The 56179-nt window shown below is 68.0% G+C and carries 51 protein-coding genes (2 of these 51 running past the window's edge); 31 read left to right on the top strand and 20 right to left on the bottom strand.

Annotated features, from left to right (window positions below):
* On the bottom strand, positions 1–1083 hold the 5' portion of the coding sequence (locus tag AC3WOH_RS17625; RefSeq protein ID WP_492230592.1) for a GMC family oxidoreductase. 507 nt of this gene lie to the left of the window's left edge; only the first 1083 of its 1590 coding nucleotides appear in the window; its start codon is at positions 1081–1083; the stop codon falls past the left edge of the window.
* 129 nt (positions 1084–1212) lie between these two features.
* Between AC3WOH_RS17625 and AC3WOH_RS17620 the strand changes: the two genes are divergently transcribed.
* The 8 genes from AC3WOH_RS17620 to AC3WOH_RS17585 all read left to right on the top strand — a co-directional run bounded on the left by AC3WOH_RS17620 (position 1213) and on the right by AC3WOH_RS17585 (position 7159).
* Positions 1213–2061 (top strand): 3-hydroxybutyryl-CoA dehydrogenase, encoded by an 849-nt coding sequence (locus AC3WOH_RS17620; protein WP_492230573.1) that lies wholly within the window; start codon positions 1213–1215, stop codon positions 2059–2061.
* Positions 2062–2144: 83 nt separating this feature from the next.
* Entirely contained in the window at positions 2145–2969 is an 825-nt protein-coding gene (locus AC3WOH_RS17615; RefSeq protein WP_492230572.1) for a crotonase/enoyl-CoA hydratase family protein, read from the top strand.
* A 187-nt stretch (positions 2970–3156) separates the two neighbouring features.
* Complete coding sequence (locus tag AC3WOH_RS17610; RefSeq protein ID WP_492230571.1) at positions 3157–3624, top strand: MarR family winged helix-turn-helix transcriptional regulator; 468 nt, start codon at positions 3157–3159, stop codon at positions 3622–3624.
* 64 nt (positions 3625–3688) lie between these two features.
* Positions 3689–4105 (top strand): organic hydroperoxide resistance protein, encoded by a 417-nt coding sequence (locus tag AC3WOH_RS17605; protein ID WP_184859030.1) that lies wholly within the window; start codon positions 3689–3691, stop codon positions 4103–4105.
* A gap of 3 nt (positions 4106–4108) precedes the next feature.
* On the top strand, positions 4109–4489 hold the full coding sequence (locus AC3WOH_RS17600) for a DUF1304 domain-containing protein (RefSeq protein ID WP_184859032.1): 381 nt from the start codon (positions 4109–4111) through the stop codon (positions 4487–4489).
* 124 nt (positions 4490–4613) lie between these two features.
* Entirely contained in the window at positions 4614–5699 is a 1086-nt protein-coding gene (locus tag AC3WOH_RS17595) for a DUF2855 family protein (RefSeq protein WP_492230570.1), read from the top strand.
* Positions 5700–5734: 35 nt separating this feature from the next.
* Positions 5735–6760, top strand: coding sequence for a serine/threonine protein kinase (locus tag AC3WOH_RS17590; RefSeq protein WP_492230569.1), 1026 nt, complete (start codon positions 5735–5737; stop codon positions 6758–6760).
* A 93-nt stretch (positions 6761–6853) separates the two neighbouring features.
* Positions 6854–7159 carry a hypothetical protein gene (locus tag AC3WOH_RS17585; protein WP_492230568.1) on the top strand — a complete coding sequence of 102 codons (306 nt, stop codon included), beginning with the start codon at positions 6854–6856 and terminating at the stop codon, positions 7157–7159.
* 72 nt (positions 7160–7231) lie between these two features.
* On the opposite strand, the gene htpG is transcribed toward AC3WOH_RS17585, so the two are convergent.
* The gene (htpG, locus tag AC3WOH_RS17580) at positions 7232–9208 is read right to left on the bottom strand and encodes a molecular chaperone HtpG (protein WP_492230567.1); all 1977 of its coding nucleotides are present in this window, start codon (positions 9206–9208) and stop codon (positions 7232–7234) included.
* Positions 9209–9491: 283 nt separating this feature from the next.
* Between htpG and aqpZ the strand changes: the two genes are divergently transcribed.
* The gene (aqpZ, locus tag AC3WOH_RS17575; protein ID WP_492230566.1) at positions 9492–10187 is read left to right on the top strand and encodes an aquaporin Z; all 696 of its coding nucleotides are present in this window, start codon (positions 9492–9494) and stop codon (positions 10185–10187) included.
* Positions 10188–10189: 2 nt separating this feature from the next.
* On the opposite strand, the gene AC3WOH_RS17570 is transcribed toward aqpZ, so the two are convergent.
* From AC3WOH_RS17570 to AC3WOH_RS17545, 6 genes are all read right to left on the bottom strand, one after another.
* Entirely contained in the window at positions 10190–11125 is a 936-nt protein-coding gene (locus AC3WOH_RS17570) for an exopolyphosphatase (protein ID WP_492230565.1), read from the bottom strand.
* 104 nt (positions 11126–11229) lie between these two features.
* On the bottom strand, positions 11230–12471 hold the full coding sequence (locus AC3WOH_RS17565) for a lipase family alpha/beta hydrolase (protein ID WP_492230564.1): 1242 nt from the start codon (positions 12469–12471) through the stop codon (positions 11230–11232).
* A 205-nt stretch (positions 12472–12676) separates the two neighbouring features.
* The gene (locus AC3WOH_RS17560; RefSeq protein WP_492230591.1) at positions 12677–13459 is read right to left on the bottom strand and encodes a pseudouridine synthase; all 783 of its coding nucleotides are present in this window, start codon (positions 13457–13459) and stop codon (positions 12677–12679) included.
* A gap of 411 nt (positions 13460–13870) precedes the next feature.
* Positions 13871–16222 carry a putative bifunctional diguanylate cyclase/phosphodiesterase gene (locus AC3WOH_RS17555; RefSeq protein ID WP_492230563.1) on the bottom strand — a complete coding sequence of 784 codons (2352 nt, stop codon included), beginning with the start codon at positions 16220–16222 and terminating at the stop codon, positions 13871–13873.
* Positions 16219–16860, bottom strand: a complete 642-nt coding sequence (locus AC3WOH_RS17550; RefSeq protein ID WP_492230562.1) for a methylamine utilization protein — start codon at positions 16858–16860, stop codon at positions 16219–16221. The genes AC3WOH_RS17555 and AC3WOH_RS17550 overlap by 4 nt, the downstream gene beginning before the upstream one ends.
* Positions 16857–17756: a DUF4394 domain-containing protein gene (locus tag AC3WOH_RS17545; protein ID WP_492230561.1), complete on the bottom strand. Its 900-nt coding sequence runs from the start codon at positions 17754–17756 to the stop codon at positions 16857–16859. The genes AC3WOH_RS17550 and AC3WOH_RS17545 overlap by 4 nt, the downstream gene beginning before the upstream one ends.
* A gap of 391 nt (positions 17757–18147) precedes the next feature.
* Between AC3WOH_RS17545 and AC3WOH_RS17540 the strand changes: the two genes are divergently transcribed.
* Positions 18148–19839 carry a methyl-accepting chemotaxis protein gene (locus AC3WOH_RS17540; RefSeq protein ID WP_492230560.1) on the top strand — a complete coding sequence of 564 codons (1692 nt, stop codon included), beginning with the start codon at positions 18148–18150 and terminating at the stop codon, positions 19837–19839.
* Here the strand turns inward: AC3WOH_RS17540 and AC3WOH_RS17535 are convergent.
* Positions 19836–20585, bottom strand: coding sequence for a Crp/Fnr family transcriptional regulator (locus AC3WOH_RS17535; protein WP_492230559.1), 750 nt, complete (start codon positions 20583–20585; stop codon positions 19836–19838). The genes AC3WOH_RS17540 and AC3WOH_RS17535 overlap by 4 nt on opposite strands.
* A gap of 140 nt (positions 20586–20725) precedes the next feature.
* On the opposite strand from AC3WOH_RS17535, the gene AC3WOH_RS17530 reads away from it, so the two are divergent.
* On the top strand, positions 20726–21895 hold the full coding sequence (locus tag AC3WOH_RS17530) for an ABC transporter substrate-binding protein (RefSeq protein ID WP_492230558.1): 1170 nt from the start codon (positions 20726–20728) through the stop codon (positions 21893–21895).
* A gap of 12 nt (positions 21896–21907) precedes the next feature.
* Here AC3WOH_RS17530 and AC3WOH_RS17525 read toward each other — a convergent pair whose 3' ends face one another.
* Both AC3WOH_RS17525 and AC3WOH_RS17520 read right to left on the bottom strand, forming a co-directional pair.
* A complete protein-coding gene (locus AC3WOH_RS17525; protein WP_492230557.1) occupies positions 21908–22675 on the bottom strand; it encodes a general secretion pathway protein GspB in 768 nt (255 codons plus the stop codon).
* A gap of 5 nt (positions 22676–22680) precedes the next feature.
* Positions 22681–24441 (bottom strand): ExeA family protein, encoded by a 1761-nt coding sequence (locus tag AC3WOH_RS17520; protein WP_492230556.1) that lies wholly within the window; start codon positions 24439–24441, stop codon positions 22681–22683.
* Between the two features lie 231 nt (positions 24442–24672).
* Between AC3WOH_RS17520 and AC3WOH_RS17515 the strand changes: the two genes are divergently transcribed.
* From AC3WOH_RS17515 to AC3WOH_RS17475, 9 genes are all read left to right on the top strand, one after another.
* On the top strand, positions 24673–26619 hold the full coding sequence (locus AC3WOH_RS17515; protein ID WP_492230555.1) for an AMP-dependent synthetase/ligase: 1947 nt from the start codon (positions 24673–24675) through the stop codon (positions 26617–26619).
* A 41-nt stretch (positions 26620–26660) separates the two neighbouring features.
* Positions 26661–27446, top strand: a complete 786-nt coding sequence (locus AC3WOH_RS17510; RefSeq protein ID WP_184859312.1) for an ABC transporter ATP-binding protein — start codon at positions 26661–26663, stop codon at positions 27444–27446.
* A gap of 21 nt (positions 27447–27467) precedes the next feature.
* Positions 27468–28397 carry a branched-chain amino acid ABC transporter permease gene (locus tag AC3WOH_RS17505; RefSeq protein ID WP_492230554.1) on the top strand — a complete coding sequence of 310 codons (930 nt, stop codon included), beginning with the start codon at positions 27468–27470 and terminating at the stop codon, positions 28395–28397.
* Between the two features lie 30 nt (positions 28398–28427).
* On the top strand, positions 28428–29504 hold the full coding sequence (locus AC3WOH_RS17500) for a branched-chain amino acid ABC transporter permease (protein WP_492230553.1): 1077 nt from the start codon (positions 28428–28430) through the stop codon (positions 29502–29504).
* A 121-nt stretch (positions 29505–29625) separates the two neighbouring features.
* On the top strand, positions 29626–30954 hold the full coding sequence (locus tag AC3WOH_RS17495) for an ABC transporter substrate-binding protein (protein WP_492230552.1): 1329 nt from the start codon (positions 29626–29628) through the stop codon (positions 30952–30954).
* Positions 30955–31166: 212 nt separating this feature from the next.
* Positions 31167–31979 carry an ABC transporter ATP-binding protein gene (locus AC3WOH_RS17490; RefSeq protein ID WP_184859071.1) on the top strand — a complete coding sequence of 271 codons (813 nt, stop codon included), beginning with the start codon at positions 31167–31169 and terminating at the stop codon, positions 31977–31979.
* 135 nt (positions 31980–32114) lie between these two features.
* A complete protein-coding gene (locus AC3WOH_RS17485; protein ID WP_492230551.1) occupies positions 32115–33362 on the top strand; it encodes a phenylacetate--CoA ligase family protein in 1248 nt (415 codons plus the stop codon).
* 406 nt (positions 33363–33768) lie between these two features.
* Positions 33769–34755, top strand: a complete 987-nt coding sequence (locus tag AC3WOH_RS17480; protein ID WP_492230550.1) for a tripartite tricarboxylate transporter substrate-binding protein — start codon at positions 33769–33771, stop codon at positions 34753–34755.
* 285 nt (positions 34756–35040) lie between these two features.
* On the top strand, positions 35041–36069 hold the full coding sequence (locus tag AC3WOH_RS17475; protein WP_492230590.1) for a Bug family tripartite tricarboxylate transporter substrate binding protein: 1029 nt from the start codon (positions 35041–35043) through the stop codon (positions 36067–36069).
* A gap of 31 nt (positions 36070–36100) precedes the next feature.
* Here the strand turns inward: AC3WOH_RS17475 and AC3WOH_RS17470 are convergent, their stop codons facing one another.
* Both AC3WOH_RS17470 and AC3WOH_RS17465 read right to left on the bottom strand, forming a co-directional pair.
* On the bottom strand, positions 36101–36712 hold the full coding sequence (locus AC3WOH_RS17470; protein WP_492230549.1) for a GyrI-like domain-containing protein: 612 nt from the start codon (positions 36710–36712) through the stop codon (positions 36101–36103).
* Positions 36713–36742: 30 nt separating this feature from the next.
* A complete protein-coding gene (locus AC3WOH_RS17465) occupies positions 36743–37069 on the bottom strand; it encodes a DUF1840 domain-containing protein (RefSeq protein WP_184859079.1) in 327 nt (108 codons plus the stop codon).
* Between the two features lie 392 nt (positions 37070–37461).
* On the opposite strand from AC3WOH_RS17465, the gene AC3WOH_RS17460 reads away from it, so the two are divergent.
* The 7 genes from AC3WOH_RS17460 (at position 37462) to AC3WOH_RS17430 (ending at position 45626) form a co-directional block, all read left to right on the top strand.
* A complete protein-coding gene (locus AC3WOH_RS17460) occupies positions 37462–39813 on the top strand; it encodes a bifunctional salicylyl-CoA 5-hydroxylase/oxidoreductase (RefSeq protein ID WP_492230548.1) in 2352 nt (783 codons plus the stop codon).
* 3 nt (positions 39814–39816) lie between these two features.
* Complete coding sequence (locus AC3WOH_RS17455; RefSeq protein WP_492230547.1) at positions 39817–40308, top strand: MarR family winged helix-turn-helix transcriptional regulator; 492 nt, start codon at positions 39817–39819, stop codon at positions 40306–40308.
* Entirely contained in the window at positions 40305–41159 is an 855-nt protein-coding gene (locus AC3WOH_RS17450) for an enoyl-CoA hydratase family protein (protein ID WP_492230546.1), read from the top strand. Before AC3WOH_RS17455 ends, AC3WOH_RS17450 begins: the two co-directional genes overlap by 4 nt.
* 4 nt (positions 41160–41163) lie before the next feature.
* Positions 41164–42363, top strand: a complete 1200-nt coding sequence (locus AC3WOH_RS17445; protein ID WP_492230545.1) for an acyl-CoA dehydrogenase family protein — start codon at positions 41164–41166, stop codon at positions 42361–42363.
* A gap of 19 nt (positions 42364–42382) precedes the next feature.
* Positions 42383–44041, top strand: coding sequence for an AMP-binding protein (locus AC3WOH_RS17440; RefSeq protein ID WP_492230544.1), 1659 nt, complete (start codon positions 42383–42385; stop codon positions 44039–44041).
* Positions 44038–44439 (top strand): RidA family protein, encoded by a 402-nt coding sequence (locus AC3WOH_RS17435; protein WP_492230543.1) that lies wholly within the window; start codon positions 44038–44040, stop codon positions 44437–44439. Before AC3WOH_RS17440 ends, AC3WOH_RS17435 begins: the two co-directional genes overlap by 4 nt.
* Before the next feature lie 209 nt (positions 44440–44648).
* Positions 44649–45626 (top strand): molybdopterin-binding oxidoreductase, encoded by a 978-nt coding sequence (locus AC3WOH_RS17430; RefSeq protein ID WP_492230542.1) that lies wholly within the window; start codon positions 44649–44651, stop codon positions 45624–45626.
* Between the two features lie 14 nt (positions 45627–45640).
* Here the strand turns inward: AC3WOH_RS17430 and AC3WOH_RS17425 are convergent, their stop codons facing one another.
* The gene (locus AC3WOH_RS17425; RefSeq protein ID WP_492230541.1) at positions 45641–46594 is read right to left on the bottom strand and encodes an EamA family transporter; all 954 of its coding nucleotides are present in this window, start codon (positions 46592–46594) and stop codon (positions 45641–45643) included.
* A 70-nt stretch (positions 46595–46664) separates the two neighbouring features.
* Here AC3WOH_RS17425 and AC3WOH_RS17420 point away from each other — a divergent pair, with 70 nt between their 5' ends.
* Complete coding sequence (locus AC3WOH_RS17420; RefSeq protein ID WP_322594045.1) at positions 46665–47153, top strand: Lrp/AsnC family transcriptional regulator; 489 nt, start codon at positions 46665–46667, stop codon at positions 47151–47153.
* A 140-nt stretch (positions 47154–47293) separates the two neighbouring features.
* On the opposite strand, the gene AC3WOH_RS17415 is transcribed toward AC3WOH_RS17420, so the two are convergent.
* From AC3WOH_RS17415 to AC3WOH_RS17390, 6 genes are read right to left on the bottom strand one after another with little or no spacing between them, the layout of a single operon-like run.
* The gene (locus tag AC3WOH_RS17415; RefSeq protein ID WP_492230540.1) at positions 47294–48121 is read right to left on the bottom strand and encodes an aspartate dehydrogenase; all 828 of its coding nucleotides are present in this window, start codon (positions 48119–48121) and stop codon (positions 47294–47296) included.
* Positions 48118–48726 carry a 3-hydroxyanthranilate 3,4-dioxygenase gene (locus tag AC3WOH_RS17410; RefSeq protein ID WP_492230539.1) on the bottom strand — a complete coding sequence of 203 codons (609 nt, stop codon included), beginning with the start codon at positions 48724–48726 and terminating at the stop codon, positions 48118–48120. The genes AC3WOH_RS17415 and AC3WOH_RS17410 overlap by 4 nt, the downstream gene beginning before the upstream one ends.
* Positions 48727–48734: 8 nt before the next feature.
* Entirely contained in the window at positions 48735–50162 is a 1428-nt protein-coding gene (locus AC3WOH_RS17405) for an FAD binding domain-containing protein (RefSeq protein ID WP_492230538.1), read from the bottom strand.
* Positions 50159–50650 (bottom strand): (2Fe-2S)-binding protein, encoded by a 492-nt coding sequence (locus tag AC3WOH_RS17400; protein ID WP_492230537.1) that lies wholly within the window; start codon positions 50648–50650, stop codon positions 50159–50161. The genes AC3WOH_RS17405 and AC3WOH_RS17400 overlap by 4 nt, the downstream gene beginning before the upstream one ends.
* A 25-nt stretch (positions 50651–50675) precedes the next feature.
* On the bottom strand, positions 50676–51656 hold the full coding sequence (locus AC3WOH_RS17395) for a dihydrodipicolinate synthase family protein (RefSeq protein ID WP_184859105.1): 981 nt from the start codon (positions 51654–51656) through the stop codon (positions 50676–50678).
* A 27-nt stretch (positions 51657–51683) separates the two neighbouring features.
* A complete protein-coding gene (locus AC3WOH_RS17390; RefSeq protein ID WP_492230536.1) occupies positions 51684–53810 on the bottom strand; it encodes a xanthine dehydrogenase family protein molybdopterin-binding subunit in 2127 nt (708 codons plus the stop codon).
* A gap of 82 nt (positions 53811–53892) precedes the next feature.
* Here AC3WOH_RS17390 and AC3WOH_RS17385 point away from each other — a divergent pair, with 82 nt between their 5' ends.
* The 3 genes from AC3WOH_RS17385 to AC3WOH_RS17375 all read left to right on the top strand — a co-directional run.
* Positions 53893–54813, top strand: a complete 921-nt coding sequence (locus tag AC3WOH_RS17385; protein ID WP_492230535.1) for a LysR family transcriptional regulator — start codon at positions 53893–53895, stop codon at positions 54811–54813.
* A 111-nt stretch (positions 54814–54924) separates the two neighbouring features.
* Positions 54925–55953 (top strand): Bug family tripartite tricarboxylate transporter substrate binding protein, encoded by a 1029-nt coding sequence (locus AC3WOH_RS17380; protein WP_492230534.1) that lies wholly within the window; start codon positions 54925–54927, stop codon positions 55951–55953.
* A gap of 40 nt (positions 55954–55993) precedes the next feature.
* Positions 55994–56179, top strand: partial view of a VOC family protein gene (locus AC3WOH_RS17375; RefSeq protein WP_492230533.1) — the start only. The gene runs 681 nt beyond the window's last position; the window shows 186 of its 867 coding nt (coding positions 1–186); it begins with the start codon at positions 55994–55996; its stop codon lies beyond the right edge, outside the window.

Here is a 56179-nt window from a genome sequence, read left to right as displayed (position 1 = left end):
GCCGATCACGAAGTGCAGTTGCAGGTCGGGCGCGGCCTCGGCCGGGTCGCTCTTGATGAAGCCGCCCGCCTCGGCGAAGTTGGTGGTGAGCATGCCGGTGCGGCTGCGGCGCCACTCCAGCACACCGCGCAACTGGGCCAGCATGCCGGCAGGCGAGATGCCGAACAGGTCCTTGAGCGCTGGCGCATTGAATACCTGCACCACGTCCGGGTGGTCATGCAGGTGCTGGCCCACACCGGGCAGATCGTGCAGCACCGGGATGCCATGGCGCTGCAGGTGCGCGCCCGGCCCCACACCCGAGAGCATGAGCAACTGCGGCGAGAGCAGCGCGCCCGCACTGAGCAGCACCTCGCGGCTGGCGCGCACCTCGTGCAGTGCACCGCCCTGGCGGTATTCCACACCCACGGCGCGCGAACCCTCGAACAGGATGCGCGTGGCGTGCGCGCCGGTGATCACCTGGAGGTTGCTGCGCGCCAGGTGCGGCGTGAGGTAGCCCTTGGCCGCACTGTGGCGCTCGCCATTTCGGTGGGTCACCTGGTACATGCCCACGCCCTCTTGCGTGGCGCCGTTGAAGTCGGTGTTGTGCGGGTGGCCGGCCTGCACGCCGGCCTCGGTGAACAGCTGGCTGAAGCGGTTGGGCGAGCGCAGGTCGGCCACGTTGAAGGGCCCGCCCTCCCCGTGCCAGGCATCGGCACCGCGCTCGTTGTGCTCGGCCCTGAGGAAGTAGGGCTTGACGTCTTCCCAGCCCCAGCCGGGGTTGCCCTCTTCGGCCCAGTGGTCGTAGTCGGCATGCTGGCCGCGGATGTAGACCATGGCGTTGATCGAGCTGGAGCCTCCCAGCACCTTGCCGCGCGGCTGGTAGCCCTGGCGACCGTTGAGGGCGGTCTGCGGCACGGTGTTCTGGCCCCAGCCATTGAGTTCGAACTTGGCCATCACGGCCAGACCCGCCGGGCAATGGATGAGCACGCTCTTGTCGGCGGGCCCGGCTTCGAGCAGGCAGACACGCACGGAGGGGTCTTCGGTGAGCCGGCCGGCCAGCACGGAGCCGGCCGAGCCGCCCCCGATCACGATGTAGTCGAACAACATGTTTTTTGTCTCCAGGCCGTGCGCGGAGCCTTCGCCGGGCACGGACCCGATGGACCATAACCGAACGGGCGTGCGATTCGGCTTACCATGGCGCCCATCCGTTTCACTTTGAAGAGAGCTCTCTATATGACGATTCAAACCGTTGGCATCATCGGCGCAGGCACCATGGGCAACGGCATTGCGCAGGCCTGCGCGGTGTCGGGCATCGACGTGGTGATGGTGGACATCTCCGATGCTGCGGTGCAAAAAGGCCTGGCCACCGTGTCCGGCAGCCTGGACCGCCTGATCAAGAAGGACAAGATCACCGCCGCCGACAAGGATTCCGCGCTGGCGCGCATCAAGGTCTCCACCAGCTACGACGACCTCAAGGCTGCGCAGCTGGTGATCGAGGCCGCGACCGAGAACTACGAGCTCAAGCTCAAGATCCTCAAGCAGGTGGACGCCCTGGTCGCCCCCGAGGTGCTGATCGCCTCGAACACCTCCTCGATCTCCATCACCAAGCTGGCCGCTGCCACCTCGCGCGCCGACCGTTTCATCGGCATGCACTTCTTCAACCCCGTGCCCATGATGGCGCTGGTGGAGATCATCCGCGGCCTGCAGACCAGCGATGCCACGCACGACGCCGTGAAGGCGCTGGCCGAGGCCCTGGGCAAGAGCCCCATCACCGTGAAGAACGCGCCTGGCTTCGTGGTCAACCGCATCCTGGTGCCCATGATCAACGAGGCCTTCTTCGTGCTGGCCGAAGGCCTGGCCACGCCCGAGGACATCGACGCCGGCATGAAGCTCGGCTGCAACCAGCCCATCGGCCCGCTGGCGCTGGCCGACATGATCGGCCTGGACGTGTGCCTGGCCGTGATGGACGTCTACCTCACCGAGTTTGGCGACAGCAAGTACCGCCCCTGCCCCCTGCTCAAGGAAATGGTGGCCGCCGGCCGCCTGGGCCGCAAAACGGGCCATGGCGTCTATACCTACTGACGTGGCTTTGCGCGCTGTCTCCCCGGGGACGGCGCGCTGTTTCCCTTGGGTTTTCAATCATGGGCAAGGAGACATCCACGCCCATGACAACAACCCCCATCACCCCCACCACGCCCCCAGCCGAAGGCTGCATCGATACCCAGGTGCTCGGCCATGTGCTGCTGATCGGCATCAACCGCCCGGCCAAGCGCAATGGCTGGACGCCCCCCATGTTCCGCCAGCTGGCCGAGGCCTATACCCGGCTGGATGACGACCCCACCCTGCGCGTCGGCGTGCTGCATGCCTTTGGCGACCATTTCACGGCGGGCCTGGACCTGCCGGCCGTCAGCGCCTACATGCAGCGCGGCGAGAAGGCCATCCCCGAGGGCCTGGTGGAGCCTCACGACTACGGGCTGCCCGGCTACCGGCGGCGCAGCAAGCCCATGGTGGTGGCGGTCAAGGGCATCTGCTTCACGGTGGGCATCGAACTCATGCTGGGCGCCGACATCGTGGTCGCCGCCGATGACTGCCGCTTCTCGCAGATGGAGGTGCAGCGCGGCATCATGGCCACGGGCGGTGCCACACTGCGCATGGCCGAGCGCGCGGGCACCGGCAATGCCTTGCTGCACCTCTTGACCGCCGACGAGTTCGGCAGCGCCGAGGCGCTGCGCCTGAACTTTGTGCAGAAGGTGGTGCCCGCCGCCCAGGTGCTCGATGAAGCACTGGCGATCGCCCAACGCATCGAGGCCCAGGCCCCGCTGGCCGTGGTCGCCACCCGGCTCAACGTGCTCAAGGCCATCGAGCAGGGCCAGGCCGCTGCGGTAGCCGAGTTCATCCCCGTGCAGAAACAGCTGGCCAACAGCGAGGACGCGGCCGAGGGCGTGCGCGCCTTCGTGGAAAGGCGCCCTGCCCGCTTCACGGGCCGCTGACAGTCCCCGCCCAGCCCGCTGCCACGTCACGCCCTGTTGCCAACGGGCGCTTGCACATGCACGCGCGCCGTGCGTGAATAGCACCTTTGCCCCCGCTGCACAGCGCACCGGTCCAGAATCCGACTTCGCAACAAAAGATTACACAACTGAATTGCACACAATTCAATTTCACCGCACAATTCACCCCATGGCACGCAGCAACCCCTCCACCCAGACCCCCAGCCCGGCCCTGCTGCGCCTGGACAACCAGGTGTGCTTCGCGCTGTATTCCGCCTCGCTGGCCATGACCAAGCTGTACAAGCCATTGCTGGAGACCGTGGGCCTGACCTACCCCCAGTACCTGGTGATGCTGGTGCTGTGGGAGCAGGACGGCGTGACCGTCTCCGAACTCGGCGAGCGCCTGTTCCTCGATTCGGGCACGCTGACCCCGCTGCTCAAGCGCCTGGAGACTTCGGGCCTGATCGCCCGCATCCGCGATGCGCAGGACGAGCGCCGCGTGCGCATCAGCCTCACGGCCCCGGGCCGGGCGCTGCGCGACAAGGCCGAGGCCATTCCACCCTGCGTGCTCGAAGCCAGCCAGTGCACCGTGCCCGAGCTGACTGCGCTGACCGGGCAGCTCAAAACGTTCCGCGATCGGATCCAGCCGCCACGCTGACCCGGTTTATTTCGTTCCCCGTCCACCTCCGGACATTCATTGACCCACTGCAAAGGAAGACACCATGACGCAACTCGAAAAAGTCCTCTACACCGCCAAGTCCCACGTGACCGGTGGCCGTGATGGCGCCGCCAAGACCGACGACGGCCGCCTGGAAGTCAAGCTGTCCTCGCCCGGCACCTCGGGCACCGGCACCAACCCCGAGCAGCTGTTCGCCTCGGGCTACGCAGCCTGCTTCATCGGCGCCATGAAGGCCGTCGGCGGCAAGATCGGCATCCCCGTGCCACAGGACGTGTCCATCGACGCCGAAGTCGACCTGGGGCCCATCCCGAACGCTTATGGCATTGCCGCCCGCCTGAAGGTCAGCCTGCCCGGCCTGGACACCGCCACGGCCCAGAAGCTGGTGGACGCAGCCCACCAGGTCTGCCCCTACTCCAACGCCACGCGCGGCAACATCGACGTCAAGATCACCCTGGCGTAATCCATGGGCCGGCTGCTGCTCCCCCGCATCGCGGTGGCCCTGGTGGCCATCGAGCATGCCTACATCCTGGTGCTGGAGATGTTCTTCTGGAACAAGCCCCTGGGCCTGAAGACCTTCAACCTGACCCAGGAGCTGGCCGATGCCACGGTCACGCTGGCCGCCAACCAGGGCCTGTACAACGGGTTCCTGTCGGCCGGCCTGTTCTGGGGCCTGTTCACCAGCAACCGGCTGTTCAAGATCTTTTTCCTGGCCTGCGTGATCGTGGCCGGCGTCTTCGGCGCCGCCACGGCCGTGCCCAAGATCTTCTACACCCAGGCCCTGCCCGCCATCATCGCGCTGGCCCTGGTGCTGGCACTGGACAAGCCCTCGGCCCGCAACGCCTGAGCTGCCCGCAAGCGGTTCAGAAAAAGCCCACTGGCGCATGCCGGTGGGCTTTTTTGCTGCGCGGGTGTCGCGCAGGTGCTCCTGCCCGCTTGAGCGCCCTTGCGGATTCGTTTAGCGTGCGGCCATGAGCACCACCACCCTCCTCGTACGCCAGGATGCCCTGGCCCACACGGCCCTGCGCACCACGCAGGATGTTCCTCTGGCCGATGGCCAGGTGCGCGTGCGCGTGGAGCGCTTTGCGCTCACGGCCAACAACATCACCTACGCCGCCATGGGCGGCATGCTGGAATATTGGCAGTTCTTCCCTTCGGACGAGACGGGCTGGGGCATCGTGCCCGTGTGGGGCTTTGGCACAGTGGTGCAGTCGCTGCACCCCGGCGTGGCCGTGGGCGAGCGGCTTTATGGCTACTGGCCCATGTCCACCCATGCCGTGCTCACCCCGGCCCGGCTGACCGAGACAGGCTTTCATGACGGCGTGGCGCACCGCGCCAAACTGCATGCCGTGTACAACCAGTACGTGCGCACCGGCACCGACCCGTTCTACACGCCGGACACCGAGGACGTGCAGGCCCTGCTGCGCCCGCTGTTCGTCACGTCGTGGCTGATCGACGATTTCATGGCCGACCAGCAGTTCTTCGGCACCCAGCGCCTGCTGCTGTCCAGCGCGTCGAGCAAGACGGCCTATGGCACGGCCTTCCAGCTCGCGCAGCGCGAGGGCCTGGAAGTGATCGGCCTGACCTCGGCAGCCAACATGGCCTTCTGCGAAAGCCTGGGCTGCTATGACCGGGTGGTCGCTTACGACCAACTGGAGTCCATCGACGCGGCCACGCCCTGCGTCTATATCGACTTCGCGGGCAGCGTGGCCCTGCGTGCGGCCATCCACCAGCGCTTTGCCGCCCTGGCCTACAGCTGCGCCGTGGGCGCCAGCCATGTGAACGACCTGGGCGGTGCCGGCCAGTTGCCGGGCCCGCGCCCGACCATGTTCTTCGCCCCTGCCCAGGTCAAGAAGCGCCGCGACGACTGGGGCGCCCAGGTGCTCAACGAACGGCTGGTCGCCGCCTGGAAGGCCTTTGCCGCAGCAGTGCAGGCCCCGCCCACGCCCTGGCTGCAGGTACAGCAGCACCAGGGCCCCGAGGCGGTCGAGGCGCTGTTTGCCGCTGTGCTGGCGGGAGGGGGTGACCCACGCACCGGACACATGGGCGGGCTCTGATCCGGTCAAGTCCCCGCACAGCGGACAATCGGGGCATGAATCGACTGCCCCCGAACGACACCGCCGCCAGCCCACCTGACCAGCACCCCTACGCGCGCCTCACTCCGGACCAGGTGCTCGACGCGCTGGCCAGCGTGGGCCTGCACGGCGATGGCCGGCTCATGGCCTTGTCGTCGTATGAAAACCGCGTCTACCAGGTCTCGCTGGAAGACGGCCAGCGCGTGGTGGCCAAGTTCTACCGCCCTGGCCGCTGGACCGAAGCCCAGATCCTCGAAGAGCACGCCTTTGCCGCCGAGCTGACGGCGGCCGAGGTGCCTGCCGTGGGCCCCATGGCACTGAACGGCAGCACCCTGCATGGGCACGAGGGCTTTTCCTTCTCCGTAAGCCCCTGGCGCGGCGGACGCGGGCCCGAGCTCGATGACTTCGACGTGCTCGAATGGATCGGCCGCTTCCTCGCGCGCATCCACACCGTGGGTGCAGCCCAGGCCTTCGTGCAACGGCCGGCGCTGGACCTGCAGGGCTTTGGCACGGCATCGCGCGACTGGCTGCTGGGCCACGACATGATCCCGCTGGACATGCAATCGGCCTGGCAGGAGCAGTGCGACAAGGCGCTTGCACTGGTCGCCGCCAGCGGCCTCGCGCAGGCCCGCTCCATCCGCCTGCATGGCGACTGCCACCCGGGCAACATCCTCTGGACGCCGACCGACCTGCCCGGTGGCGGCCCGCATTTCGTGGACCTGGACGATGCCCGCATGGGCCCGGCGGTGCAGGACCTGTGGATGCTGCTGTCCGGGGACCGGCGCCAGCGCACGCACCAGCTCAGTGCCCTGGTCGAGGGCTACGAGCAGTTCCGCAGCTTCGACCGGCGCGAGCTGGCGCTCATCGAGCCACTGCGCACCCTGCGCCTCATCCACTACAGCGCCTGGCTGGCCCGGCGCTGGGAAGACCCGATCTTCCCCGTCAACTTCCCCTGGTTCGGCAGCAGCGACTACTGGCGCGGCCAGGTGGACATGCTGATCGAGCAATGCGAAGCCATGCAAGAGGAGCCTTTGAACGCCTGAACTGGCCGTCGTTGTAACCATCAGGCACTTGGGATGGGGAGTTGACTCGTATATGCTTGTCGGCATATCCGCTACCGCACCCCGGCTCGCACCATGAAAGACGTTTTCAGGAACCTGCTCAATATCCGCCAGCAGCGCCGCCCCGCGCCCGTGGGCAGCGTTCCCGCCGTGGGCACGGCCATCATCCGCGGTGACGTGAAGATGAACGTCACCGAGCCCATCTCGCGCGACCTGTGGAGCTGGATGGTGCTGTCGGGCTGGCGCAACGTACCGGTCAAGAACGACCGGCGCCAGTACACGGAACTGCCCGATGGCCTGCTCAAGCTGCTGATCGAAGCAGACCCCACGCAGCGCGATGCCGTGCACGCGCGCATCATGGCCAAGGCCAAAGAGGAGTGATTGTCTGGCGCGCGCCGCGCGCCAGACAGGATTGGAACGCCCTGGACAGACGCCGTCCAGGGCAGGCCCGGGTCAGGCCAGCAAGGCGTTCACGCGCTTGACGTAGGCCGCAGGGTCGGCCGGCAGGCCGCCTTCGGCCAGCAGGGCCTGGTCGAACAGGATGTGCGCCAGGTCGTGGAAGTGCACGCTGCCTTCGAGTTTCTTGACCAGCGCATGCTCGGCATTCACCTCCAGCACGGGCTTGGACTCGGGCGCCTGCTGACCGGCCTGCTTGAGCATGCGCGCCAGCTGGGTGCTCATGCCATCGTCCTGCACCACCAGGCAGGCTGGTGAATCGACCAGGCGCGTGGTCACGCGCACATCCTCGGCCTTGTCCTTCAGGGCCTCCTTGAGCTTGGCGAGCAGGGGCTTGAAGGCCTCGGCAGCCTCTTCGGCGGCCTTCTTCTCGGCTTCGTCCTGCAGCTTGCCCAGGTCCACGGCGCCTTTGGCCACGCTTTGCAGCGGCGTGCCGTCGAAGTCGTGCAGGTAGTTCAGCGCCCACTCGTCCACGCGGTCGGTCATCAGCAGCACCTCGATGCCCTTCTTCTTGAAGACCTCGAGCTGCGGGCTGTTCTTGGCCGCGGCCAGGGTGTCGGCGGTGATGTAGTAAATGGCCTCCTGGCCTTCCTTCATGCGCGCCTTGTAGTCGGCGAAGCTGACCGACACCGTGTCGCTGGTGGTGCTGGCAAAGCGCAGCAGCTTGGCCAGGCGCTCGCGGTTGCCGAAGTCCTCGCCCAGGCCTTCCTTGAGCACCGAGCCGAACTCGCTGTAGAACGCCGTGTACTTGCCTTCCTTGGCCTTGTCGTCGGCATCGACCACATCGATCACGCCGTCGTCGCCAGGGGTGGCTTCATGCTTGTCGTGCTTGGCCAGGTCTTCGAGCATGGACAGCACGCGCTTGGTCGAGCCCTCGCGGATGGAGCGCACATCGCGGCTTTCCTGCAGCAGCTCGCGGCTCACGTTGAGCGGCAGGTCGGCCGAGTCGATCACGCCCTTGACGAAGCGCAGGTAGGTGGGCATCAGCGCCTCTGCGTCGTCCATGATGAACACGCGCTTGACGTAGAGCTTCACCCCGGCCTTCTTGTCGCGGTTCCACAGGTCGAACGGGGCCTTGGCGGGGATGTACAGCAGCTGCGTGTACTCGGTGTTGCCTTCCACGCGGTTGTGCGCCCAGGTCAGTGGGGCCTCGTGGTCGTGGCTGATGGCCTTGTAGAACTCCTGGTACTGCTCTTCCGTGATGTCCTTCTTGGGGCGGGTCCACAGGGCGCTGGCCTTGTTGATGGTCTCCCACTCGCCGGTCTTGACCATGCCGCCGGGCTGGCGGCCACCGCTCTCGTCCGAAGGGTTGATCAGCTCGCCGTCCTTCCACTCTTCTTTTTCCATCAGGATGGGCAGGCTGATGTGGTCCGAGTACTTGGCGATGACGGACTTGAGCTTCCAGGCGTTGAGGTATTCCTCGGCCTCTTCGCGCAGGTGCAGGATGATGCTGGTGCCGCGCGCGGCGCGCGTGATGGCCTCGACCTCGAAGTCGCCCGTGCCGCCACTGGTCCAGCGCACGCCCTCTTCGGGCGCCACACCGGCGCGGCGCGATTCCACGGTGATCTTGTCGGCCACGATGAAGCCCGAGTAAAAGCCCACGCCGAACTGGCCGATGAGCTGCGCATCGGCCTTCTGGTCGCCCGAGAGCTTGCCCATGAAGTCCTTGGTGCCGCTCTTGGCGATGGTCCCCAGGTGCTCGATGGCCTCCTGCGCCGTCATGCCGATGCCGTTGTCGGTGATGGTCAGGGTCTTGGCGGCCTGGTCGAAGGACACGCGCACTTCGAGGTTGGGCGCATCTTCGTACAGGGCATTGTTGTTCAGCGCCTCGAAGCGCAGCTTGTCGCACGCGTCCGAAGCATTGGAGATCAGTTCGCGCAGGAAGATTTCCTGGTTGGAGTACAGCGAGTGGGTGACCAGGTGCAGGAGTTGGGCCACTTCGGCCTGGAACGACAGGGTTTGTTTGTTGCTCATGGTGTCTTGGAGTTGCTTTCGTACGGTCTCGGGGAAGGTCCTTCGGCACGCCGGAACCTGGCGTGCGAAGGTCATTCGCGCGTGTTCATTTCGGGGCACCGGCGCCGATTTCAAGGCCCTGGGCATGTAGGCACTGGCAGGCCAACGGCAGCACCGGGGCGAGCTTACCGCGCATTGTTGACAATTGGAGGGTCGTTGGCGCTGGTAACGACCATTTGGGCGCCATAAGATGCATCCCGTGCTGCGGCGGGTGCTGCCAGCCAAGCCTTTGGACGCGTTTCCCATGCCCACTTCTCTTCAAAAATGGTCGGCCGAGTTTCTCGGCACTTTCTGGCTCGTCTTCGGCGGCTGCGGCAGTGCCGTGCTGGCCGCAGCGTTTCCGCAACTGGGCATCGGCTTCCTGGGCGTCTCGCTGGCCTTCGGCCTCACGGTGCTGACCGCAGCCTATGCGCTCGGCCCCATCTCGGGCGGGCATTTCAACCCGGCGGTGTCGCTCGGCCTGGTGATCGGGGGGCGGTTCAAGGCCTCGGAGCTGCCGGGCTATGTTGCGGCCCAGGTGCTGGGCGCCACGGTGGCGGCGGGCCTGCTGTACCTGGTCGCGACCGGCAAGCCGGGGGTCGACATCGGCGGCTTTGCCACCAATGGCTATGGCGAGCATTCTCCTGGCGGCTACGGGCTGGTGGCCGCGCTGGTGACCGAAGTGGTGCTCACGGCCATCTTCCTCATCGTGATCCTGGGCGCCACCTCGCGCCGGGCGGCCGATGGCGCAGGCGGGCTCGCGATCGGCCTGTGCCTGGCGCTGATCCACCTGGTCTCGATCCCGGTGACCAACACCTCGGTCAACCCGGCGCGCAGCACCGGCCCGGCCCTGTTCGGCCCGGCCCATGCGCTCACCGAACTGTGGCTCTTCTGGGCTGCCCCGCTGGCCGGCGCACTGCTGGGCGCCGCCCTGTACCGGGTGCTGTTCGGGGAGGATTGAGCTCAGCGGTCCAGCGTGATGCGCTGGATCAGCGCCTGCAGGATGGTGTCGGCCTTGTCGTTGGCCACCTGGCAGGTGCCCGCTGCGGCATGGCCACCACCGCCGAACTCCAGCATGAGGTTGCCCACATGGGTCTGGCTGCTGCGGTCCAGGATGGACTTGCCCGTGGCCAGCACCGTGTTCTGCTTCTGCAGCCCCCACATCATGTGGATCGAGATGTTGGCCGTGGGGAACAGCGCGTAGATCATGAAGCGGTTGGTCGCCCAGATGGTCTCCTCGTCGCGCAGGTCCAGCACCACCAGGTTGCTGATCTTGATGGCGCAGCGCTGCAGTTGCTCCTTGGCCTTGGGCGCATGCTCACGGTAGAGCGCCACGCGCTCCTGCACATCGGGCAGTGCCAGGATCTCCTCGATGCTGTGGTCGCGGCAGTACTTGATCAGGTCCATCATCAGCGCATAGTTGCTGATGCGGAACTCGCGGAAACGGCCCAGGCCGGTGCGCGAATCCATGAGGTAGTTGAGCAGCACCCAGCCCTCGGGGTTCAGGATGTCCTCGCGCGAGTACTGTGCCGAATCGGCCTGGTCCACGGCCGCCATCATCTCGTCGGTGATGCGTGGAAAGGCCGCCTTGCCGCCGTAGTGGTTGTAGACCACGCGCGCCGCCGAAGGCGCATGCGCCTCGATGATGTGGTTGCTGTCGCGCCGCCCCGAGTTGCGGATGGTCTCCGACTCGTGGTGATCGAACACCAGGTGCGCACCGGGCACGTAGGGCAGGTTGGTGGTGATGTCCCGCTCGGTGATGGGTACCTTGCCGTCTTGCATGTCCTTGGGGTGCACGAAAGTGATCTCGTCGATCATGTCCAGCTCGTTGAGCAGCACGGCGCACACCAGGCCGTCAAAGTCACTGCGGGTCACGAGGCGGTATTTTTTGTCGCTCACTGTGTTTCTCCTTGTTACATGCGGCGCGAATGGCACGATGGTAGCAATGCCCGCGCGCCCATTGGCATACCGGTGCAAATAAAGGCGACAGCCGGCACCCCGGCTCAGCCTGCCGGTGCCAGCCAGCGCACCAATTGTCGGGCCACGCGGGCATCTCCCAGCAGCTGCAGGTGCCCGGCCCGGTGCACCACGCACTGCTGGGCCCTCGCAAATTCCAGCCGCCTGGCAGGGTCATCATGCCAGCCCAGGGCACTGTGCAGCGGTACCAGCCCATCGCCGACCAGCCGCTCGGCCATGGGACTGCGCTGGGCAGCCAGGGTGGCCGCCACGGTAGCGCACAGTACGCCTGCAGGCAACGGCACGGGGGTGCGCAGGTCCGGGCTCTTGCGGAAACGGTCGCGCCCCTGCCAGTCGGCATCCAGCACATGGCCATGGCGCAGGTCGGTGATGCCGGCGCTGCGCAGGCCGGTCAGCCGAACAAAGGGGCGCGAGTACGGGGTGCTGCCAAGCAGCCGGTCCACCCAGTGGCCCGCACGCTCCAGCGGCGCACCATGGTGCGGCGTGCCCAGGCACACCAGATGGTGCAGCCGGCCGCGCCAGGGCAGTCCTGCCTGTTCGGCCTGGTGGCAGGCACTGCGCGCCACCAGGCCCCCCATGCTGTGGCCCACGATGCTCAAGCGCGCGAGCGGCACCGGCCAGGCGGCCACCAGGGCCTGCAGCTGGTGCGCCAGCTCCGCGCCATTGGTCGACGTGTGCAGCCCCGTGTTGTAGCGCAGGTACACGGGCGTGCAGCCCAGGGCCTGTGCCAGGTGGGCACCGTGGTCATGGCCTTCGTGTTCCCATTGCAGGTCGTTCATGCACAGGCCGTGCACCAGCACCAGCAGATGGCCCGATGCCGTACCGGCCGCGCCCAGGGCCACCGGTTCCAGCGGCCGTCCGTGCTGGTAAAAGCCCATGGCGCTGGCCAGCGGGTTGCCATCCTCCGCCAGGCGGTCGCCCATCACGCCATTGAGCGCGGCCAGCACGGCCAGCCGCTCGCGCGGCGCCTCCTGCGCCGGCCCGGGCGCGCCCAGCAGCGGCTCCAGCCGCAGCAAGGCGGCCTGCAGGCCCGCATCGACGAGGTGCGTGATGCCCCGCACGCCTCCATAGACCATGCCGGTCAGGCCACGCGCCCGCCCCGGCGTGGCGGCGCCCGGCAGTCCCATGGTGCCCAGCACCGATTGGTGCACGCCCTCGGCCACGCGGCTGATGCTGGCTGTGGCCTGGGCGGCCAGGCGGGCTGCGCCGCGCAGGTCGGAGGGCCGCAACTGGCGCAGGGCACGCGCGGGAGAGGGTTTGGATGGCATGGCGGGCTCCGGTCGGTGGGAAGTGGCGGGAGCCGCGCAGGACTCAGAGGCTGGGAATTTTTTGGCCGTGACCGGAGGGCGCGTCAAAACGCCTCGGATCCAGACGCAAAGCGCAGCCATAGCTCGGGCTATGGCGAGCACTTGCAACGACGAGCCGGGGTGTTTTGGCGTGCAAGGCGGGCATGGACAAAAGATTCTCAGCCTCTCAGAACTGCTCGTGCGGCAGCAGGTAGCGCCATTGCCCCACGGGCAGGTTGCCCAGGGTCACCCGCCCGATGCGGATGCGCTTGAGCCCCACCACCTTGAGGCCTACCAGCTCGCACATGCGGCGGATCTGGCGCTTCTTGCCTTCGGTGAGCACGAAGCGCAACTGCTCGGGGTTCTGCCACTCCACCTTGGCGCGCTTGAGCGGCTGGCCGTCGAGTTCCAGCCCATGGCACAGGCGGGCCAGCTGCGCGGCCGGGAACACGGCCTGCACGTCGGTCGCCACCTCGCCGTACTGCACGCGCACCAGGTACTCCTTGTCCACCGTGGAGTCTTCTCCGATCAGTTGGCGCGCCACACGGCCGTCCTGCGTCAGCACCAGCAGCCCCACCGAGTCGATGTCCAGCCGCCCCGCAGGCGCCAGACCGCGCAGCTGCGGCGGCGAAAAGCGCATGCGGCCCGGATCGTCGCGCCAGTGGGTGCGCGGGTTGATCAGTGCCACGGCCGGGGTGTGGCCGTCCTCGGCCTGCCCGCTCACATAGCCGACCGGCTTGTGCAGCAGGATGGTGACCTGCTGCTCCTGCCGGCCCTGGGCCTTCTTGTCCACCTCGATGCGGTCGGTGGGCAGCACCTGCAGGCCCATGGTCGCCACTGCGCCGTTGACCTTGACCCAGCCCTGGGCAATCCAGTCGTCGGCCTCGCGCCGCGAGCACAGGCCGAGTTCGGCCATGCGCTTGTTCAGGCGCGCACTGCCATCGGCCGCTGCGACGGGCTTGACCGGCATGGGCGGACGCGCGGGCGCAGATGCAGCCCCCGGGCCTGCTGGCCGGCCAGCGGCGGCCTGCACGGCGCCACGCGGGGTGGCTGGCGGCGCGGCATCCGCACGCCAGACGTTGCCACGCGCGGGCGGCCTGGCAGGTCGCGCGGGGGGGCGGGGAGCGGGTTCGGCCTTGCCCTGCAGGGCGGCCAGAGCGCGTTGCGTGGCGGTGGAGGGGGCGGCTGGTGCCGCCGGCGTGGCCGGGCGGCGCAGCACGGCGCGCCGGGGCTGGCCCTCGGGCTCGGTGGGCGGGGCGGCAGGGGGTCGGGAAGAAGGCATTGACCGTATTTTCCCCTCTTCGCGCGGCTTGGTGCCATACCGGGGCCAATAAGGTGCCGAACGGCAGCGCCAAGGCCCCAGGAACGAGCGCGGGTGGTCTCAGGCGCTGGAGCCGGCAAGCTGGCGCGCCTGCCAGGCCAGAAAATCCTCGGCGCCCAGTGGGCGGCTGATGTGGTAGCCCTGGGCCTCGTCGCAGGACAGGGCGCGCAGCCGATCCAGGATGGCCAAATTCTCCACCCCCTCGGCCACCACCGTGAGCCCGAGGTTGTGCGCCAGGTCGATGGTGGAGCGCACGATCATGGCGTCGTCCTCGCCCGACTCCATGCCCATCACGAAGGATTTGTCGATCTTGAGCTCGTCCACCGGCAGGCGCTTGAGGTAGGCCAGCGACGAATAGCCGGTGCCGAAGTCGTCGATGGAGAGCTTGAAGCCCTGCTCGGACAGGCGGTTGAGCATGGCTTCGGCACGCAGGGGGTCGTCCATGATGGCGCTCTCGGTGATCTCCAGGCAGAAGGCACCGGCCTGCACACCGTGGCGCGCCAGGATGGCGCCCAAACGGATGTGCAACTCCGGGTCCAGCAGATCGCGCGTGGACAGGTTGACCGAGATGCGCAGCGGCATGGCGGCCGTGCGCGGGTCGGCCAGCAGGCGCGCCACCTCCTCGAACATCCACAGCGTGAGCTGGCGCACAAAGCCCGTCTGCTCGGCAAACGGGATGAAGTCCATGGGCGGCACCAGGCCGCGCTGAGGATGCTGCCAGCGCACCAGGGCCTCGGCCGCCAGCCCGCCCTGCCCATGCAGCGGCACCTTGGGCTGCAGGTACAGGCGCAGTTCGTCGTGCTCCACGGCGCGGCGCAGCTCGGTCAGCAGCGACAAGGTCTGGGTGCTGGCCGAGTCGAACGAGGCGTCATAGCGCAGCGCACCGCTGAGCTTGCGCTTGGCCGCGTACATGGCGATCTCGGAGCGGCTGAGCAGCGTGTCCGCATCCTCCGCATCGGCGGGCCAGCAGGCAAACCCCATGCCGGCGCTCAGGTCCACCGTCTGGTCCTCGAAAGCCAGAGGCTCCTCGAACGACTGGTTGATGCGCTGGGCCACGGCATGGGCCCCCTTGGCGTCGGTGCGCAGCAACAGCAGCGCGAACTCGTTGCCACCAAGCCGGGCCACCATGTCGCTGTCGCCCAGCACCTGCTTTTGCAGGCGCTCGGCCACGGCCTGCAGCAGGCGGTCGCCGAAGGCATAGCCAAGCACGTCGTTCACGTGCTTGAAGCGGTCCAGATCGAGCGTGAGCACCGTCAGGGGCCGCAGAGCGTCGCCCACCTGGGCGTCGATGGCGTGCACCACGGCTTCGCGAAAGCGCTCCCGGTTGGGCAGGCCGGTGAGCCGGTCCCAATAGGCCAGGCGGCGGATCTCGGCCTGCTGGCTGCCGATATCGAGGCGCATGCGGTCGAAGGACCGGGCCAGGTTGCCGATTTCGTCCTTGCGATCGGTGTGACCCAGCGGCACCCCGTATTCCCCCCGCGACAGGCGCTGCGTGGCGGCCAGCAGCGAGCGCAGGGGCGTGGTCAGGCGCTGCGCCACCAGCCCGGTGCCGGCCGCGAAGAGCAGCACGCCCGCGACGGTGATGATGGCCAGCAGCACCTGCAACTGCTGGTACGGCACCACGACCTCGTCCACCGAGCGCAGCAGCAGTGTCCTCACCTCGCTGCCCGCGTTGCCCAGGGGTGCCTCGCGCACCAGCAGCGTCCCCTCGCCGGTCCTCAGCTCCGCCAGCGGCAGGCCCTGGCGGTGCAGGCTGGCCAGGGCCGGGGCCGACAGCGTGGTCACGGGCACCGACACGCTGCCATCTGCCGCCTTGACCACCACCGCCACCTGCACCGACAGCAGGCGCCGCATTTCCTCGGCCAGCGGCTGGTCGATGGGGAAACCCATCAGCACCCAGCCGATGACCACCGGCGCCCGCATGGGCACCATCACGAACTGGTAGGGCACGCCGGCCATCATGGCCACCTGGCTGCCCTGGGGCTGGGCTGCCAGGGGCGGCACGACCCGGCGCAGCGTGGCGGGAAAGTCCAGCATGTCGTCCGACAGGCTGGCCGCGCGCAGCTCCAGGTTGGTGCCCAGCAGCGCGGTCACGGCCGCGCCGATGCGGCTACCGTGGTTCTCCAGCACCGACTGGATGGTCTCCTCGTCATCCGAATTGATGGCCGAGCGAAAGCCGTAGTCGGCCGCCAGCAGGGCCGAGCCCTGGCGCAGCTTCTCCGCATTCTGGTCGAGCAGGCGCCGCCAGACGTTCTCGTCGGTATCCAGGGCGCGTGCGATCTGGCTGCGTGCATTGCGCTCGATGGAGGCCCGCACCACCGCAAACCCGGCTGCCTGCACGATGAGCAGCAGCAGCAGCGAGATGCCCACCAGCCTCAGGATGAGGCTGCGCCGCAGCACGGAAAGGTTCAAGGTTGCAGCCCCGCCATGCGCACCGAGGCACTGGCCGTGCCCGTGGTCGGCACGGTCAGCGCCTGCTCCAGGGCCGGCGCGCCCACCGGCAGCCGGTGGTGCCAGGCCCGCAGCTTGTAGCTGCCCGGGGCCACATTGTCGATCTGCACCTTGCCGGTCGCGGGCGAGCTGGCGTAGTAAGGCGTGTCCACCACGAGGATCCAGCCGGCCATCTGGTCATGGATGTTGCAGCCCAGCACCACCACACCGGCCTGGTCGAAGAGGACGGGCTTGCTCGGTGTTCCCGTGTACAGCTTGAGCTCGAACTTCTTGGTGGGCGAAAAGGAATAGACATGGTGCCGCACCGTGTCGCGGTTGGGGAACAGCACCTCCGTGCCCACCGGGATCACCATCGCCACCGGCACGAACTGGCGCTTCTCCTGCGCCATCTCCACACCGGGCTGGGGCTTGACCAGGCGCCGGGCCTCCGCCGATTCGAGGAACACCACGGCATCGGCCAGGGGCTTGCCCGCCGCGTCGCTCAGGTCCACCTGGACCGAGGCGGCCTGCACCAGGCCCGCCATGGCCGCCACACAGCCCACCAGCACACGCCCGTGCACCAGCGAGCGTTGCCGCGCCAGGACGGGCTGCGCGCTCATGGTTCTATGGCCAGGCCCGCCAATGCCGCGCCGCTGCCGATCACGCCCAGCGAGATGGCCCGGCCGGTTGCCAGGTCCACCTTGTACAGGCGCGAGCGCGGATCGGTGGACGTGCGCGCGGCCAGCAGGGCCACATTGCCCACGTCGGAGATGTCGAAGGAGGCATCGGAGAGCGGCCCCAGGCCCAGGGGGCCGATGGTGCGCAGTTGGCCGGTATTGGGCGAGACCACGGGCGTTTCTCCTTCGCGCGAGCCCTGCATCACCAGGGCACCGCGGGCGCGGTCGATGGCGTAGTTGGTGGTGATCTTGCTGTCCTGCGGGTTGTAGGTGTAGCCCGCAGCCACCACGTCGGGCACGCGACCGACATTGACGTCACCGGCCACGTAATGCAGCGCGGGGTCGGGTTGCACGCCCGGCTGGGCAGGGTCACCATCGACCAGGGCGCCGGTGTCGGGATGCAGCCGCAGGTTGAGCCCGGAAGACGACACCACGCGGATGCGGTCCGCCGCCGGATTGAAGTCGAAACCAAAGGACGCCCCGGTGAGCGACACCGCGGCCGGTGCGGTGCCCACCGCCGTCAAGGCCCCGCTGGAGATGTCCAGCGTGTACAGGCGCCCGGCCTGCGACAGGGCATACAGCACGCCCTTGGCCACGCGGAAATCCACACCGATCAGCCGCTCGCCGGAGGCCAGTCCCGTCACGCGCCGGCGCTCGAGAATGGTGTCGGGCCGGCGCGCCTCGAACACGATGAGTTCGTGGTCTGCGGTCACCGCCACGAGGCGTTCGCGGCGCTCGGATGCATCGGGCATCGGGCCCCCGGTACAAGCAGCCAGGCCCATCAGCACCAGAGTGCCCAGGACACCGCGCAAACGAGGAGAGGTGTGGAAGCGGCTCATGGAAGATCCTTTGCAGAAACTGTAACGGGTTTATACCCGATAGACCCTGGGCGTGGCGTATTACAGTGACCATGCACTTCCTTGGCCATCATCAAAAAAGATAGCACCCATGCCAAGGGATCTATGTAACAACGGGCAGTTGCATGCCGGCGCCCGGGTCGGCGCCTGTTGCCGCCAGCCCTCCCTCCAACCGTTCGCGGAGGAAGCGCTCATTTGTAACAAGCCCTATGCGGGCGCTGCATGGGGCCATCCTGAAGCGTCATAACATTTTGTGACATTTATCCCTACACTGTGTGCGCCTTCCACGCCATAAGCGGGGCGGGCCCACCGCCCGTCTGGGCACCGTTATTGCTTCGTGCCACCCCATCGAATTCAACAGCCAAGGACCCCCATGCCGGCCGCCTCGTCCCTCAAATCTTTGTCGATCTCCAGCCGCCTGGGCCTGGGTTTCGGCTGCCTGCTGGTGCTGCTGATTGCCGTGGCCGCCGTGGGCCAGTTCTCGGTCGGCAAGCTGCATGAGCACCTGCAGCAGGTCACCGGCACCGGCGCCACCAAGACCCGGCTGGTCAACGAGATGCTGGACAGCGTGAGCGCCATCGGCATCCAGAGCCGCTCGGCTGCCATGCTCAATGAGATCGACCCCAAGCAGGCGCGCGACCAGATCAAGAACGCCGAGAAATCCCTGCAGGGCTATGCCCGCCAGGAAGCCAGCCTGGCCGACCTGCTCAAGGCCGAGGGCACGAGCGAGGCCGAGCGCAAGCTGTTGGCCGAAGCCCAGGAACTGGGCCGCAAGACGCGCCCGGAACTGGATGCCGCGATGAAGGCCGCCGACGATGGCGATACCGTGAGCGCCACGCTGAACCTCATGACCAAGGTGGCCCCGCTGGAGGCCGCCTGGCGCGGCAAGCTGGCCCAGTTGATCGAGCTGCAGAACACCTTGAACAGCGAAGCCACGGCCTCGGCCGAGGTCACGCAAAGCCGCGCGCGCTGGACCGGCGGCCTGCTGGTGCTGCTGGCCATCGGCCTAGGCGCTTTGATCGCCTGGCGCATCACCAGCAGCATCACGGCCCCCATCGGCCGCGCGGTCGTGGTGGCCGAGCGCATCGCGCGCGGCGACCTGACCTCGCAGGTGGAGGTGCGCATCCACGACGAGACCGGCCGCCTGCTCGAAGCCATCGCCGCCATGCAGGACCGCCTGCGCAGCCTGGTGGGCGATATCGGTGGAACGGCGGAATCCATCCTCGTGGCCAGTTCTGAAGTGGCCTCGGGCAACCTCGACCTGAGCCAGCGCACCGAGCAGACCTCGCACAACCTGCAGGGCGCCGCCAATGCCCTGGCCGACCTGACGGGCACCGTGTCGCAGAGCGCCGATGCCGCACGCCAAGCCAACCAGTTGGCCTCCTCGGCATCGGATGCTGCCACGCGCGGTGGCGAAGTGGTTTCGCAGGTGGTGCGCACCATGGACACCATCAGCGGCAGCTCGCGCAAGATTGCCGACATCACCAGCGTGATCGACGGCATCGCCTTCCAGACCAACATCCTGGCCCTCAACGCCGCCGTGGAAGCCGCCCGGGCCGGGGAGCAGGGCCGCGGCTTCGCCGTGGTGGCCAGCGAGGTGCGCAACCTGGCCGGCCGCGCCGCCCAGGCGGCGCGGGAGATCAAGACCCTGATCGGCGCCAGCGTCGAGCATGTGCAGGAAGGCAGCACCCTGGTGAACCATGCGGGCAAGACCATCGAGGAGCTGGTGATGTCCGTGCGCCGCGTGTCCGACATCATGGGCGAGATCACCGCTGCGACGCAGGAGCAGAGCCAGCGCATCGGCGAGGTCAGCCAGTCCGTGGGCGCGCTCGAAGAGATGACGCAGCAGAACGCTGCCCTGGTGGAAGAAGGTGCCGCCGCGGCCGACAGCCTCAAGGAGCAGGCCGGCCGCCTGACGCAGATGGTGCACACCTTCCGCCTGCGCCGCGAGCGCGCCGATGACCGCGAATGGCAGGGTGCGTCCGAGGCGGTGGCAGCCGTGCCCGCGCCCGTCCCGGCGGTGGGCCAGCGCAAGGCCGGCGTCCCCGCCCTGCCGCGCGGCTAGGACGCGCCGGAAGCGGCGGCACGCGGTTCCGCCAGGCGCTGGAAGATGCTGGACTGCAGCGCCGCGAGGTCCAGCACGCGCAGGCCTCCGTATTCCACGCGGATGGCCCCTTGCACCTCCAGCGCCGCCAGCGCCTCGTTCACACGCTGGCGCGACAGCCCCACCAGGTAGGCCAGCTCCTGCTGCGTGATGCGCAGCACCTCGCCCACCCCGGGGTAGAGCACCGGGTTGAAGAGGGAGGCGAGGCTGCGCGCCACGCGCACATCGGGGTTGTTCAGCCGGTCGATCTCGCGCGCGGCGATGAACTGGCCCAGGCGCTCGTTGAGCTGGTTCATCACGAAGCGGTTGAAGCCGATGGAGTGGTCCAGCAGCCAGTGGAAGGTGTCGATCGGCAGGCCCGCCACGATGCTCTTGCGCAGTGCCTGGATGTTGTAGCGGTAGGGTTCGCGCTTCATGGCCGTGCCCTCGCCGAACCAGCCGCCGGGCGGCACGCCGGTATAGGTCATGGTCTGGCCCTGCGCGTTGTCGCTGCTCATCTTGAGCAGCCCCTCCACCACGCCGAACCAATAGGTCACGGGTCGGCCCACGCGGCACACATAGTCACCCGGGGCCGCGTCACCCACCAGCAGCGCCGCCTCGGCACGTTCGCGCTCGGCCGGCTGCAGCTGCGTCAGCCAGGGGATGTTGGCCAGCTCGGCCTCCGTGGGCAGGCGCCGGCGCTGGTGCAGTGACAGGTCCTGGTTCATGGGGCTCGGCGGCGGAATGCGTGAGGGAATACCACGATGCGAATTGTCGCCGCAACGATAGATTTTCACCAATCAGCTGCGGATGATGGCCTTCCGAGGGGACCCGGGCCCCCATTCCAAGCGTACGGAGACATCACGACATGACGACAGGCGGTATCCACCCCTCCCAGCCGGCGCTGCGCCGGCGCACCCTGCTGGCCGGCGCCATCGCCCTGCCCCTGGCACACTGGGGCAGCAGCCGTGCCCTGGCACAGGACGCGCCGATCCGCATCGGCCAGTCCACCGCCCTCACCGGCCCCCTGGGCGATCTCGGTTCGGCCATGCACCAGGGCGCCAAGGCGGCCTTTGCCGGCATCAATGCCAAGGGCGGCGTCCACGGCCGCAGCATCGAGTTGACCACGCTGGACGACGCCTACGAAGTCCCCAAGGCCCTGGCCAATGTGGACAAGTTCCTGGCCGATACAGGCAACTTCGCCCTCTTCAACTGCATGGGCACGCCCATGATCGAGGCCATGCTGCCCAAGGTGGTCGAGAGCGGCGTGCCCTTTTTCGCCCCTTTCACGGGCGCCCTGCTGAGCCGCACGAAAAATGCGCGCAGCGTGTTCAACATCCGCGCCAGCTACGCGGACGAGGCCGAGAAGCTGGTGCAGCACCTGTCCACCATCGGTATCCAGCGCATCGGCATCGTCTACCAGAACAACTCCTTCGGCAAGGAAGTCTTCAGCGCCGCCGAGCAGTCCATGGGCCGGCTCAAGCTGCCTGCCGCGGTGACCGTGACGGTGGAGAGCAATGCTTCGGACGCCGGTGCAGCGGCGGCCAAGCTGGCAGGCACCGACCTGGAAGCCATCGTCATCGGCCTGGCCGGCAAGCCCACGCTGGAGTTCGTGAAGGCCTTCCGCGCGCTCAAGCGCGGCGTGACGCTGTATGCCCTGTCCGTCATGGGCACGCCCGCCACGGTGAAGGCCCTGGGCGCCGACGCCACGGGCATGGCCATCTCGCAGGTCGTGCCCCTGCCCTCCAACGTGGTGATGCCGGTGGTGCGCGATTTCCAGACCGCCTGGAAGGCGTCGGGCGCCACGGCCGAACCCTCGCACCTGGCGCTGGAAGGCTATCTCAATGCGCGCGTGTTTGCCGAGGCACTGCAGCGCGCGGGCCGCAACCCGACACGCGCCGCCTTCATCGACGCCACCTGGAACCTCAAGAAATGGGACCTGGGCGGTTTCGAGGTCAACGCCAGCACGCCGGACCGCAATGCCTCGCGCTTCGTCGAGCTCACGCTGATCGGCCGCGACGGCCGCTTTCTGCGCTAGGACCTGAAGCGGTCACTGCGGCGCCACGGCGTAGCGGTAGCCGCGGAATGACCAGACCGTGCGGCCCTGCTCGATGCGTTCGAGCTTGAGCCCCGGTGCGGCCTGGTCCCCCTCCTGCAGCACCTGGCCATTGACGATGGCCATGCGGTGGGCGGGATTGCTGGAATAGGTGGCGCCCGTGACCTGGAGCACCGGCAGTTGCTCGCGCACCGAAGGCGGCAACTCGTTCTGGGCAAAGACGGGGCCGTTGGCAGGCGCGGCGGGAGCTGCTGCCGCCGCGGGGCTGGGCGCGGGCGGAGCCACCTCACGCCGGGCAGGCTCTGCCTCGCGCACCGGCCGTTCGCGCACGGGCTCGGCCGCGCGCTTGGGCGCCACGGGCCGCGGCTCCACCGTGGACGCGACCACAGGCTGGGTGGGCGCAGGTGCGGGAACTGGCGCCGGTGCGACCGTGGCCGCCGGCACGGGGGGCGGCACCGCCAGGGGCGCGACCGCGGCCGGCGCTGGCGGCGCGGGCGCAGGGGCCACCGATGGAGCCACGGCGACCGCCGCCGTGCTGGCAGGAGCACCGCCGCCCGCAGGCCGCTGCATGGCCCACCAGGTTCCCCCCGCCGCAAGGGCGGCCACGGCCAGCACGGCCGCGCCCACCAGCACCAGGTTGGCGGGAGCGGGCCGCTCTGCGGGGGCGCCCCCTGCCGGCATGGCCTGTGTATGGATGCCCGGCACGGCACCCCGGCCCCGCTCGGCTTCTGCGCGCCGCAGCGCATCAAGGATGTAGGACATGGGGATCAGGCTCCGGTGCGCAGGCGCGGTTCTTTCACGCCGGCGGCGCGGTTGAGCAGCATGAGGGTCAGGGGGCCGGCACGGCCATCGGGCGTGACGCCCTGGGCCAGCTGGAAACGGTGGATGCGCGATTGCCGCAACGCAGGCGTCACGGGCCGGCTGCTGGGGCCGGAGCCGCCGGCCGCCTTGGAGGCCAGGCGCGCATCGAGCCAGGCCGTGCCGGCCGGGCTTTCGGTGATCTCGCCCTTGTCGGGCATGCCGGGCGGGGCGCGCCACAGCGTGGCCATGTCACCCCGCCAGACCTGGGCCAGGTCGGCTACGGGCACATGCAGGGTGCGGCCGCCGCTCTCCAGCGTGGCCACCTCGTCGTCCAGGCTACGCAGCACGGCCGCCACGGCGTTGTCGCCCTCTTCCGAAGGGAACAGCGTGAGCAACACGGGCCGGTCGATCTGGCGGATCAGGTTCAGCCCCGCGCGGCGGTTGCGGTAGCAGCGCAGCCCGTCGCGCGGCAGCGTGGTACAGGCGTCGGCGCCCTCGGCCAGCTTGGCCCCCCAGGCCGCAGCCAGGGACTGCCAGGCCACGGTGTCGTTTGCGGACTGCGCCAGCAGGAACTGCTGCAGGCCAGACACCGGGGCCGGCGCGGGCACGGCGACCGAGGCCGCGGCAGATGCCGGCACTGCCGCCGGCGCCACAGCCACCACCGGCGCGGACGCGGCGACTGCGGGTGGCTTGGCCGGGGCCGACGATGCAGCGCGCAGCGGTGCCGCGGGGGCGGCCGTGCTGGCCGCCTTCGCGGTGGCCGCTGGCGGCTGCGAGGGCCGCATGCCCAGGGACCACCCGGCAACGGCCACGAGCGCGGCCCCCGCCACCACCCCGGCGCCTGCCAGGGCCCAGCGGGACAGGCCCGCCCGAGCGGGGCGCGCCGTGGCCACCGCGGCGGACACCGGCGCACCGAAGACTTCGCGCGCAGCACGCTCCACGATGGCCGTGCTCACCTCGCGCGTGCCGGCCGCATAGGCGCCGAGCAGGGCCCGGTCGCACAGCAGGTTGATGCGCCGCGGTATGCCGCGCGACAGCGCATGCACGCGCCGGATGGCGCGCCGGCTGAAGGGGACGGGGCCATGCAGCCCGGCCACCGCCAGGCGGTGGGCGATGTACTGCTGGGTTTCATGTGCACTCAGCGCATCGAGGTGGAAGCGCGCGATCACGCGCTGGGCGAGTTGTTCCAGCGAGGGACGCGCCACCATGCTGCGCAGTTCGGGCTGGCCGATCAGAATGATCTGCAGCAGCTTGCGCTCGGCGGTCTCCAGGTTGGTCAGCAGGCGCAACTGCTCCAGCACATCGGCCTCGAGGTTCTGCGCCTCGTCGATGATGAGCACGTTGTTGCGGCCGCTGGCATGCGCCGCCAGCAGCGAGGCATTGAGCGGATCGATGCAGTCCTTGACGGTTTCCAGACCCGGCACGGCCGGCTTGTGCGGCACGCCGAACTCGTCGCAGATCGAGCGCAGCAGCTCGCCCACCGTGAGCTTGGGGTTGAAGATGTAGGCGACGTTGCAGTTCTCGGGAATCTGCTCCAGGAAGCAGCGGCACACCGTGGTCTTGCCCGCGCCCACTTCGCCCGTGAGCAGCACAAAACCGCCCCCGGCATCCAGCCCGTAGAGCAGGTGGGCCAGGGCTTCCCGATGGCGCTCGCTCATGAAAAGATAGCGCGGGTCAGGGGCGATGGAAAACGGCGGGTGCTGGAGACCGAAGAACGGGGCGTACATCCTCTGAGGATACCGCCCTGTGGTGAAGCGTTCCCCGACAGCTGCCCACAGCAGCCTCCCAAACCTTGTTTCAAGGGGTTCAGGGTTTCACCCAAGGAGTAGTTTCCCGTAAATTGTCGTCGGCAAGACAAGGCGGCGTCAAAGTCGGTCCTAGCATTCATCCCGTACGCAGCCACAAGGCCGCGCTCCCGGCTGTCACCGGGCGGACACCTTTTACTTTTAGGAACCGGAATGAAGACCACGTTTCCGCAACTGCTGCTCCAGCATGCCGCCGAACGCCCCACGGCCGCGGCCCTGCGCGAAAAAGAATACGGTATCTGGCAGTCCCACAGCTGGGCCGACCTGGCGCTGCTGGTGGAGCATGTGGCGGCCGGGCTGCACCAGGCGGGCCTCACGCGCGGCGAGCACATGGTGGTGATCGGCGCCAACCGACCCCGGCTGTACGCCACCATGCTGGCCGCGCAGTCGCTGGGTGCCATTCCCGTGCCGCTGTACCAGGACGCGGTGGCCGCCGAATGCATCTTCCCCCTGAACAACGCCGAAGTGCGCTTTTGCCTGGTGGAAGACCAGGAGCAGGTGGACAAGATGCTGGAGATTCGCGCGCAGTGCCCGCTGATCGCGCGCATCTTCTTCGACGACCCGCGCGGCCTGCGCAATTACCAGGAAGAAGGCCTGTCCTCCCTAGATGCGCTGATCGAATCCGGCAAGGCCTTTACCGCCCAACATCCGCAATGGTTCCGCAACGAAGTCGCCAAGGCGCAGCCCACCGATGTGGCGGCCATGTTCTTCACCTCGGGCACGACGGGCAACCCCAAGGGCGTGGTGCACACACACAGCACCCTGCTCGACCGCGCCTCGGCCGGTGCCGAATTCGACAAGCTCACCGGCAGCGAAGAGGTGCTGGCCTACCTGCCCCCGGCCTGGATCGGCCAGAACATCTTCAGCTACGCACAGTGGCTGGCCTGCGGCTACGTGGTCAACTGCCCCGAGTCGGCCAGCACGGTGACCATCGACTTGAAGGAAGTGGGCCCGACCTACTACTTCGCACCACCGCGCATCTTCGAAGGCCTGCTCACCAGCGTGATGATCCGCATGGAAGACGCCGGCACGGTCAAGCGCAAGATGTTCCAGGCCTGCATGGCCGTGGCCCAGCGTGTGGGCCCGGCGCTCATGGACGGCCAGCCCGTGGGCACGCTTGACCGCATCAAGTACGCACTCGGAAACCTGCTGGTCTACGGCCCGCTGCGCAACAACCTCGGCTTCTCGCGCGTGCGGGTGGCCTACACGGCGGGCGAGGCCATCGGCCCCGACCTGTTCACCTTCTACCGCTCCATCGGCATCAACCTCAAGCAGCTCTACGGCTCCACCGAGACCGCCGTGTTCGTCTGCCTGCAGCCCGACAACCAGGCCCGCGCCGACACCGTGGGCGTACCCATCCGCGGCGTGGAGATCAAGGTGGCCGACAACGGCGAAATCCTCGTCAAGTCCGCCGGCCTGCTCAAGGAGTACTACAAGAACCCCACGGCCACGGCCGAGGTGCTCACGGCCGACGGCTGGTACCACACCAGCGACGCGGGCTTCCTCGACGCGCAGGGCCACCTCAAGATCATCGACCGCGTGAAGGACGTGGGCCGCATCAAGGGCGGCGCCAACGACGGCGCCATGTTCGCGCCCAAGTACGTGGAGAACAAGCTCAAGTTCTTCCCGCACATCAAGGAAGTCGTCGCCCTGGGCGATGGCCGCGAGAAGGTGTGCGTGATGGTCAACATCGACTTCGACGCCGTGGGCAACTGGGCCGAGCGCCGCAACCTGCCCTATGCCGGCTACACCGACCTGGCGCAAAAGCCCGAGGTGTACGAACTGATCCGCGAGTGCGTGGAAAAAGTCAACGCCGACCTGGCCAATGACACCCTGCTCGCCGGCAGCCAGGTCAGCCGCTTCCTGGTGCTGCACAAGGAACTCGATGCCGACGATGGCGAGCTCACGCGCACCAACAAGGTCCGCCGCGGCTTCATCGCCGAGAAATACGGCGTGCTGGTCGAGGCCCTCTATGCCGGCCGCAGCGAGCAGTTCATCGAAACCCAGGTCAAGTTCGAGGACGGCCGCACCGGCAGCGTGAGCGCCACGCTCAAGCTGTCGGATACGAAGACCTTCACCCCCGTCAAGGCCGCCGCATGAAGCCCACGCTCTACCCGCCCGACAAGCAACAGCAGCCCACCATGAACCAAAAGAAGATCGGCGACGTCATCCTCGACGTCAAGAACATCAGCCTGCGGTTCGGCGGCGTGAAGGCGCTCACCGACATCTCGTTCAACGTCAAGGAGCACGAGATCCGCGCCATCATTGGCCCCAACGGTGCGGGCAAGAGCTCCATGCTCAATTGCATCAACGGTGTGTACACGCCGTCCGAGGGTTCGATCACCTTCCGCGGCAAGACCTTCTCGCACATGAACTCGCGCCAGGTGGCTGAGATGGGCGTGGCGCGCACCTTCCAGAACCTGGCGCTGTTCAAGGGCATGAGCGTGATCGACAACATCATGACCGGGCGCAACCTCAAGATCAAAAGCAACCTGCTCATGCAGGCGCTGCGCATCGGCCCCGCCGAGCGCGAGGAGATCCGCCACCGCGAGTTCGTCGAGCACATCATCGACTTCCTGGAGATCCAGGCCTACCGCAAGACGCCCGTGGGCCAACTGCCCTATGGCCTGCAAAAACGCGTGGACCTGGGCCGCGCCCTGGCCATGGAGCCGCAGGTGCTGCTGCTCGACGAGCCCATGGCCGGCATGAACGTCGAGGAAAAGCAGGACATGTGCCGATTCGTGCTGGACGTGAACGACGAGTTCGGCACCACCATCGTGCTCATCGAGCACGACATGGGTGTGGTGATGGACATCTCCGACCGCGTGGTGGTGCTCGACTACGGCAAGAAGATCGGCGACGGCACGCCCGACGAGGTGCGCAGCAACCCGGACGTGATCAGCGCCTACCTGGGCACCTCGCATTGACCGCTCCGGAGAACAACAACCATGGCATTCTTTCTTGAAACACTGATCGGCGGCCTCATGGCCGGCATGCTGTACTCGCTGGTGGCACTGGGCTTCGTGCTGATCTACAAGGCCTCGGGCGTCTTCAACTTCGCGCAGGGCGCGATGGTGCTGTTCGCCGCCCTGGCCATGGCCCGCTTTGCCGAATGGATCCCCAAGTGGACGGGCATCGCGAGCCCCGTGTTCGCCGCGGTGGCCGCCTTCATCATTGCCGGCGCCATCATGTTCGCGGTGGCCTGGCTCATCGAGAAGCTGGTGCTGCGCCACCTGGTGAACCAGGAAGGCGCCACGCTGCTCATGGCCACGCTCGGCATCACCTACTTCCTCGAAGGCCTGGGCCAGACGATGTTCGGCAGCGACATCTACAAGATCGACGTGGGCATGCCCAAGGACCCGGTGTTCCTGCTCGAATCCATGTTCCAGGGTGGCATCCTGGTCAACAAGGAGGACGTGATCGCCGCCGGCATCGCCGCCGCGCTGGTGCTGCTGCTCAGCGTGTTCTTCCAGAAGACATCCACCGGCCGCGCCCTGCGCGCCGTGGCCGACGACCACCAGGCCGCGCAGTCCATCGGCATCCCGCTCAACCGCATCTGGGTCATCGTCTGGTGCGTGGCCGGCGTCGTGGCCCTGGTGGCCGGCATGATCTGGGGCTCCAAGCTCGGCGTGCAGTTCTCGCTGACCACGGTGGCCCTGCGCGCCCTGCCCGTGGTGATCCTCGGCGGCCTGACCTCGGTGCCCGGAGCCATCATCGGCGGGCTGATCATCGGCGTGGGCGAGAAGCTCTCCGAGGTCTACCTGGGTCCGTATGTGGGCGGGGGTATCGAGATCTGGTTTGCGTATGTGCTGGCTTTGGTGTTCCTGCTGTTCAGACCGCAAGGTTTGTTCGGAGAGAAGATCATCGATCGCGTCTGAAACCGACAAGAACAAGAAAAGGAGACCACCATGCTCTACCGCGAAAACGGCCAGTTCAAGACCAGCTACCGCTCGGACCAGCAGATCTTCCCGATCGCGCAGGACCGCCTCGCCATCGGCCTCATCCTGGCCGTGGCCTTCATCGCAGTGCCCATGCTGGCCAGCGACTACCTGTTCCGCGCCATCCTGATCCCCCTGGTCATCATGGCGCTGGCCGCCCTGGGGGTGAACATCCTCGTGGGCTACTGCGGGCAGATCTCGCTGGGCTCGGGCGCCTTCATGGCCGTGGGGGCCTACGGGGCCTACAACTTCTTCGTGCGCATTCCCGGCATGCCGCTGGTCCCGGCGCTGATCCTGGGGGGCCTGTGCGCCACTTTCTTCGGCATCCTGTTCGGGCTGCCCAGCCTGCGCGTCAAGGGCCTGTACCTGGCCGTGGCCACGCTGGCGGCGCAGTTCTTCAGCGACTGGATGTTTCTGCGCATCAAGTGGTTCACCAACAACTCCGACTCGGGCTCGGTGTCGGTGAACAACCTGCAGGTCTTCGGCCTGCCCATCGAGAGCGCCACCAGCAAGTACCTGTTCTGCCTGGCCGTGCTGGTGGTGGTGGCGCTGCTGGCCAAGAACCTGGTGCGCGGCGCCATCGGCCGCGAATGGATGGCCATCCGCGACATGGACGTGGCGGCGGCGGTGATCGGCATCCGCCCCATGTACGCCAAGCTCAGCGCCTTCGCCGTGAGCTCCTTCATCATCGGCATGGCCGGCGCGCTCTGGGCTTTCGTCTACCTGGGTGCCTGGGAGCCGGCGGCCTTCTCGGTGGAGATCTCGTTTCGCCTGCTGTTCATGGTGATCATCGGCGGCCTGGGCTCCATCATGGGGGCCTTCTTCGGGGCCACCTTCATCGTGGTGCTGCCCATCGTGCTCAACCAGTTCCTGCCGGCCTTGCTGGGCCTGTTCGGCATCACCATCTCCACGGCCGGCGTGTCCCATGCGGAGCTGATGATCTTCGGTGCACTCATCGTGTGGTTCCTGATCGTCGAGCCCCATGGCCTGGCCAAGCTCTGGTCCACGGGCAAGCAAAAGCTGCGGCTCTGGCCCTTCCCGCACTGATGCGCGCGCCGCGCCGGCCCCTCAGGAAACCCCTTACACGCAAGTCCTCATACCGCCTTGGCGCATTGCCGTTAACTTGGTTTTTCCCGTGCTTCAACATATTCATCCAAAGGAGACATCCATGAAGCTTTCGAAACTCGTGATCGCTGCCGCGGTGGTTGCTGCAGGCGCCTCGTCCGTGGCGACGAGCGCCTTCGCGCAAGCCAAGGAGCAGTTCTTCCCGCTGCTGTCCTACCGCACCGGCCCCTACGCGCCCAACGGTGTGCCATGGGCCAACGGCAAGCAGGACTACATCAAGATGATCAACGCGCGCGACGGCGGCATCAACGGTGTGAAGCTGACCTTCGAGGAATGCGAGACCGGCTACGCCACCGACCGTGGCGTGGAATGCTACGAGCGCCTCAAGGGCAAGCCCGGCGTGACGCTGTTCGATCCGCAGGCCACGGGCATCGCCTTCGCGCTGACCGAGAAGGCACCTGTGGACAAGATCCCGCTGATGACGCTGGGCTACGCCCTGTCGGTGTCGCAGGACGGCCAGGCCTTCAAGTGGAACTTCCCCTTCATGGGCAGCTACTGGACCGGCGCCGACATCCTGATCCAGCACATCGGCAAGGGCGCCGGCGGCATGGACAAGCTCAAGGGCAAGAAGATCACCCTGGTCTACCACGACAGCCCGTTCGGCAAGGAACCCATCCCGCTGCTGCAGGAACGCGCCAAGATGCACGGCTTCGAGCTGCAGACACTGCCCGTGACCGCGCCCGGCGTGGAGCAAAAGGCCACCTGGCTGCAGGTGCGCCAGAGCCGCCCCGACTTCGTGCTGCTGTGGGGCTGGGGGGTGATGAACTCCACTGCCCTCAAGGAAGCCCAGGCTACGGGCTATCCGCGCGACAAGATGTACGGCGTGTGGTGGGCCGGTGCGGAACCCGATGTGCGCGACGTGGGCGAAGGCGCCAAGGGCTACAACGCGCTGGCGCTGAACACCTCGGGCACCCAGCCCAAGGTGATCCAGGACATCCTCAAGCATGTCCACGGAGCCAGCCAGGGCACAGGCCCCAAGGACGAAGTGGGCTCGGTGCTGTACACGCGTGGCGTGATCATCCAGATGCTGGCCGTTGAGTCGGTACGCCGCGCGCAGGAGCGCTTTGGCAAGGGCAAGGTCATGACCAGCGAGCAGGTGCGCTGGGGCATGGAAAACCTGGCCCTGGACCAGAAGAAGCTCGACGCCCTGGGCTTCAACGGCGTGATGCGCCCCCTGTCTACGAGCTGCGCCGACCACATGGGCTCCAGCTGGGCCCGCGTGCACACCTGGGACGGCAGCAAGTGGAACTTCTCATCCGACTGGTACCAGGCCGACGAGCAGATCTTGAAGCCCATGGTCAAGGCCGGCGCGGACAAGTACCTGGCCGACAAGAAGATGACCCGGCGCGACGCCGCAGACTGCCAGTCTTGAGTACATCCCCCTGAGGCGCTTCGCGCCTTCCCCCTTCTCTCTTAGCGCTTCGCGCTGCGGGAAGGGGGACGACACCGGTGGCCGGGCAAAGCCCGCTCCACGGTGTCCCTGGCGATGGCACCGCGAAGGTTTCGACGGCTGCACCCGCAGCCGCCAGCCGAGAGGGCTGCAGTGCAACCCTCCCGATTGGCACAGCGAGTGAAGGCAACACCATGGATTCCAGCAACAACATCGTTCTCAACGTCAACGGCATCGAGGTCATCTACAACCACGTGATCCTGGTGCTCAAGGGGGTCTCGCTGCAGGTGCGCGAAGGCAGCATCGTGGCCATCCTCGGGGGCAACGGCGCGGGCAAGACGACCACGCTGCGCGCCATCTCCAACCTGCTGCAGGGCGAGCGCGGGGCGGTCACCAAGGGGAGCATCGAGCTGCGCGGCGAGCGCATCGAGAACCTCTCTCCGGCCGACCTCGTCAAGCGCGGCGTGGTGCAGGTCATGGAGGGGCGCCACTGCTTTGCCCACCTGACCATCGAGGAGAACCTGATGACGGGTTCCTACACCCGCAGCAGCAAGGCCGAGATCGCCGCCAACCTGGAGAAGGTCTACAACTATTTTCCGCGCCTCAAGACCCGGCGCACCTCGCAGGCGGCCTACACCTCGGGCGGCGAGCAGCAGATGTGCGCCATCGGCCGTGCGCTGATGGCCAACCCCAGCATGGTGCTGCTCGACGAACCCTCGATGGGCCTGGCGCCGCAGATCGTGGAAGAGGTGTTCAACATCGTGAAGGATCTGAACACCAAGGAGAAGGTCACCTTCCTGCTGGCCGAGCAGAACACCAACATGGCGCTCAAGTACGCCGACTACGGCTACATCATGGAAAGCGGCCGCGTGGTGATGGACGGTGCAGCCAGCGACCTGGCCAGCAACGAGGACGTCAAGGAGTTCTACCTGGGCGTGGGCGGCGGCGAGCGCAAGAGCTTCAAGGACGTGAAGAGCTACAAGCGCCGCAAGCGCTGGCTGGCCTGACCATGGCCCCCACGCTCCCTCACTGCGTGTGGTCGCTGCCCCCCAAGGGGGCCCCGACCGCCTTGGGGCGGCCCGGCGGCGGTCGGATCGCCCTCTGCACAGGCACTGCCTGAAACACCATTCACAGGAACCGCCATGAATTCTTTCTACGACACGCTGGAAACCCGCGCGCCCGATGCGCGCGAAGCCGCCCTGCTCGCAGCACTGCCCGGCCAGGTGGCCCATGCGCAGAAGGCCTCGCCCGCGTTCGCCGGCATCCTGGCCGGTGTGGACGCCTCCACCATCACCAGCCGTGCAGCGCTGGCGCAACTGCCCGTGACGCGCAAGCACGAGCTGCTGGAACGCCAGCAGGCCGGTCGCGCGACCAATGTCTTCGGCGGCTTCAGCGCGCTGGCCTTCGGCGCGGGCATGCCGCGCGTGTTCGCCAGCCCTGGCACCATCTATGAACCCGAGGGCACGCGGCGCGACTACTGGCGCATGGCCCGCGCCATGTACAGCGCAGGCTTCCGTCCGGGCGAGCTGATCCACAACAGCTTCAGCTACCACTTCGTGCCCGCTGGTTCGATGATGGAGACAGGCGCCCATGCGCTGGGCTGCACCGTGTTTGCCGGCGGCACCGGCCAGACCGAGCAGCAGGTGCAGGCCATGGCCGAACTGCGGCCTGCGGGCTACATCGGCACACCGAGTTTCCTCAAGCTCATCGTCGAGCGCGCTGCCGAGATGGGCGTGGCGCTGCCCACGGTGACCAAGGCCCTGGTCTCGGGCGAGGCCTTTCCACCCTCGCTGCGCGACTGGTTCACCGAGCGCGGCATTGCCGGCTACCAGTGCTATGCCACGGCCGACCTGGGGCTGATCGCCTACGAGACGGCAGCACGCGAAGGCCTGGTGCTCGATGAAGGCGTGATCGTGGAGATCGTGCGCCCCGGCACCGGCGACCCGGTGCCCGAAGGCGAGGTGGGCGAGCTCGTGGTGACCACCCTGAACCCCGACTACCCCCTGGTGCGCTTTGGCACCGGCGACCTCTCGGCCGTGCTGCCCGGCACCTGCCCCACGGGCCGCACCAACGGCCGCATCAAGGGCTGGATGGGTCGGGCCGACCAGACCACCAAGGTGCGCGGCATGTTCGTGCACCCCGGCCAGGTGGCTGCCATCGCGCGGCGCTTTCCGCAAGTGCTGCGTGCCCGCCTGGTGGTCAGTGGCGAGATGGCCAACGACCAGATGCTGCTGCAGGTGGAGACCACCGAGACCGCCGAAGGCCTGGCCCGCCAGCTGGGTGACGCCATCCGCGAAGTGACCAAACTGCGCGGCGAGGTGCAGATGGTGCCACCGGGCAGCCTGCCCAACGATGGGCGCGTGATCGAAGACGCGCGCAGCTACCGCTGAGGCCCGAGGGCCTGTTCACAACAGGGCCTGCTCACACTGGTTTCGGGGTCGCCGAAATTGGTGTGAGCAGGCCCTAATCCATTGGCCTCATGGGGGATTATCAGGACACGCCCATATTCTCCATATATAGACATATTCAGCAGATATGGAGGCGCGATGAATGCATATTTTCAGCAGCCCCTCCAAAAACCCTGACAAAGGTCAATCCAAGGGAAAACGCTGCCCTATTCCGGCGCCAGTGTTTACCCTTAATGCGCTACTCTATCCATAGCATTAAACGACCACATACAGTGCTTTAATGGCACATTTCTCTCAAAGCCACTACCCCCCGCATGGTACGTAATTCCCGCAATACTGGCGAAAGGGTCGCTGGATATCATGGCCCGTCTTTTACAGAGGAGCACTCATGAAAAAACTGATCCAACTCGCCCTTGTCGCCGCAGCGGCAGCAGCCGCTTTCGGCGCCGCAGCGCAGGAATACCCATCCAAGGACAAGACGGTCACCATCGTGGTGCCTTTCGCCGCCGGCGGCCCGACCGACCGCGTCGCGCGTGACCTGGCCGAAGCCCTGCGCAAGCCCCTGGGCGCCAACGTGGTGGTGGACAACACCGCCGGTGCCGGCAGCTCCATCGGTGCCGCCCGTGTCGCCCGCGCCGCACCCGATGGCTACACCCTGCTGCTCAACCACATCGGCATGTCCACCATGCCCGCGCTCTACCGCAAGCTGGCCTTCAGCGTGCCCAACGACTTCGAGTACCTGGGTATGGTCAACGACGTGCCCATGACGCTGATCGCGCGCCCCACCATGGCCGCCAACAACTACAAGGAACTGTCGGCCTGGCTCACCCAGAACAAGGGCAAGATCAACCTGGGCAATGCCGGCCTGGGTTCCGCCTCGCACCTGTGCGGGCTGATGTTCCAGAGCGCCGTGCAGATCGACATGACCCCCGTTCCCTACAAGGGCACGGCACCGGCCATCACCGACCTGATCGGCGGCCAGATCGACCTGCTGTGCGACCAGACCACCAACACCTCGGGCCAGATCGAGGCCAAGAAGGTCAAGGCTTACGCCGTGACCACCCAGAAGCGCCTGACCACGCCCCTGCTCAAGGACCTGCCCACGCTGGCCGAGTCGGGCCTGAAGAACTTCGAAGTGACCATCTGGCACGGCCTGTACGGCCCCAAGGGTACGCCGCCTGACATTGCCAAGAAGATCAACGACGCACTCAAGGTGGCCCTGAAGGACCCCGACTTCATCAAGAAGCAGGAAGGCCTGGGCGCCGTGGTCGTGACCGACAAGCGCGTCGAACCCGCCGAGCACAAGAAGTTCGTGGTCTCCGAAATCGACAAGTGGACCGCCGTGATCAAGGCGGCCGGCACCTACGCCGACTGATCTACCCACGCATTGCACTGCTGCACAAGCCACCACGCCCTGGGCCTGGTGGCTTTTTTGTGCCCGGATGGCCGGATCCCTTGGGCTGACTTCCATCAACCCCGGTTGCATTCAGCACCCGGTCTTCGGGTAATCCATCTGCCCGGCGCGCGCGCGCCCGCGTAGAACTGCAGGCATATACACCCGGCTCTTGAAGAAAGCATTTCCATGGCACAGCAAGCCCGCAGCACCCACCCCGCCATCGCCGCGAAGACCCGCGCCCGCAGCCGCCGCAAGGCCATTGCCATGGCCTTCACCCTGAGCGCGCTGGGCGCCCTCGCCGCGGCCACCGCCGGCGCCCTGCTGCTACCGCGGTCCGCCCACGCACAGCAGCCCGCGGCAGCGCCTGCAGGCGCATGGCCCAACAAGCCGGTGCGCATCGTCGTGCCGTTTGCACCCGGTGGCACCACCGACATCCTGGCGCGCGCGCTGACGCCCGACCTGTCGCGTGTGTTCGGCCAGCAGTTCGTGGTGGACAACCGCGCCGGTGCCGGCGGCAACGTGGGCGCCGAGATCGTGGCCAAGGCCCCGGCCGACGGCTACACCCTGCTCATGGGCACCGTGGGCACGCACGGCATCAACCGCGCGCTGTACGCCAAGCTGCCCTACGACCCGATCAAGGACTTCGTGCCCATCACCCTAGTCGCCGCCGTGCCCAACGTGATGGTGATGAACGTGGACAAGGCCAAGTCCCTGGGCATCACCAATGTGCAGGACTTCATCCGCGTCGCCAAGGCCAGCCCCGGCAAGTTCAACATGGCGTCGAGCGGCAACGGCACCTCCATCCACCTGGCGGGCGAGCTGTTCAAGAGCATGACCGGCACCTTCATGCTGCACCTGCCCTACCGCGGCTCCGGCCCCGCGCTGCTGGACCTGGTGGGCGGCAATGCCGACGTGATGTTCGACAACCTGCCCTCGTCCATGGCCCAGATCAAGGCCGGCAAGCTGACCGCGCTGGCCGTGACGAGCAGCCAGCGCTCCGGCGCCCTGCCCGACGTGCCCACGGTCGAGCAGGCCGGCGGCCCCACGCTCAAGGGCTACGAAGCCAGCTCCTGGTTCGGCCTGCTGGCCCCCGCCGGCACCCCGCCCGAGATCGTCAACCGCATCCAGCAGGAAGTCGCCAAGGCCCTGGCCTCGCCCGCCATGAAGGAGCGCCTGATGGCCCAGGGCGCGATCCCCGGCGGCAACACGCCTGCCGAGTTCGCCAAGCACATCGACGCCGAGCACAAGAAGTGGGCCCAGGTGGTCAAGGCCTCGGGCGCCAAGGTGGACTGACACCGGGAATCCCGGCTGCCCAGACAGGCCGCTACGCCATGGGCTGGCGGATGATGGTCTTCCATTTCGCGGGCGCCGCCTTGCGGATGTCGCTCAGGTAGATCTCATGGTGCTTTCCGGCCCGTGAGGCCCGGGCGTCGATGAAGTCGTGGACCCGCTCGATGGTGGGCCCCTCTTCGGTGAAGGGCCCCTGGTGCAGCACCTGTGCGCACCGCCCTTCGGCAAACACCTCCGAGCGCAGGCGCTCCACCCCCGGCAGCGCCTTCTTGCGCCGCACCTCGTCGATGGCACGGGCAAGCACCTCCGGCGTCGCAAAGGAAGGCTGCATGATCATCATCGTCCATTGCCACTGGGCACGGTCATTGGCCACGAAGGCCGCCATGTCGTCGGCCCACCACAGGCCTTCCAGTGGCATCACCGCATAGTCGATGGCTTCAGGGCCTTTCTTGACCATGAACTTCGCCGTGTAGGAGACGGCGAACAAGGCCTCCACCGCCTGGGCATAGGGCTCCGAGCCGGTCGGGTCCCCCTGTCCATCGACCATCAGGAAGCGCAAGGCGGGGACCTCGACCTCCACCACGCTGCGGGTCGAGGGCTGGTACAGGTGCTTGAGGTCCGTCTTCTTCAGGTCAATCTTGTCCACAGGCGGCCCCGCTTCGGGCGTCCACCATGGTCACACACCCCAGACCACATCCGCCTGCTCGGCAGCGCTCTTGCGCAGCATCTCGATGAAGGGCGCCGCGCGCTGGCGCAGCTTCACGGTGTCTGCACGGCCGCCCTGCTCCTCGTCCTCATCCCCTTCCTTGCCCTCCGGCGCAGGGGGCTGGGCTTCGCTGGCCTTGACCGCAGCCTCCAGGGCCGCGATGGCCCCGGGAATCTGCGCCGCGGTCACGATGCCGCTGCCACCCGGGGTCTTGCCGATGATCTCCAGGATCTGGCGGCCCTGGGGTTCGAGCATGATCAGATCGGCCGCAGCCTTGGACTTGAATTTGTAAAGCATGGTGTGCAGAGGTCCTCTCAAGTGGCAATGTTCTCTTTGTACATGGAGTCCCGCGTGAACGGGAATCCGATTGTGCGCCGTGCAGGGTTCCGCTCCTGGTCTCCCCATCGGGCCGCAGCGCCAGCCTGCGGCGCACGGCCGTCCAGCCGTGCTCGAAATCCAAGGTGCTGCCTGCCACATCCAACCGGCAGGTACCCAGCACCTTAGCGTCCAGCGCTGCCCCACCCTGTGCGGCAAACACCCCACGCGCTGCAGGCAGCTGCACCTCCAGGCGGTCAGACCAGGCCCACAGCGTGCACATACAGCCCCTGGCTGGGCGCGCTCCCTGCGCCGGAACCCTCTGGGGGATGGCCCCATTGACAGCAATTTGTTTAGGTCTAAACTATTTTCCCATGAACATACTTTGCATTGGCGGCGGCCCCGCAGGTCTGTATTTCGCCCTGCTCATGAAGCAGCAGAACCCGGCGCACCGTGTGACGGTGCTGGAGCGCAACCGCCCGTTCGACACCTTCGGCTGGGGCGTGGTGCTGTCGGACCAGACACTGGCCAACCTGCAGGCGGCGGATGCCGCCACGGCCGGGCTGATCGGGGATGCCTTCAACCACTGGGACGACATCGAGGTGTTCTTCAAGGGGCAGAGCGTGCGCTCTGGCGGGCATGGCTTCTGCGGCATCGGCCGCAAGCGCCTGCTCAACATCCTGCAGGACCGCTGCCTCGCCGTGGGCGTGGAGCTGGTGTTCGAGACCGAGGTGCAGGACGACCAGGAGGCCGCAGCCAAGTACGGCGCTGACCTGGTGATTGCCAGCGACGGCCTGAACAGCCGCATCCGCACCCGCTACGCCGCCACCTACCAGCCCGACATCGACCTGCGCCAATGCCGTTTTGTCTGGCTGGGCACGCACAAGAAGTTCGACGCTTTTACCTTTGCTTTCGAGCAGACCGAGCACGGCTGGTTCCAGGCCCATGCCTACCAGTTCGACGCCGACACCTCCACCTTCATTGTGGAGACGCCCGAGGCGGTGTGGAAGGCCCATGGCCTGGACCAGATGGAGCAGCCCGAGGCGATCGCTTTCTGCGAGCGCCTGTTCGCCAAGTACCTCGACGGCAATGCCCTCATCAGCAACGCCACGCACCTGCGCGGCTCGGCCAACTGGATCCGCTTCCCGCGCGTGATCTGCAACACCTGGGTGCACCGCGAGACGATCGCCGGCAAGCCGGTGCCCATCGTGCTGATGGGCGATGCGGCACACACGGCGCATTTTTCCATCGGCAGCGGCACCAAGCTCGCGCTCGAAGACGCCATCGACCTGGCCAACGAGTTCGCCACCGGTCTGCCCATCGACGAAGTGCTGACCCACTACGAGGCGCGCCGCAGTGTGGAGGTGCTCAAGATCCAGAACGCGGCGCGCAACTCCACCGAATGGTTCGAGAACGTGACGCGCTACACGGGCATGCAGATCGAGCAGTTCGCGTACTCGCTGCTCACGCGCAGCCAGCGCATCAGCCACGAGAACCTGCGCCTGCGCGATGCGCAGTGGCTCGAAGGCTACGAGAGCTGGCTGGCAGGCGGCAAGACGGCCGTGCCGCCCATGCTCACGCCGTTCACGCTGCGCGGCCTCACGCTCAAGAACCGCATCGTCGTCTCCCCCATGGCCACCTACAGTGCGGTCGACGGCGTGCCGCAGGACTTTTTGCTGGTGCACCTGGGCGCGCGCGCCCTGGGCGGTGCGGCCATGGTGATGGTGGAGATGACCAGCCCCACGCCCGAAGGGCGCATCACCCCCGGCTGCACAGGCCTGTGGAACGATGCCCAGCAGGCCGCCTTCACGCGCATCGTGCAGTTCGTGCACGCCAGCAGCAGCGCGAAGATCGGCATGCAGCTGGGCCACAGCGGCCCCAAGGGCTCCACGCGCGTGGGCTGGGAAGGCACGGATGAGCCGCTACCGGCAGGCAACTGGCCCCTGCTGGCTGCGAGCCCGCTGGCCTACGGTGAGCAGAACCAGACGCCTGCGGCGCTCAGCCGTGCGGACATGGACGCCATGACCGCCGCCTTCACCGACAGCGCGCGCCGCGCCGCCGCCAGCGGATTCGACTGGCTGGAGCTGCACTGCGCCCACGGCTACCTGCTGGCCAGCTTCATCAGCCCCATCACCAACCAGCGCAGCGACGAGTACGGCGGCAGCCTGGCCAACCGCTGCCGCTACCCGCTGGAGGTGTTTGCCGCGCTGCGCGCGGTGTGGCCGGCCGACAAGCCCATGAGCGTGCGCATCTCGGCGCACGACTGGGCGCCCGGCGGCACCACGCCCGACGATGCCATCGAGATCGCGCGCCTGTTCAAGGCCGCGGGTTGCGACCTGATCGACGTGTCCTCGGGCCAGACCACGCGCGCCGCCAAACCCGTCTATGGCCGCATGTACCAGACGCCGTTTGCCGACCGCATCCGCAACGAGGTGAGCATCGCCACCATGGCCGTGGGCGCGATCAGCGAGGCCGACCACGCCAACAGCATCATCGCCGCGGGCCGTGCCGACCTGTGTGCCATTGCCCGCCCCCACCTGGCCGACCCGGCCTGGACGCTGCACGCCGCGGCCCAGCTGAGCCCCGTGGCCGCCGCCCACACCGACTGGCCCGTGCAGTACTGGAGCGGGCGCGACCAGATGCTGCGCGAGATCGGCAAGCAAAAGCAGATGCAGGCCGCGCTGGAAGCCCAGCAAAAGCGCGGCTCCAGCGAGGAAGAGGGCTGAGCCATGGACCTGGAAGCCCGACTGCACGGCGCCGCGCCCAGCGAGCACCCCGAGGCCCTGCGCCTGTGGCTGCGCATGCTGACCTGCACGCAACTGATCGAAAAGCAGGTGCGCGCCGGCCTGCGCGAGCGCTTCGACACCACGCTGCCGCGCTTTGACCTGATGGCGCAGCTCGAACGCTCGCCCGAGGGCCTGAAGATGAAGGACCTGTCGCGCCGCATGATGGTCACGAGCGGCAACGTCACCGGCATCACCGACCAGCTCGTCGCCGAGGGCCTGGTGGAGCGCGTGGAGGTGGAAGGCGACCGCCGCGCCTACTGCGTGCGCCTGACCGAACAAGGCCGTGCCCAGTTCAACGAAATGGCCCGCCAGCACGAGCAGTGGATCGTCGAGGCCTTCGCCTCGCTGGGCGAGCGCGACATCGCCACCTTGCACCGGCTGCTGGGCAAGGTCAAGGAACACACCCTCAAAAACCCCGTGGAGACAGAACCATGAAGCACAACATCGGCGCCGGCAACCCCATGCGCGCGCAGTTCGAACCCAAGGCCCCGTACACGGCGCAGCACTTCGCCTGGAGCTTTGCCGATGGCGTGGGCACCGTCACGCTGAACCGGCCCGAGCGCAAGAACCCGCTGACCTTCCAGAGCTATGCGGAGCTGCGCGACTTCTTCAACGCACTGCGCTTTGCCACCGACGTGAAGTGCGTGGTGGTCACGGGCGCGGGCGGCAACTTCTGCTCGGGCGGCGATGTGCACGAGATCATCGGCCCGCTGACCGGCATGAGCATGCCCGAGCTGCTCGAATTCACGCGCATGACGGGCGACCTGGTCAAGGCCATGCGTGCCTGCCCCCAGCCCATCCTCGGTGCCATCGACGGCATCTGCGCGGGCGCGGGTGCCATGATGGCGCTGGCCTGCGACATGCGCTATGGCACGGCGGCGGCCAAGACGGCTTTTCTGTTCACCCGCGTGGGCCTGGCCGGCGCGGACATGGGCGCCTGTGCGCTGCTGCCGCGCCTCATCGGCCAGGGCCGGGCCTCGGAGCTGCTGTTCACCGGCCGCTCCATGACCGCCCAGGAAGGCCTGGCCTGGGGCTTCTTCAACGACCTGTACGAGCCGGCCGACCTGCTGGCCCAGGTGCAGGAAACCGCGCGTGCCCTGGCCAGCGGCCCCACCTTCGCGCACGGCATGACCAAGACCATGCTCAGCCAGGAATGGGCCATGACCATCGACCAGGCCATCGAGGCTGAAGCCCAGGCCCAGGCCATCTGCATGCAGACGCAGGACTTCCGCCGCGCCTACGAGGCCTTCGCGGCCAAGCAAAAGCCCGTGTTCCAGGGGGACTGACGCCATGCACATCGCCACCCCACCGGCGCCCTGCCCGCCCTCCACGGCCCACCTGGACCTGCCCTTCTTCGACGACGCACACCGCGAACTCGCGCGCGGCCTGGTGCCCTGGGCCGCCGCCCAGGACGTGGACGAGACCGACGACCGCGCCGCCTGCCGCGAATGGGTACGCCGCCTGGGCGCGGGCGGCTGGCTGCGCTACTGCGTGCCCGCAGCGCACGGCGGCGCCCTGCCCGCGCTCGATTCGCGTGCGCTGGTGCTGCTGCGCGAGACCCTGGCCTACCACTCGCCGCTGGCCGACTTCGCCTTTGCCATGCAGGGCCTGGGCAGCGGCGCCATCACCCTGGCCGGCAGCCCCGCGCAGCAGGCCCACTACCTGCAGGGCGTGGCCAGCGGCCAGCTGATCGCCGCCTTTGCGCTGAGCGAGCCCGAAGCCGGCTCGGACGTGGGCGCCATGCGCACCACGGCGCTGCCCGCCGCCGGGGGGGCCTACACCCTCGACGGCAGCAAGACCTGGATCAGCAACGGCGGCATCGCCGACTTCTACTGCGTGTTCGCCAAGACCGAGCCGGATGGCGGCACGCGCGGCATCAGCGCCTTCATCGTGGATGCCACGGCGAAAGGGCTCGACACCTCGCGCCACATCCATGTGATGGCACCGCACCCGCTGGCCACGCTGGCCTTCACGGGCTGCGAGGTGCCGGGCTCGGCTTTGCTGGGCGAGCTGAACGGGGGCTTCAAGCTGGCCATGCGCACGCTGGACATCTTCCGTGCCTCGGTGGCCGCGGCCGCCCTGGGCATGGCCCGCCGCGCGCTGGCCGAGGCCGTGCACCATGCGCGCCAGCGCCGCATGTTCGGGCAGACGCTGGCCGACTTCCAGCTCACGCAGGCGCGCATCGGCGAAATGGCGGCGCTGGTGGACAGCGCAGCGCTGCTCACCTACCGCGCGGCCTGGCTGCGCGACGAGGGCGAAAGGCGCGGCGGCACGCGTGTGACGGCCGAAGCGGCGATGGCCAAGATGACCGCCACCGAGAACGCCCAGCGCGTGATCGACATGGCGCTGCAGTTGCACGGCGGGCGCGGCGTGGAGGTGGGCAGCAAGGTGGAAAGCCTGTACCGCGACATCCGCTCGCTGCGCATCTACGAAGGCGCCACCGAGGTGCAGCAACTCATCATCGGCAAAGCCGCCCTGCAGACCCCCTGACCCAGGAAGGAGCGCCACCATGGCCAACCCCAGCGCCCAACCCGACCATTTCGTGCACGATCGCCTGCCGCCGGCGCAGGCCCTGCCCACGCTGCGCTACGGCGCGCCCGAGCTGCAGATCCCCGAGCAGGCCAACCTGGTGCAGGCCCTGTTCGACCAGGCCGAACGCGCCGGCCATGGCGACCGGCCCCTGCTGCGCGGCCCTGCGCGCACCTACACCTACCGCGAGGCACGCACCGAGGCCGCACGCATTGCCGAGCTGCTCACGAAAGAGCACGGCCTGGTGCCCGGCAATCGCGTGCTGCTGCGCGGCGGCAACACGGTGGAGATGGCACTGGCCTGGCTGGGCGTGGTGCATGCCGGCCTGATCGCCGTGGCCACCATGCCGCTGCTGCGCGCGGTGGAGCTGGGCAGCATCATCGAGCGCGCCCAGCCCGTGCTGGCCCTGTGCGACGGCCGCCTGCTGGCCGAGCTGCAGACCGCACAGGCGGAGCACCCGGTGCTCGCCACCATCGTGCCCTTCCATACCGCACCCGATGCGGGCGACCTGCTGGTGCGCGCCCAAGCCATGGCAGGCACGCAGCCGGCCTGCCCGACGTCGGCCGACGACGTGGCGCTGATGGCCTTCACCTCGGGCACCACCGGGGCCCCCAAGGCCGCGGTGCACGCGCACCGCGACGTGCTGGCCGCCTGCGAGGCCTGGCCCCGCCATGTGCTGCGGGCCCGGCCCGAGGACATCGTGGCGGGCTCGCCGCCCCTGGCCTTCACCTTCGGCCTGGGCGGGCTGCTGGTGTTCCCCATGTGGGCCGGCGCCAGCATCTACTTCCCCGACCAGCCCTACACGCCCGAAACCATGGTGCGCCTGATGCGAGAGGCCGGCGTGACCATCTGCTACACCGCCCCCACCTTCTACCGGCAGATGGCGCCATTCGCGCGCCAACTGGGCCTGCCCACGCTGCGCACCAGCGTGAGCGCGGGCGAGGCCCTGCCCGATGCCACACGCCAGCTCTGGAAGGAGGCCACGGGCATCGACATGACCGACGGCATCGGCGCCACGGAGATGTTCCACATCTTCATCTCGGCCGCAGGCGGCGAAAGCCGTGCCGGCGCCATCGGCAAGGTGGTGCCCGGCTACGAGGCCCGGGTGGTGGACGACCAGGGCCAGGAGCTGCCGCGCGGCACGGTGGGCAAGCTCGCCGTGATCGGCCCCACAGGCTGCCGCTACCTCGATGACCCGCGCCAGGCCAAGTACGTGAAGGACGGCTGGAACTACCCGGGCGATGCCTTCGTGCAGGATGCGGACGGCTATTTCTTCTACCAGGCGCGCGACGACGACATGATCATCACCGCGGGCTACAACGTGGGCGGCCCCGAGGTCGAAGACGCCCTGCTGCGCCACCCGGCCGTGGCCGAGTGCGCCGTGATCGGCGTGCCCGACGAGGAGCGCGGCATGGTGGTCAAGGCCTTTTGCGTGCTCAAGCCTGGCCACACCGGCGATGCCGCCATGGCCAAGACCCTGCAGGACCACGTGAAGGCCACCATCGCCCCGTTCAAGTACCCGCGCCTGGTGGAATTCGCCACCTCGCTGCCCCGCACCGAAACGGGCAAACTCCAGCGCTTTCGCCTGCGCCAGCGCGAAGCGGCGGCAGCGGCCAACCCCACAGCAAAGACACCATGAACACCACCTTGCAACCGGCCGGCTGGGTCACCCCCAAGGGCTACGCCAACGGCGTGGCCGCCCGCGGCACCATGATCTTCACCGGCGGCCAGATCGGCTGGAATGCAGCGCAGCAGTTCGAGAGCGATGATTTCATCGCCCAGACGCGCCAGACCCTGCTCAACGTGCGTGCCGTGCTCGAAGCCGGCGGCGCCGGCCCCGAGCACCTGGTGCGCCTGACCTGGTACGTGGTGGACCGCAACGAGTACAACGCCCGCCTGAAGGAGCTGGGCGTGGTCTACCGCGAGGTGCTGGGCAAGAACTTTCCCGCCATGGCCTGCGTGCAGGTGGCCGGCCTGATGGAAGAACGCGCCAGGATCGAGATCGAGGCCACCGCCGTCATCCCCGACGCTGGATAGGAAGCCCCCCTGAGTCGCCTGCGGCGCCTTCCCCCCAAGGGGGACGCCCCCAGCGCGGCAGGGCGGCCCTTGCGCGGGGGCACTCGCATGGGCCATGCCGATTTCGGGAGTGGTGGAAAGCCCGCCTTCGATTTCTCTTGCAACCGCAATGCACCTTCATGAAAGCGCTATGACAAAATGGAATAGCGAAACATCATGGAGGAGATCGCATGCAATCCAGAACACCCCGTCCCCATCGATTCCTGGCCGCCGGCCTGGCCACCACCCTGCTGCTGGCCCTGGCGGCCTGCGGTGGCAGCGACGAGGGCCCATCCATCCGGGTCCAGGGGGCGGTGGACAGGGTCGGCAACTACGACACCGCCGCACTGCAGCGCCAGCCGGCGGTCACGCAATCGGTCACGTTCACGAGCGGCAGCGGAAACCAGTCGCGCACCTACACGGGCGCCACGCTGTGGTCGGTGCTGAACGACGCCGGCATCACCCTCGATGCCACCAGGAAGAACGATGGCCTGAACCGCTATGTGCTGGCCACGGGCAGCGATGGCTACCGCGTGGCCTTCGGCCTGGGCGAGATCAACCCCGAGTACGGCAACAAGGCCAGCGTGCTCGCCTATGCCGAGACGCAAAGCGGCACTTCGGGCCCACTGGCCAGCGCCGATGGCCCGTTCCGCGTGACGGCGCCCGGCGACGTGAAGGGCGGGCGCTATGTCTCCAACCTCGTGCGGCTGGAGGTACGGGCATCGGGTTCCACGGGTGCAGGAACAGGCGGCGGCGTATCGAACAGCTTCGCGGTCTCGGGAGCGGTGACCAAGCCGGCCAGCTTTGACCTGGCCACGCTGCAGGCCCTCCCGGCCAGCACCGTCACCGTCTCGGGCACCACCTACACCGGCGTGAACCTGTGGACCCTGCTGAACAGCACCACCGGCCTGAAGACCGATGCTGCGGCCAAGAATCCCACGCTGGCCATGGTGGCCGTGGCCACGGGCAGCGACGGCTACAAGGCCCTGGTGTCGCTGGGCGAGATCGACCCGGGCTTTGGCAACAAGGCCGCGCTGGTGGCCTACGCCGCCAACGGCGAAGGCCTGGGTCCCAACGGGGTGGCGCGCCTCATCGTGCCGGGCGAGATCAAGCAAAGCCGCTCGGTCTCGAACCTCACCCACATCGAGGTCATCACCGCCGCCCCCTGACCAGGGATGGGCCCTCAGCGCACCGGCGCGCCACCCGGGGGCACAGAGGCCCCGCGGCGCGCCCAGAGCGAGGAAAGCGCCTTGCCGTAGAGGATGAACACCAGCGCCGCACCGATCAGCGGCAGCGCGGCGTAGACCCAGCCCGTGAGCAGCTCGCCGCCCAGCGCCACGCCCACGAACAGGGCCACGGCCGGGTTCACGAACGAATAGCTGCCGGCCAGCGCAGCCGAGGTGTTCTGCAGCAGCCACAGGTAGGCATTGAGCGCCACCAGCGTGCCAAAAAACAGCAGGTACACCCAGGCTGCCCAGGACTTGGCGCTGACCTGGCCCAAGGCGCTGACCGGCTCGAAGCACAGCGCCACCACCAGGCCCATGGCCCCGCCCGTGAACCACTGCGCGGCCGAGGCCATGGCCGGTGCCGGCAGGGACAGGCGGCGCGAGGCGTAGGAGCCGATGCTCCAGCACAGCGGCGCGCCAAAGGCCAGCAGTGCGCCCAGCCAGGTGGCCGAGAAATCGCCTTCCAGCGCCAGCAGCAGCGCGCCCACCACGCCCAGGGCCAGGCCGATCCAGCTGGTCACGGGCACGCGCTCGCCACCCCAACGCGACCACAGGGCCAGCCACATCGGCATGGTGGTGACCACCGTGGCCATGAGGCCCGAGCCGATGCCCATCTTCTGCGCAAAGCCCATGAGGTTCATGGCCAGGAACACCATGCACCCGCCCACCACGGCCGAGTTGCGCCACTGCGCGGCCGTGGGCAGGGCGTGGCCCTGCCACAGCGCCACCGCCAGCATGATGGCCCCGGCACAGAGGAAGCGGATGGCGTTCATCAGCAAGGGAGGCATGGTCTGCACCGCGATGCCGATGGCGAAATAGGTGGTGCCCCAGACGATGTACACCAGCAGCAGGGCGATGGCGATAGCCCACACACGGCGGTTGCCTGCTTGCGCATTGAAAAATGTCGGCATATTCTTCACCTGACCGGAAAATTTATGGAAATCACTGGGATTTCGGAATTTTTACCAAATTCATGCGCTTATGCAAGCAAATATTCAGACAGATGAGATAGACGCCAGAATTATTTCTGCCTTGGGCACCGATGGCCGACGTTCATACGCCGACGTCGGGGCCGAAGTGGGCCTGTCGACGGCCGCGGTGCATGAGCGGGTGAAGAAGATGCTGGACAAGGGCGTGATCCGCCGCTTTTCGATCAGCGTGGACCACGAGCGCGTGGGGCTGAACTTCACGGCCTTCGTTGCCATCCGCAACGATGGCGGCATCCACTGCCGCGATGTGGCGCCGCGCCTGCGCGCCATGCCCCAGGTGGAGGAGCTGCACAGCGTGGCCGGCGAATACGACTTCCTGGCCAAGATCCGCACCACGCATGCGCGTGCGCTGGAAGACGTGATCTATGAGATCAAGGCGATTGCGGGCGTGGCCCGCACCACCAGCACGGTGGTGCTGAACACCGAGTTCGAGGACCGCCCCTTGGACCTCAACTGGATGAATGAGAAGAGCACCCCCTGAGTCGCTTCGCGCCTTCCCCCTCTCTCATATTGCTTCGCAATCTGGGAGGGGGACGCTCCCAGCGCGGCGGGGCGGCCCTTGCGCGGGAGCACTGGCCTTGGCCGCGCCACTTTCATGCGCCGCGATGAACCATTGAGATGTCAGATGGCGATGCCCACTGCGGCATTGCGCACCGCGCGCACCAGGCTGTAGACCGTGAGGGCCGAGGTCTTGGGGTTGGCGGCCAGGGGCAGGTTCTCCATCTGCAGCTCCAATCGGCCGAAGGCGCCACGCGCGATCACGGCGTGCACATTGCGCGCGACGCCCGGGTCGGCGACCAGTTCCACCTGGGTGCGGTCCAGCCCCAACCCCGCCAGCGAGACCGTGGCCGCCACATTGGCGTTCTTGGGGAACTGCCGGGCGGCCTCGCGCGCGCTACCACGAAAGATCACCTGGGGCGATGCCAGGCGGGCGAGGTCGAATGCCTGCTCGGCCGGCGTACCGGTCCAGCTCAGCGGCGGCTTGCGCCCCACGTAGACCACCTCGTCGAGCCCGCCGAAGCGCGCCGCGGCCAGGGCATCGATGGCGCCGATGGCGCCGGACACCAATTGCAGCCGGGTGCCGCCTTCCTGCGCGGCAGCCTCCAATTGCGCGAGCAGCTGTGCATCGTGCAGGGCACCGACCGAGGCCATGGCGCAGGGAATGCCCGCCCGCAGCGCCGGCAGCACATGGGCCAGCACCGCCGCATGGCCCGCGCACTCGACCACGAGATCTGGACGCTGCCCCGGCCCGAGGTCCAGCGTGTCGGCCACGCGCACCTGAGGCGCGAGTGCCGCGCAGGCCGCCTGGGCGGCATCGAGGGAGGCTGGGGACACGACGACCTGCGCGAGCCGCACACGGTCGTCACCCGCCAGTTCGCGTGCCAGGGCCTCGCCGATGGCGCCGAAGCCGACCACGGCGAGCGAAAGCGGTGTATGGACCCGCGTCATGTCGCGGCCGCCGTGTTCGGAAAATGCTCGGCACAGCGCGCATGCCAGCTGCGCCAGTCGCGGCCCGGGTGCACCTCGCCGCAATGGGCGCAGGTGCGCTCGGCCGGCGCCGAGTCGTAGAACGCGGTGTAGGTGCGCGGCAGGTCTTCGACGATGCTCGTGAGCTGCAGCTCGCTGCGCACCACCAGGCCGCCGCAGGCGGCGCAGTACCACTCGAAGGCGTCGATGGAGCCCACGGGCCGGTTGCGCTCTACCACCGTGCACAGGCTGCCCGGCTCGGGCCGCTGGGGCGAATGGCGCACGTGCGCAGGCAAGAGGAAGATATCGCCCTCGCGCAGGTGCACGCGCTCGAATTGGCCGCGGTCGGCGATCAGCAGCGAGGCATTGCCCTTGAACTGGTGGAAGTACTCCTCGTACGGGTCGTCATGGAAGTCGGTGCGCTCGTTGGGGCCGCCCACCACGGTGCAGACCAGGTCGGCGTTCTTCCAGATCTGCTGGTTGCCCACGGGCGGCTGCAGGCGCGCGCTGTGGGCATCGAGCCACTGCTGAAAGTTCAGGGGCTTGCTGTAATGGTCGTAGGCCACATCGGCCGGCTGGTAAGACATGGGAACACTCACTTTCGGAACACAGAAAACCACCGCGCGAGCAGGCCTTGCAGCCTGCGCCACGGAGAAAGGGGAGGAGGCCGTTGGCCGCCGGGCACGCCCAGCACCCGGCCAAAGCGCTCGAAGAACTCTTCGCTGAGTTTGCGCGAGCTGGCTTCGACCAGCCGGTTGCCGAACTGCGCCAGGCGCCCGCTGAGCTGCACCTGCACCCACCAGTGCAGCACCGTGCCGCCATCGGCCGTGGGCTCGAAGCGCACCCGCGCCGTGCCCTGGCCGCTGCCCAGCGCGCCGGCCTGGCCCACGAAGACCATGGTCAGCGACCGGGGGGGCTGCAGGTCGCGCAGCGTGACATCGCTCTGGAAGCGCACGGAGAGTGGCCCCAGGCCGACCTTGACCGTGGCCTCGTACTCGCTGGTGCTGCGCTGGGCCAGGGCCTCGCAGCCCGGGATGCTGGCCTGCAGATTCCGCGGGTCGAGAATGGCCTGCCAGACACGCTCGGGCGATGCCGCCAGCAGTTGGCGACCGCCGAAGCCGTCCTTCGGGATCTCATCGGCGCTAGGTGATGCGGGTACCCCCGCGACGGACGGCGCCAACGGCGCATGCCGTGGCAGCGCCTCGCCCGTGAGGGCCGCCACACAGCGCCGTGCCAGCACCCCGGCCAGATGGCAGCGGTAGTCGGCCGAGGCATGCAGGTCACCCAGTGCCGTGAGGCCATCGGGCGTAACGGCCGACAGGGCCGCCAGGCCGAACTGGCCGCCCAGCGCCTGCTCGGCCCCGGACCAGCGCGTGATGCCCATGCCCAGTCCGGTCACGGCCACCCGCACCTGCCCAGGCCCGGCGTGCGCCACGGCCACGCCCACGAGCGCAAAACGCGACGCCGGCTGCTCGAACTTGAGGTAATGCAGCCCCTGCAGCCGGGGGAAGCGCACACCGACGATCAGCTCGCCCGGCTCCAGCGCCGTGCTGTACAGGCCCTGGAAGTAATCGTCGGCAGCGATCTCACGCCGCGCGGTGACGATGGTGGCACCTGCCGCCATCACCCCGGTGGGCCAGCAGGCCGCGGGGTCGTTGTGCGCCAGCGAGCCGCCAATGGTGCCCATGGCACGCACCTGCGCATCGGCAATGCCGCCGGCCAGGGCCGCCAGGCCGGGCGCGAAACCGCGCACCGTAGCGCTGGCCGCCACGCTGCCATGCGTGGCCATGGCGCCGATCCAGAGCGTTTGCGCGCCGTCCGGTCCGGTTTCCACGCGGATGTCGCGCAGGCCCGGCACGTCCTGCAGGTCGACCAGCACCGACGGCGTGGCCATGCCCAGCTTCATCGCCGCCAGCAGCGACTGGCCGCCGGCCAGCCAGCTGCGGCCGCCTTCCTGCGCGGGGGCCATCAGCGCCAGGGCCTCGGCCAGCGAGGCGGGCCGTTGAAAATCCAGCGTGTTCATGCCCACTCCGTCCCGCGCATCGCGGCCAGGCCTTCACAGACTGCCTTCACGATGCCCTCGTAGCCCGTGCAACGGCACAGGTTGCCGCCCAGGGCATGGCGCACCCAGTGCGGGTCGATGGGTTCCACCGCGGCCTCGGGCTCATCGGCCAGGGCCACCGCGCGCATGAGAAAGCCCGGCGTGCAAAAGCCGCACTGCAGTGCATGGTGCCGGCTGAACGCCTGCTGCATGGGGTGCAGCCGGTCCGGCGCCTGCGCCAGGCCTTCGACCGTGCGCACGGCACGGCCCTGCACCTGCAGGGCCAGCACATTGCAGGACTTCACGGCCCGGCCATCCACCTGCACCGTGCAGGCACCGCACTGGGCCGTGTCGCAGCCCTGGTGGGTGCCGCGCAGGCCCAGGGGGCCACGCAGGCAGTCCACCAGCAGCGTGTTGGCTTCCACCTGCACACTGCAGGCGCTGCCATTGACCTGCAACCGGATCGGCATGCACTGGTTCATGCGGCTGCGGGCTTCAAGCCAGGCGCAGGCCGCAACCTGCAAAGGCTTCGCGCGTGGCGGCCAGTTCGGCCTCGGTCATGTTGAGCAGCGGGCGGCGCACCGGGCCGCCGTGCTGGCCCAGCAGCTCCTGCCAGGCCTTGCCATGGGCCTGCGGTTTGCCGGCGGGCTTGCTGGCACGAAAGGCGGCGCGCACGGGCTCCAGGCTGTCGCGCACCTTGCGTGCCTCGGCATGCTGGCCGGCAAAGGCGAGCCGCGTGTATTCGTTCATGCGCTGGTCGACCTTGGTCTGCAGCAGGAAGGGCGGCGTGGAGCACAGGTAGAGTTTCCAGTTGAGCTCGATGATGTTCTCCAGCCAGTCCTCCTCGGACGGGTTGCTCACCTGGATCTTGTGCCCGGCCAGCTCGGTCAGGCGCTTGTAGCGCGCGCGGTCGGCGCTGTACTTGATGGCCACGATGTTGGGCAGGTCGGCGATGCGGTTGCACAGCTCCGGGCTCATGGTGTAGCCACAGTCGGGGTGGTTCCACATGGCGATGCCGATGTCGAGCTGCTCCGACAGGTAGCGGTAGTACTCGTAAATGGTCTCTTCGGTGTCGGCACCGAAGTGCAGCACCGGGCTGTGCACGATCACGTAGTCGGCACCGGCGTTCGCCGAATGGCGCGCCAGGTCCAGCACCACATCGAGGTTGGTGTCCGAGCACGAGGTGATGATGCCGCAGCGGCCGATGCCCCCACGGTTGCCCGCGGCCTGCGCGGCCTCCACCGACAGGGTGATCAGGCGCTTGCGCTCCTCGATGGACATGGCAAAGAACTCGGCTTGCTTGCCCGCGATGAACAGGCCGCCCAGGTTCAGGTCGCGGATCCAGTGGTCCATGTTCTGGCGCAGGGCCTTCTCGTCGATGCGCAGGGCTTCGTCGAAGGGCGTGAGGTTGGCGGCCCAGACACCGGTGAAGTGCTCGCGGGCGTATTCCTTGGCTTCAGACTTCTTGTAATCCATGGTGTTTTCCTTTCAAGACATGGAGGTTCAGAGGCTCCGGCCGCTCATCGCGCGCCAGAACTGTTCGGAGGTGAGGGGAAACTGCAGCGGGCATTCGCCCAGCGGCGCCAGCGCATCGCGCGCCGCATTCATCAGCGCGGCCGGCACGCCGATGCAGCCGGCCTCGCCCACGCCCTTGGCGCCCAGCAGGTTGTGCGGGCTGGGCGTGGCAAAGCTCGCGATGTCGATGGCGGCCGGCATGTCGTCGGCGCGCGGCGCGGCATAGTCCATGAGCGATCCGGTCACGAGCTGGCCCGCGCCGTCGTAGACCAGGCGCTCCAGCAGGGCCTGGCCCAGGCCCTGCGCCAGGCCACCGATGAGCTGGCCCTTGGCGAGCTCAGGGTGGACGATGTGGCCGGCATCGTCGGCCCAGGTGATCTGCTCAATGCTGGGGCGGCCGGTGTCGCGGTCCACGGCCATGCGCGCGATCACGCAGCCATAGCTCCAGGCCTCGCCGCCCGTGAAGCGCGTGCTGGCCGAGAGCGGCAGCGCTTCGCCCGCCGCGCGCCGCACCTGCAGCTCCCGGCAGGCCTGCACGATGGCACTGCCTGCCAGGGCCGTGCTGCGGCTGGCGAGTGCGCCCACGCCGGGCGGGCACAGTGCGGTGTCGCCATAGACGACCCCGACCTGCTCCGCGTTCATGCCCAGCGCCTCGCCGGCAATACGGGCGTAGGTCGTCGCATGGCCCTGGCCCTGCGCCGGTGATCCGGTCGCCACGGTCACGCGGCCATCGGCGTGCCAGTCCACGCGCGCAGACTCCCAGCCCACGCCGCAGGGCTCGACATACAGCGCCATGCCGATACCTACCACCTCGCCGTCGGCGCGGCGCTGCGCCTGCAGCGTGCGCTGTTCTTCGTAGCCAAAGCGCTCGCAGGCCAGCTCCAGCGCGCGCCGGTAGTCGCCGCTGTCGAAGACTTCGCCGGTGGGCGTGGTGTAGGGCATGTCGGCCGCTTCCACCAGGTTGCGCCGGCGCAGCTCCACCGGGTCGATGCCCGCGGCACGCGCGGCCTGCTCGACCAGGGTCTCCATGAGCAGCGCGGCCTCGGGGCGGCCCGCGCCGCGGTAGATGGTGACCGGCGCGCTGTGCGCCAGGCCCGCGCGGCCCTGCACATCGAGCTGCGACACGCGGTAGGGCCCGGGCAGGATGCGCGCCGTGTTGCGCAGCGGCACCACGGCCGAGAACGGTAGCCAGGCGCCCAGCGTGAACTGGAGCTCGGCCTGCAGGGCGGCAAAGTGCCCTTCGGCCGTGACCGACAGGCGGCCCGCGAGGCGCGCGCCCCGGCCGTGCATGCCCGAGGTGAACTCATCCGAGCGCGAGGAAATCCAGCGCACCGAGGTCTCCATGCGGCGCGCGGCAAGCGCAATGGCCAGGTCCTCGGGGCACAGCGAAGACTTGGCGCCAAAGGCCCCGCCGACGTTGCCGGTGACAACGCGCACACGCTCAGTATCGTCCCAGCCAAGCGCCGCAGCGATGTCCGCCTGGGCACGCGACGGGGCCTGGGTTCCCAGGTGCACGGTGAGGCGCGCAGGCGCGTCGCCATGCCACTGCGCCACCATGCCGCGCGGCTCCATCGACAAAGCCAGCACGCGTGGCACATCGAGCGTGGCGCTGGCCTCGCAGGCCACCACAGGGGCGGAACGCGGCCCGGCCACATGGTGCGCCACCTGCGTCACTGGCAGGGCACCGTCAAAGTCCGTCACCGGAGCCAGTGGCTCGATGTCCAGCTGCACCAGCAACGCCGCCTGCTGCGCCGCAGCCAGGGAGCGCGCCAGCACCAGCGCCACCGGCTGGCCCACATAGACCACCTCGCCGTGGGCCAGCGGTTCAATGGGGGTGACCGGGGCCACGGGCAGCAAGGGGTTGGGCGGCGGCATGTGGACCCGGCGTTCCCCCTGCGCATCCACCAGGTTCTCTGCGGTCAGCACGGCGACCACGCCCTCGGCCTGCGCCGCGGCCCGGGCATCGATGCCCAGCAAGCGGCCGTGCGCCAGTGGCGAGCGCACGAACACCGCGTGCAGAGTGCCTTCGGCCGGCACATCGCCCGTGTACTGGCCGCGCCCCATCAGCAGGGCGGTGTCTTCTCGGCGAAGGGGTGTGAAGGCCGTGTTCAGCATGGGTCGGATTAGACCGACGCCCCCTTCGCCGGGCAATCGCATAATTTTGAAAGACTTTGAAGTTTGCCGACACAATCGCACCATGGACCTGCTGGACAACCCCTCCAACCTCAGCCTGCGGCAGCTGCGTGCCTTCTGGCTTGTCGCGCACGAAGGCACCATGACCCGGGCGGCGGCGCGCATGCACCTGACCATCTCGGCGCTGTCCATGCTCGTGCGCACGCTCGAAGAGGAGCTCGGCGTGCGCCTGTTCGAGCGCACCACGCGCCGCATCGAGCTGACCGAGGCCGGCCGCCAGTTTTTGCCCACGGTGCGCGACGTGTTCTTCGCACTCGACTCGGGCCTGCAAACCTTGCAGGAAAGCAAGCGCCGCAAGAGCGAACGGCTGTCGCTGGTGACCTCGCCGCTCTTGGCAGCCAGCCTGGTGCCCGAGGTCATTGCGCGCTTTCGCGAGCAGTTCCCCAACGTCACCGTGACCCTGGTGGACGCGCCCGTGGACCAGGTCGTGGCCCATGTGCGCGAGGGCAAGTCGGACTTCGGCATCTGCACCGCCGACCTGGCCTCGACCGACCTGGTCTCGCAGGTGCTCTACAAGGACACGCTGGTGCTGGCCTGCAGCCCCGACCACCCGCTGGCCGAGCGGCGCGAGGCCAGCTGGGGCGATCTCACGGACCAGAGCCTGATCCTGCTCACGTCCAACACCGGCCTGCGCCGGCTGGCCGACCAGACCCTGGGCCAGCTCACGCTGCGGCTCAAGCCGGCTTTCGAGGTGGCGAACATCCAGACCGCCGTGGGCCTCGTGGCCGCGGGCCTGGGCATCTCGGTGCTGCCGGCCTACAGCCTGTCGCGCGTGGATGGGCAGCGCGTGGTCTCGGTGCCGCTGACCGACCCCGTGGTGACGCGCGAAATCGTCGCGCTGTGCACCCGCGCGCGGCCATTTTCAATGGCCGCTGAAGCATTCTTGAAGCTGTTCACAAAATACGCGGACCAGACCACGATTTAAGCGGCTTTTCGATCGGTTTTGCTGGTGTTGCCTCTGTTCAGCGCGGCAGCGCGCCAGTACAAAAGTAAGGCGCCCTCACACGTCCCGGCGCACACACAAGGAAACCGATCCATGAAACCCCTTTGCGGCGCCAACCCCTTCCAGGCCTCTTCCTCCCCCGTGTCCCGCCGCCAGCTGCTGGCGCTGGGTGCCGGCAGCACCGCTGCCTGGCTGTACGCCACACCGTCGCTGGCCAACACCTGGCCGTCCAAGCCCGTCAAGGTCACCACGGCGGCCTCCACCGGCAGCGGCCCCGATGTGTCGTTGCGCCTGGTGACCGAGCAGCTCGCGCGCCGCTGGGGCCAGCCGGTCATTGTCGACAACAAACCCGGCGGCAACGGCGTGGTGGCCTTCAATGCGACCCGCAGCGCGGCATCGGACGGCCACGAGCTGATCCACCTGGACAGCACCATGCTGACCTCCAATGTGCACCTGTACAGCCGCCTGCCCTACGACCCGCAGCGCGACTTTGCCCCCATCCGCCCCACGCTGCAGACCGACTTCTTCGTCGCCGTGGCCAAGGACAGCCCCTTCAAATCGGTCGACGACATCGTGCAGGCCGCCCTGGCCGCACCGGACCGTGTCACCTACGGCTCCTGGGGCCTGGGCAGCCCGGGCCACCTGGGCGCACTGCGCCTGCTGGCCGCCACCAACACGCGCATGACGCATGTGCCCTACAAGGAAATTCCCCAGCTGTTCGCCGCCGTCGCCACCGGCGAGGTGCAGTGGGCCCTGGGCAGCATCGCCAGCGCCGGGCCGATGGAGAAGTCGGGCCGCATCCGCTTCGTGGGCGTGGCCGCGCCGCAGCCTTCGCCGTTCGCCCCCGGGGTTCCCGGCATGGCCGGCTCGGCACAGGCCAAGGCCTTCGTGGCCAATGCCTGGTTCGGCCTGTTCGCGCCACGCAACACGCCCAAGCCGCTGCGCGACAAGATTGCGGCGGACATCACCGAGATCCTGGCCACGCCGGACATCGCCGACCGCTACCGCAACCTGGGCTACAACCGCTTCGACCAGAAGCCTGACGAGTTCGGCGAGTACATTGGCCGCGAGACCCAGCTGTGGGGCCGCGTGATCACCGAAGCCAAGCTCAAGCTCGACTAGGCGGAGCGGCCGGCACAAGAACAACGGAGACGGAACGAAGATGATTGCACTCAAGGACATCAGCTATGTGCGCCTGGGCACGCGCGACCTCGATGGCGCCTGCCTCTACGCCAACGACATCCTGGGCCTGCGCGAAGGCCAGCGCTACGGGCCGCCGCGCCATGGCAGGGCCGTGGGCTTTCGCAGCGATGCGCGCGAGCAGACACTGGTGTACTTCGATGGTGAC

This window comes from Acidovorax sp. FW305-C-20-28, from assembly GCF_058783375.1.
This window is presented reverse-complemented; position numbering and strand designations above follow the sequence as displayed.

Bases quoted from the DNA above. Each gene is read 5' to 3' on its own strand.
- AC3WOH_RS17585 (WP_492230568.1), top strand. From the start codon at position 6,854: ATGAAAGACGTTTTCAGGAACCTGCTCAATATCCGCCAGCAGCGCCGC.
- AC3WOH_RS17615 (WP_492230572.1), top strand. From the start codon at position 2,145: ATGACAACAACCCCCATCACCCCCACCACGCCCCCAGCCGAAGGCTGC.
- AC3WOH_RS17480 (WP_492230550.1), top strand. From the start codon at position 33,769: ATGAAAAAACTGATCCAACTCGCCCTTGTCGCCGCAGCGGCAGCAGCC.
- AC3WOH_RS17545 (WP_492230561.1), bottom strand. From the start codon at position 17,756: ATGAGCCGCTTCCACACCTCTCCTCGTTTGCGCGGTGTCCTGGGCACT.
- AC3WOH_RS17395 (WP_184859105.1), bottom strand. From the start codon at position 51,656: ATGGATTACAAGAAGTCTGAAGCCAAGGAATACGCCCGCGAGCACTTC.
- AC3WOH_RS17485 (WP_492230551.1), top strand. From the start codon at position 32,115: ATGAATTCTTTCTACGACACGCTGGAAACCCGCGCGCCCGATGCGCGC.
- htpG (WP_492230567.1), bottom strand. From the start codon at position 9,208: ATGAGCAACAAACAAACCCTGTCGTTCCAGGCCGAAGTGGCCCAACTC.
- AC3WOH_RS17500 (WP_492230553.1), top strand. From the start codon at position 28,428: ATGCTCTACCGCGAAAACGGCCAGTTCAAGACCAGCTACCGCTCGGAC.
- AC3WOH_RS17385 (WP_492230535.1), top strand. From the start codon at position 53,893: ATGGACCTGCTGGACAACCCCTCCAACCTCAGCCTGCGGCAGCTGCGT.
- AC3WOH_RS17380 (WP_492230534.1), top strand. From the start codon at position 54,925: ATGAAACCCCTTTGCGGCGCCAACCCCTTCCAGGCCTCTTCCTCCCCC.
- AC3WOH_RS17565 (WP_492230564.1), bottom strand. From the start codon at position 12,471: ATGCCATCCAAACCCTCTCCCGCGCGTGCCCTGCGCCAGTTGCGGCCC.
- AC3WOH_RS17495 (WP_492230552.1), top strand. From the start codon at position 29,626: ATGAAGCTTTCGAAACTCGTGATCGCTGCCGCGGTGGTTGCTGCAGGC.
- AC3WOH_RS17550 (WP_492230562.1), bottom strand. From the start codon at position 16,860: ATGAGCGCGCAGCCCGTCCTGGCGCGGCAACGCTCGCTGGTGCACGGG.
- AC3WOH_RS17505 (WP_492230554.1), top strand. From the start codon at position 27,468: ATGGCATTCTTTCTTGAAACACTGATCGGCGGCCTCATGGCCGGCATG.
- AC3WOH_RS17440 (WP_492230544.1), top strand. From the start codon at position 42,383: ATGGCCAACCCCAGCGCCCAACCCGACCATTTCGTGCACGATCGCCTG.
- AC3WOH_RS17515 (WP_492230555.1), top strand. From the start codon at position 24,673: ATGAAGACCACGTTTCCGCAACTGCTGCTCCAGCATGCCGCCGAACGC.
- AC3WOH_RS17465 (WP_184859079.1), bottom strand. From the start codon at position 37,069: ATGCTTTACAAATTCAAGTCCAAGGCTGCGGCCGATCTGATCATGCTC.
- AC3WOH_RS17435 (WP_492230543.1), top strand. From the start codon at position 44,038: ATGAACACCACCTTGCAACCGGCCGGCTGGGTCACCCCCAAGGGCTAC.
- AC3WOH_RS17400 (WP_492230537.1), bottom strand. From the start codon at position 50,650: ATGCCGATCCGGTTGCAGGTCAATGGCAGCGCCTGCAGTGTGCAGGTG.
- AC3WOH_RS17540 (WP_492230560.1), top strand. From the start codon at position 18,148: ATGCCGGCCGCCTCGTCCCTCAAATCTTTGTCGATCTCCAGCCGCCTG.
- AC3WOH_RS17390 (WP_492230536.1), bottom strand. From the start codon at position 53,810: ATGCTGAACACGGCCTTCACACCCCTTCGCCGAGAAGACACCGCCCTG.
- AC3WOH_RS17525 (WP_492230557.1), bottom strand. From the start codon at position 22,675: ATGTCCTACATCCTTGATGCGCTGCGGCGCGCAGAAGCCGAGCGGGGC.
- AC3WOH_RS17460 (WP_492230548.1), top strand. From the start codon at position 37,462: ATGAACATACTTTGCATTGGCGGCGGCCCCGCAGGTCTGTATTTCGCC.
- AC3WOH_RS17490 (WP_184859071.1), top strand. From the start codon at position 31,167: ATGGATTCCAGCAACAACATCGTTCTCAACGTCAACGGCATCGAGGTC.
- AC3WOH_RS17510 (WP_184859312.1), top strand. From the start codon at position 26,661: ATGAACCAAAAGAAGATCGGCGACGTCATCCTCGACGTCAAGAACATC.
- AC3WOH_RS17560 (WP_492230591.1), bottom strand. From the start codon at position 13,459: ATGCCGGTCAAGCCCGTCGCAGCGGCCGATGGCAGTGCGCGCCTGAAC.
- AC3WOH_RS17445 (WP_492230545.1), top strand. From the start codon at position 41,164: ATGCACATCGCCACCCCACCGGCGCCCTGCCCGCCCTCCACGGCCCAC.
- AC3WOH_RS17610 (WP_492230571.1), top strand. From the start codon at position 3,157: ATGGCACGCAGCAACCCCTCCACCCAGACCCCCAGCCCGGCCCTGCTG.
- AC3WOH_RS17475 (WP_492230590.1), top strand. From the start codon at position 35,041: ATGGCCTTCACCCTGAGCGCGCTGGGCGCCCTCGCCGCGGCCACCGCC.
- AC3WOH_RS17595 (WP_492230570.1), top strand. From the start codon at position 4,614: ATGAGCACCACCACCCTCCTCGTACGCCAGGATGCCCTGGCCCACACG.
- AC3WOH_RS17535 (WP_492230559.1), bottom strand. From the start codon at position 20,585: ATGAACCAGGACCTGTCACTGCACCAGCGCCGGCGCCTGCCCACGGAG.
- AC3WOH_RS17590 (WP_492230569.1), top strand. From the start codon at position 5,735: ATGAATCGACTGCCCCCGAACGACACCGCCGCCAGCCCACCTGACCAG.
- AC3WOH_RS17620 (WP_492230573.1), top strand. From the start codon at position 1,213: ATGACGATTCAAACCGTTGGCATCATCGGCGCAGGCACCATGGGCAAC.
- AC3WOH_RS17450 (WP_492230546.1), top strand. From the start codon at position 40,305: ATGAAGCACAACATCGGCGCCGGCAACCCCATGCGCGCGCAGTTCGAA.
- AC3WOH_RS17520 (WP_492230556.1), bottom strand. From the start codon at position 24,441: ATGTACGCCCCGTTCTTCGGTCTCCAGCACCCGCCGTTTTCCATCGCC.
- AC3WOH_RS17415 (WP_492230540.1), bottom strand. From the start codon at position 48,121: ATGACGCGGGTCCATACACCGCTTTCGCTCGCCGTGGTCGGCTTCGGC.
- AC3WOH_RS17430 (WP_492230542.1), top strand. From the start codon at position 44,649: ATGCAATCCAGAACACCCCGTCCCCATCGATTCCTGGCCGCCGGCCTG.
- AC3WOH_RS17405 (WP_492230538.1), bottom strand. From the start codon at position 50,162: ATGAACACGCTGGATTTTCAACGGCCCGCCTCGCTGGCCGAGGCCCTG.
- AC3WOH_RS17410 (WP_492230539.1), bottom strand. From the start codon at position 48,726: ATGTCTTACCAGCCGGCCGATGTGGCCTACGACCATTACAGCAAGCCC.
- AC3WOH_RS17600 (WP_184859032.1), top strand. From the start codon at position 4,109: ATGGGCCGGCTGCTGCTCCCCCGCATCGCGGTGGCCCTGGTGGCCATC.
- AC3WOH_RS17425 (WP_492230541.1), bottom strand. From the start codon at position 46,594: ATGCCGACATTTTTCAATGCGCAAGCAGGCAACCGCCGTGTGTGGGCT.
- AC3WOH_RS17605 (WP_184859030.1), top strand. From the start codon at position 3,689: ATGACGCAACTCGAAAAAGTCCTCTACACCGCCAAGTCCCACGTGACC.
- aqpZ (WP_492230566.1), top strand. From the start codon at position 9,492: ATGCCCACTTCTCTTCAAAAATGGTCGGCCGAGTTTCTCGGCACTTTC.
- AC3WOH_RS17530 (WP_492230558.1), top strand. From the start codon at position 20,726: ATGACGACAGGCGGTATCCACCCCTCCCAGCCGGCGCTGCGCCGGCGC.
- AC3WOH_RS17455 (WP_492230547.1), top strand. From the start codon at position 39,817: ATGGACCTGGAAGCCCGACTGCACGGCGCCGCGCCCAGCGAGCACCCC.
- AC3WOH_RS17420 (WP_322594045.1), top strand. From the start codon at position 46,665: ATGCAAGCAAATATTCAGACAGATGAGATAGACGCCAGAATTATTTCT.